Consider the following 57,671-nt stretch of genomic DNA (forward strand, 5'->3'; position numbering starts at 1 on the left):
ATCGCCGACACCAGCAACCACCGCGTGCGCAAGGTCACCGCGGACGGCAACATCGCCACGATCGCCGGCACCGGCGCGCAGGGCTATAGCGGCGACGGCGGCGCGGCGACGGATGCGCAACTGTTGCTGCCGAGTGGACTGGCATTCAATCCGCTTGGCGAACTGAACATCGCCGACTGGTACGCCAATTCGGTGCGCAAGATCGCCGCGAATGGCGTGATCGATCGCATCGCCGGCAGCGGCGGCGGCAACCGCGGCTTCGGCGGCGACAACGGCCCGGCCATCGACGCGCTGTTGAGCAGTCCTTACGACATCGCTTTTGATGCGGCAGGCAACCTGTACATCGCCGATGGCGCGAACCGCCGCATCCGCAAAGTCGCCTCGTCCTACGCACAGAGCGGCACAAGCTTGCGGATAGAAACCCTTGGGTCCCACATCTATGGCGAAAGCCTCACCATCACCGTCACGGTGGGCGCCGCCTACGTGCCAACGGGCAAGGTGGACGTTTGTCTGGACGGCGATCCCGACCCGGATACCTTCTGTTGGCCGAACTTCGTATTTCCATGCACTGACCTGCCGCTTTCACCAAGCGCGACCAGTGGCGAATACGTCGCCACCTGCACGACTTCAACCTTGCCCGCCGGCGACCACAGCATTGCTGCACTTTATTCGGGCGATACATTCAATTTGCGCAGCTTCAATCTGGTCTCCCCCGTAACCATCACCAAGGCCAGCCAGGTCATTGCCGGCTTCGCCTCGACGCCGGCCAGTCCGGCATACACGCCCAATGGCACGTTCAGCGTTTCGGCCAGCGGTGGTGCCTCCACGAACCCTGTCGTGTTCGCATCCGCCACGCCGGCCGTGTGCTCAGTCAGCGGCAGCCAAGTGACCATGCTTGCCGCTGGCACCTGTTCGCTTTCGGCCAACCAGGACGGCGATGCCAACTACCTCGCTGCAGCACAAGTCATGCTGGACGTGCCGCTGGGCTTAGTCGGCACAAGTACAACAATTTCCCCGACGAATCCCAGCGTCTATGGCCAAAGCGTGACGCTGACCGCTACGCTGGACGCTGCGGCCGCTACCGGCACCATTACCTTCAGCGAAGGTGCAACGGTTCTCTGCGCCGCAGTCGCCATGAGCAATCATTCGGCGACCTGCCCGCTGCCCGCTTCGGCCCTGACCGTGGGCGGTCACGATTTCATCGCCAAATACAGCGGCGATGCGACCTATGCCACAAGCACCAGTGCGCCGTTGCATCACACGATCAACAAAGCGGCGAGCACGCTCGCGGTGACCGCCATCGCGCCGGGCAGCATCACCCTCGGCCAGTCGGCCCTGGTAACGGTCGCGCTTTCGGCAACCGCGCCGGGCGCGGGTACGCCGACCGGAACGATCACGGTCAGCGACGGCACGGTCAGCTGCAGCTTCTCGACGCCGGCGAACAACAATTGCGCCATCACGCCGACCGCCACGGGTGCGCGGCCGATCAGCGCGACGTATTCCGGTGACGCCAACTTCTCCGCGAGCACGGCTGCCGGAGGATTCCTGCTCGTGAATGATCCACCGCCGACGCAGAACCCGACCCTGACCACGCTGAGCCTTGCGCCGAATCCGGTCACGACGAGCCAGGTCGTCACCGCGACGCTCGGCGTGTCCGGCGGATCCGCGCCGACCGGCACCAGCCTTCGCGCGAGCGCGAATGCCTCACCTGCGGCGTTGTCCGGCACGGTCGTCGTCAGCGGCGGCGGACAGCAATGCACGGCGACGCTGGACGGCACGGGCGCCGGCAGTTGCACGCTGAGCTACGCAACGCCGGGCAGCTACACGGTCACCGCGAGCTATTCGGGTGACACGCGGTACGCGCCGTCGAGTGCGAGCGCAAACCTTGTGGTCAACATGGCAGTGCCACCGGCTGCCACCGTGGCGGCGCCAGCGCTGTCGTGGTGGGCGTTGCTGGGGTTGATCGCCACGCTCGCCGTGCATGCGCGCAGGGCGATCGCAAGACGCTGACCGACACGCCGCCGCTGCGGCTGGATGTTGATGCCATCCGCAGCGCCCTCAGACGCAAACGCAAACACCGCGCCAACATGCGGCGCGGGAGACTTACACATGCCGCGATTTCCCTTCGCCCTAGCCAGCTTGCTGCAGTTGGGCTCGCTGTCCGCTGTGGCCGCGTCGCCTGTGCAGCCGGCAGCAGCCGACATCTTTGTCGAAACCGCCTTTCGCCTCGGCGTACCGCGCGACTACGCCAGCGCGAGCGGCTTGCATCACGTGCGCGAGCCGCAACAATTGGCCCTTATCGGCGGCCGCGACGCACTCGGCTACGCGCAGCGCCTGATTCCGCAGGCTGCACGCGCCTGGGCACGCATGCGCGAGGCGGCGGCGCGCGAGGGCGTCGAACTGCGTGCGGTGTCGACGTTCCGCAGCGTCGAAGCGCAGCTGGCGATCGTGCGCGCGAAGCTTGCGCGCGGGCAGACGATCGATGCGATCCTGCGTGTCAACGCTGCGCCAGGCTACAGCGAGCACCACAGCGGGCGCGCGATCGACATCGGCACATCGGGCTATGCTCCGACCGAAGAAGAATTCGAGCGTTCGCCTGCGTTCGCATGGTTGAAGCGGAATGCCGCAGCCTATGGTTTCGACCTGAGTTATCCGCGCGGCAACCCGCATGCGCTGGCCTATGAGCCCTGGCACTGGTACTGGCGCGGCGATGATGCGGAAAGCACGCTGCCGCTGACCGAACTGGCCGCAAGCAACGACTCACCGGCGCCAACGAACTTGTTCACGCGATCGCGCTAGCGCGGCGCTCGCGGTGGCATAATGCCGGCGACCTTCCCGGCCAAAGCAGCGCATGGCAACCGGCGATTCCCCTGCTTCCTCTGCGATCGACTTCGAGGCGTTGGCCACGCATCGCGCCTACCTGCTCAAGATCGCGCGGCTGGAATTGCGCGACGAGCATCTGGCCGAGGACGCGGTCTCCGACGTGTTGACCCAGGCCTATGAAAAGCGTGCGAGCTTCGCTGGCAGGAGTTCGTTGCGCACTTGGCTGACCTCGATCCTGAAGAACCACATTATCGACCTCGTGCGCCGGCAATGGCGCGAAGAGCCGCTGCCCGAAACCGGCGACAACGGCGAGCACGAATTCGACCGCCTGTTCGATGCCAGCGGCCACTACATGAATGCGCCGAGCAATGCCGGCAATCCGGCCGAACTAGCGCAGCAAGACGCCTTCCTCGTCGCCGTGCAGCGCTGCATCGAGCGTCTGCCCAAACGCATCGGTCAATTGTTCGTGCTGCGCGAAGTGTTCGGCAGCGACACCGACGAGTTGTGTAAGGATCTGCAGATCACCCCGTCCAACGTCTGGGTTCAACTCTACCGGGCACGCATGATGTTGCGCACTTGTCTCGAAGGCACCGGTTTCGGCCGTGCGTAGCCTGGCCAAACACTCGATGTTTCGAATCACCTGCCAGCATGCGTCGCGCCTTCTTTCGCAGCGCATGGAGCGCCCGCTGCCTTGGACTCAGCGTGTACGCCTGCGCCTGCATTTGCTTGCCTGCGATGCCTGCACGCGCGTGGCCGGCCAGTTCGCTGCGATGCGGCTTGCCATGCAGGCGTGGCGTAATCGAGACTAGATCCGGGGCAACCAGGAGAAACGCAATGCTGCAATTCAATCCGGGCCAACTGTATTTCCTCGGCCGCGAAGCCAGCGACCGGCTGCAACAGGCCGCAAAACTCGGCCTCGAAGGCAGTGACCAGGCCTTCGACCTGACGATCAGGACCGTGCAATTCCATGTCGACGCGATGACGCGGCTGATGACGCAAACCAGCCACGTCAAGGACGTCGCGAGCCTGCGCCAGCTCTGGTCGGAATTGTTCGACCTCATGCGCGAGTCCGTGGCCACCAGCAACGCCTCGCAGAAGCAGACCGTCGAGATGGCGCTCAAGGCGACCGAGTTGTTCTACTCGAATCTGTTCGATCAAGCCGCGGGGCAGACCAAGAAACCGGTTGTCGAACCGAAGCCGAAGACCGCAAAAAAACGCTGACACACCGACAAGATTCAAACGTCTACCGCACCAAGCCCTCCCTCCCGCCGCCACGCGCAGGAGGGAGGGAGACGTTTCTCAGTGCGGAAAATGGTTCGTCAGCCACTGCTTTGCATCGACTGCTTCGCCGTGCCTTGCATTCATCATGTCGAACAGCTTGTCGTGCGCGGCGAGAAACTCGGCTTTGCTCACCCTGCCGTCGCCCTTCGCATCGATCTTGTGCATCACGTCCATGCTGGCGAAAGCACGCGCATAGCCGCCCGTTGAAAGGCTGATCATTTCGGGCCGATTTGCCGCACCAACCCATTCGCCTGCGTCGAGCACACCGTCGTGGTTGCGATCGAGCACATCGAACATTCTGCTGTAGTAGTCGTCGAACTCCTGTTTGCTGACCTTATGATCGCCGTTCGCATCGATCTTGCCCATCATTTCGAGCGTGGCCATCTGCTTGTGATAATCGTCGGTCAGGAACGCGTCCTGCGCATTTTCGACGGCGAACAAGCGCACCGAACCGAAAAGACAGAAAGCGAACAGCCATGCATTTGCGCGCAGCGTGCGATACCGTCTCATATACCCTCCCTCATTTGGCTTTGGAATATCGGGCCGGCGCAGCGAGTGCGGCTGCCCGGTTACCCAGTAGACGGGCTCCGGGCGCAAACCTTACGTGAAATCAAGGCGACGCCCCCTAGATGGGGAGAAGCTCCCTCCTTCAACGCGCCGCGAGCCACTCGTGGATCGCCGCCGGCACCTCGCGCTGCGCGCGGCCGGAGACGTAGATGCCGATGTGGCCGCCCTTGAATGCAAGCTCGGTGTAGTCGTCCGAGCCGATGCGTCCGCGCAGCGCGCGCGAGGCGTCGGGCGGCACGAGGTGATCCTGCTCGGCGAAAATGTTGAGCACGGGCGCATCGAGCTGCGCAAGGTCGACCGATTTGTTGCCGATCTTCAGGCCGCCGTTGATCAGCTTGTTGCCCTGGTAGAAATCCTTGATGAACTGGCGGAACGCGGCGCCGGCCTGGTCGGGGCTGTCGAAGATCCACTTCTCCATGCGCAGGAAGTTCTCGAGCTCGGCCTTGTCGTCAAGGATGTCGACCAAGCCGATGTACTTCTGCTGGTTCAGGCGCACCGGCTTCAACATCAGGTAGCAGTAGTTCATCAGGTCGGCCGGCACGTTGCCGAGCGTGTCGATGAACAGGTCGACGTCGAGATGCTGCACCCAGTTCGAAAGCATGTTGTCGCGCGTCTGGAAATCGACCGGCGTCACCATCGTGATCAGGTTCCGGATCTTTTCCGGGTAAATCGAGGCGAAGCACAGGCTGAATGCGCCGCCCTGGCAAATGCCGAGCAGGTTGATCTTGTCGAGCTTGTGGCGCTTGGCGACGACATCGACACAGCGCTTGATGTAACCGTTGATGTAGTCGTCAAGCGAAAGATGCTTGTCTGACGCGTCGGGATAGCCCCAGTCGATCAAATACACGTCTTCGCCGAGCGCGAGCAGATTCTTGACCAGCGAGCGGTCATCCTGCAGGTCGACCATGTAGGGTCGATTGACCAGCGCGTAGCTGATCAGGATCGGCACCTTAGCCGTTGGCTTGTGCGGCCCTTTGAAACGATACAGGACGAGCTTGTCCTCGCGATAGACTTCTTCCTTGTCGGTGGCGCCGTAATGCACTTCGTCCAGCGTGCGCAGCACCTGCATTCCGGCGGCGATTTTCTGCTGGAACTTCTGCGCTTCCTCGTACGCCTTCTGCGGCGCGATGCGGATCGGGTTCATGTTCGACTTAACCTCTGAAAAATTTCGTCATTGCAGCGAACGCCGAAATGCCGAGTCGGAAATCATTTCTTCTTGCCGCCCTTCTTGTCACCCTTGCTCGGCTTCGCCATCTGCGCCGCAGCCGCACGCAGCTTCGGCTTGCTCTTGACGCGTCGTTGCATCGCCGCGACTGCATCGGCGAACGAGCTCGTCTTCGCCTTGGCCGCCGCTTCGTCCGCCGGGCGCGGACGCACCACAGCGGCAGGTGCACGCGACTTCGCTGCCGTGGCACGACGCCTAGCCGGCTTTGCCGCCGACCTCGATTTCGTCATGGGTGGTGCAGCTGGCTTCGCCGTCGCGACGGCAGGTTCGGTCGGTTTTGTGGCCGAAGCAGGGTTCTTCGCGCTCGCCTGCGCCAATGATTTTTTCAGCGCCGCGACTTCGCCGCGCAGAGTCGCGATTTCCGCCTCGACCGCGCTGCCGTCGTGTGCGTTGCCGCCATCGCGCAATTCGCGACGCAGGTCGTGCACGCGCTTGCTCAGGCTGTCGAGTTCGCTGCGCGTCGGCATGCCGAGTTCGCGGCTGATGCGCTCGACTTCGATTTGTATTTGCTTGCGCACGCGCATCTGCGCATTCGCCAGTGCGCCGTAGACTCGGCTGAACTCTTCCGACAACGCGATCTCGGCGTAAGCTTCCTCCATCGCATCGACCCAGAGATCGTACAACGCCTTGAGCGATTCGATCGTCCGTCCCGGTTCGCTGCGCTCGGCGAGCTTGCGCTCGAACAATTCGTTGCCGCGCCGGCTCGCCTCGAGCATGAGCCGGTTGTACGCACTCGACGCCTGCTGGTATTCGATCAAGGCAAGCGCGGTGCGCTGATAGTGTTCCTGATGTTCGCGCGCGAGGCCGAACGCCGGCATCTGCAGCCACGACAGGCCTTCCTTGCGCATCTGCTCGATGTAGGGCGCAAATGCGGCGGGCAGTTCGGCAAAACCCTGCGCGCCCTTGCCGGCCACTTCGCGCAGCGCCTTGGCAAACGGATTCGTCGTAGGATCGAAGCCGGGAACGCCCGAACCGACCGCGTTGCGTACCGCATCGAGCCAGGGCTGCGCCGGATTCGCCGCGCCTTCGCCGAGCGCCGATGCGCCGAACAGCGATTGCATCATCGCGACGTAGGCCTTCGCGCTGTCGGTCAGGCGCTCGGCCGTCTCGCTCTGCTTGCCGGCGTCGGCGAACAGGCGCGACCATTGCTCGAGGCCTTCGTGCCACGGCGTCTGAGCAGACGGGGCCGAAGCAGCGCCCGCGAACGGGTTGAACGGAGCGAAGCCCGCAAACCCGGCTGGCGTAGCGGCGAAAGGCATGGCAAACGGATTCGCACCGACCGCGGCGAACGGATTGCCTGCGGCAAACGAAGCTGCGCCCGGCGGCCCGACAGGCGCTTTCTGCGCGAGATCGGACCAGGCGTTGAAATACTGGCGCTGCAGCGCGTCCCAATCCTTCAACCAGTCGTTCATGCTCTTGTTTTCGCTCATGCGCGCATCTCCGGAGGGGTTTTGATGCTAGCACGCGTGTGCGCGCATCGCATTACGCCCGCCTGAGCGATGAGGCCGTCCTTTCGTCCAAATCGCCCAACAAAAAAACGCGCCGAAGCGCGTTTTTTTGTTGATTATCCGAAAAGCAGCAATCAAGCGGCTGGAGCTTCCTCGGTCACCGCCTTCATCGACAGGCGGATGCGGCCCTGCTTGTCGACTTCGAGCACCTTGACCTTGACCACGTCGCCTTCCTTGAGCTTGTCGGAGACCTTCTCCACGCGCTCGTTGGAGATCTGCGAAACGTGAACGAGACCGTCCTTGCCCGGCAGGATCGTGACGAACGCGCCGAAGTCCATGAGCTTGGCGACCTTGCCCTCGTAGATGCGGCCCGGCTCGACGTCGGAGACGATCTGTTCGATGCGTGCCTTGGCCGCATCAGCCGCTTCGCGATTGACCGAGGCGATGACGATCGTGCCGTCGTCGCTGATGTCGATCGTCGCACCGGTTTCTTCGGTGATGCCGCGGATCACGCTGCCGCCCTTGCCGATGACTTCGCGGATCTTGTCCGGGTGGATCTTCATCGTCATCAGGCGCGGGGCGAACTCGCTCATCTCGGTGCGCGAGGTCGTGATGACCTTGCCCATTTCGCCGAGGATGTGCAGGCGGCCCTGCTTGGCCTGCGCGAGTGCGACCTTCATGATCTCTTCGGTGATGCCGTCGATCTTGATGTCCATCTGCAGCGCGCTGATGCCGTCGGCGCTACCGGCCACCTTGAAATCCATGTCGCCGAGGTGATCCTCGTCGCCGAGGATGTCGGACAACACGACGAACTGGTCGCCTTCCTTGACCAGGCCCATCGCGATGCCCGCGACCGGCGCCTTGAGCGGCACGCCCGCATCCATCATCGCCAGCGACGAGCCGCAGACCGAGGCCATCGACGAGGAGCCGTTCGACTCGGTGATTTCCGAGACCACGCGCACCACGTACGGGAAGGCTTCCATCGTCGGCTTGACCGCCTGCACGCCGCGCTTGGCGAGGCGGCCGTGGCCGATTTCGCGGCGCTTCGGCGCGCCGAAGCGACCGGCTTCACCAACCGAGAACGGCGGGAAGTTGTAGTGGAAAAGGAACGGATCCTTCGACTCGCCTTCCGGCGCATCGATGATCTGCGCGTCGCGCGCGGTGCCGAGCGTGACGATGACCAGCGCCTGCGTCTCGCCGCGCGTGAACAGCGCCGAGCCGTGGGTACGCGGCAGCACGCCAACGCGCACCGTGATCGGACGGATGTCGTCGAGCTTGCGCCCGTCGATGCGCACCTTGCTCGCGAGCACGGAGTCGCGCAGCGTGCGGTATTCGAGTTCGCCGAACTCCTTGGCGAGTTCAGCCTTGTCCCACTTCTCCGCTTCGATGCGACCGGCGAGGCTTTGCAGCACGTCCGACTTGATCGCGGCGATCGCGTCGCGCCGCTGCAGCTTGTCGCGGATCTGGAACGCCTGCTCGAGCTGCGTGCCGACGGCTTCCTTGAGCGCGGCGATCGCGGTGTCGTTCTTCACCGGCGCAGTCCACGCGGACGGCCTGGTGTTGGCTTCGACGGTCAACTCGTTGATCGTGTTGATCACGACCTGCAGGGCCTTGTGGCCGAACACGACCGCGCCGAGCATGACGTCTTCGCTGAGCAGCTTGGCTTCGGATTCGACCATGAGCACGGCGTTCGAGGTGCCGGCGACGACGAGGTCGAGGTCGGAAGTCTTCAGCTCCGTCGCAGTCGGATTGAGCAGATACTGGCCGTTCGCGTAGCCGACGCGCGCGGCGCCGATCGGACCCTTGAACGGGATGCCGGCAAGGCTGAGCGCGGCGGAAGCGCCGATCATCGCCGGGATGTCACCGTCGATTTCCGGATTGAGCGACACGACCTGGGCGATGACCTGCACTTCGTTCTTGAACTCTTCCGGGAACAGCGGGCGCACCGGACGATCGATCAGGCGCGAGGTCAGCGTCTCCTTCTCGGTCGGACGGCCTTCGCGCTTGAAGAAGCCGCCCGGGATACGGCCGGCGGAGTAGAACTTCTCGACGTAGTCGACGGTGAGCGGGAAGAAGTCCTGTCCTTCCTTCGCTTTCGCCGCGGCGACCGCGGTGACCAGCACGACCGTGCCGCCCATCGACACCATGACCGCGCCGGACGCCTGGCGGGCGATTTCGCCCGTCTCGAGCGTGACCGTCTGATTCCCGTACTGGAAAGACTTGGTAATTTTTGCCACGTTGAATTCCTTGAATCGATCAGCGGGATCGGTTGGATCCCTCGGGCCCGCGGTTCCCGCGCAAGCGGGAGTCCGTTTTCAGGCCTTAAAAATGGATCATCCCGGCATGCGCCGGGATGACGAGTGGTGTTGCTTAGCGACGCAGGCCCAAACGCTCGATCAGCGTCTTGTAGCGCTCGGCGTCGGCTTTCTTGAGATAGGCCAGCAGGCTGCGGCGCTGGTTGACCATCTTGAGCAGACCGCGACGCGAGTGATGATCCTTGTCGTGATCGGCGAAATGCTTGGAGAGGTGCTCGATGCGCGCGGAAAGCAGCGCGACCTGTACTTCGGGAGAGCCGGTGTCGTTCGGCGCGCGGCGATAGTCGGCAATGACCTTGCTGGTCTGTTCGACGGAGAGAGACATGATGTTTACCTGTGTTATGTTGCGTACGGCGCGGTTCAGCCTTCGAAAGCTGCATGTTCGCAAGCGCGAACCGCGTTAATGGACGACATGGCCACATGCTCGAAACGAGGCGCAAGTGCCTAATCGGCTTTGAAAAAGCTCCCCATTATAACCGGTTTTTCGGCAAAGGTGCAGCCTGAGGGGTTTTGCGTCCAAAGAGACGGCGCGCCACTTGGGCGCGCCGTCGGGGGCGGTCAAGCCCGCCCGGGTCCAGCCGTACTACGGCGACGAACTCGAAGTCGAATCCTCGCTGCAATGCGTGGGACCGCCCGGGTAGTTGCCGTTGTTGTACATGTCGAGAATCGCCGCGTCGCTGATGAATTGCTGGCGCAATGCGTTGTTCGACTTGAGCGCACCGACGTACGCGGGTGTATTCGTCGGGTTGTTGAACAGGCCAAAGGCCTGGCTTATCGCGGATTGCACCTGAGGCGGCTGCGAAGCACCGTTGAGCTGGTTCAGGACCGCCGCCTCGTACTGATGCGCCAGTACCCAATACGCGTTGCCACCGGCCGGAGTGGTCCAGAACGCCTGGTACCAGGATTCCCCGCTGTAGAAGAACGTCGTATCGGGCCCGTTCGGCTGCAGGAGATTCCAGGTCGGGTCGGACTTCGCCGGGCCGTACTTGCTGTGTGTCTTCCAGTAGCCCTGAGTCAGGGTGCAGCCCTGCGCGCAATCGCGGTTGGTGATGTTGATCGTCGCCGTGCTGCTGCCGGTTGCGCCCGTCGTGTTGGTCAGGAAGCTCGCGGCGTTTGGCACTGCGATCGTCTTGCACGTGCCCAATGCCGGATCCCAGGTGAAGCTCGCCGTATAGGTGACGGTTTGCGACCAAGTGCCTCCACCCGCAGGCGCACAGATCAAACCGCCGAGAGGCGCAGGCGTGCCATTGTTGAACGCGTCGGAAAGAGTGATGCACTGGTCGACCAGATTGGCAGGCGTGCCGAACGTGACCGCCGCCATGCCCGAGTACTGCGTCGATCCGGCCGGTGTGCCGACGCCGCTCGCGTCGTAGTGATAGTTCTGCTGCGTCGCCGTGGCCACGTTGGTCCGCGCAGCCTTGTCAGGCAGGCTGCCCGAGTAGGTGCATTGCAGCCAACCGCCGGCTGGCACGGTCGAGGACGGACAGCTGACGCTCATGTTCAGCGCCGTGGAGACCACGTCGATCACGCCGAGCAGCGTCGCACTGCGGCCTGGATCGTTGTTGCCGATCGTGATGATGCCGCTGACCGCCGCGGTGTTGTCGCTCGACGTAGCGCTGACAGTGACGATATAGCCCAGGTTAACCGTCTGGTTCGCCGACAGCAGCAGCGCATCCGGAGTGCCGTCATTGTTGGTGTCGACCGTCAGCGGGGGCGAGACGTAGGATTTGGTTATGTTCCAGGCCCAGGCACGGTTGAAGCTCGTGTTGGCCGTCTTGCTGACCGCGAGGCTGTAGCAATTGACCACGACTTCGGCACTGGCCGGGTTCACGCCGTTCGCGGTCGTCGACACGGTATTGTCGAACACGTAGTTATAGGTCGGTTGGTTGCCCTGCCCCGTGCAGTCGAATGTCTTGCCGTAGGTCACGCTGCCGGTGCCGTTGAATGTCCACGGCGCACCGCTGGCCCCGGGATCGGAGTCGGTTACCGTGATCGAGTCGTTGACGACCGTGCCGGGCGTCGTGAACGTCGCGGTCGCCGATGCGGAGCCGCCACCGACATCGCCACTGGTCGTCACGCTGACCGTATTGACTTTCGAACCGCCGGCGCTGACCCCGCTGACCACGATGGGACCATAGCTGCAGGTCTCCGTCGCGTGCGCGGCTAGCGTTCCGGTCGCACAACTCAGGCTGATCGGCGTGCCGTCATTGAGTTGATCCGCGATCGCGGTGATCGTGGCCGCAAACGGCGCCGGATTGGTGATCGTTACCGTGCCGCTCATCGTGAAGTTCGAGTCGACCGGCGCGCCTTTGGTTGCAGTGACCGTGTAGAGCACATCGCCCGAATCGCCGTTGAACAGATTGAGCGGCGTCGGCGACACCGATTTGGTCAACGTCCACGGATAAGTGCGCGTGAAGGTCGGATCGGCGGTCTTGCTGACCTGCAAGTGATAGTCGTAGCAGAACACCATGTGACTGAAACCGCAGCGCACATCATTGTTGCTACCGCAGAGCAGCGGTGTGAATAGGCCACTGTCCGACGTTGCGTCCCTCGACTCGTCGTCCTGGCCATTGATGGTCGGATCGTAGACGTAGATGTTGGCACCGTTGCCGCCCTTGACCGCCACCGCATCCATGCCGGTGCTCGCCGACCAGCCGACCTGACCCGTCGACGGATCGAACGTGATGTGAAATGTCGTGCCGTCCGGCGCAGTGAAATCACCAGCGCTGGGCTCGTCAACCACGACGGTGGCATCGATGCTGATGCCGTACGGCGCAATGTCCGCGTTGATGTCCGAGCAACTCGTGACGTTGACGCCGTCGACGACGATCGGACTGACCCCGCCCGCGCTGGGTGGATCGGCGGCAAGTGCCGTTCCGCTGAACAACAATACCAGTGCCGCGCATAGGCGGCCGATTCTCGTGCGAAAAGTTCCCATGACTTGAGCTCCCGAAAGGTCCGCGGCCGTGGCTTCTTTGGTTGCACGTCGGCGGATCGATTGGTATCGCTCGGCAGTCCGGCCATCCAGGCTCACGTCTGGATCCGTGGCTTTGCGTCCCCGGCTTGCGCCGGGTTTGCTCTTTTCGAGACCGTGAACTTCCTGTTTCCCAACTCCCGTTTTCAACAGAGCGAGCACCGCCCGCCGCGTCTCGCTTGCGCGGACGCGTAGGCTTGAGTGCTCGTCTCAAAAGCTCGATGCAGAAAAAACAGGCGGCGATTACGGCGTGCGGAAAACGCGACGCGCAGCGCCGCCGTACCTCATGGAGGCACGCCCGTGCGATGGAAGAAGGCAGGCATGACCAGACCCCTGCTCAGGTCTGCGGCCGCAAGATCAGAATGCAAAAATGCCGTAGGCCAAGTGGCTGTTCTCGGCAACCCGGCTGTCCGAAGCTCCGCCTCGGACCCGTAGCTTTGCGACCCCGGCTCGCGTCGGGTGTGCTATTTGCGAGTCCCCGCAGGCTTCTCGAAGGAGGCGAAACGATTGCGGTGCGACTGACCAAGAAACGCCACGAACCTAGTCGGCGTAACCCCTTTCCAAGTCGTACCCGCAATTCCGCCTTATCCGTGAACTGCCGGCGTATTCGCTGCGCCCTGTTCCACAGCAGCAAGCCCCACTTTCAACCCATTCGTCAAGCCCTTGCAGCCCGACAACGAACAGATTACAGCGATTAGTGATCTATATCACAAAACACGCAAAACATCAATCCGACTGAGGTGCAAAACCGCGCAGGATACGCACTGCGCCGGCAGTGTCGATCGCAACGAGCGCGACCGGCCGGCCGCCGCGGCCGAACGCACATGCCTGATCGGCAGCAACCGCACCATCGATGTGCACAGTTTGCCCGTGGCGCAGGCGCGCCTCGTGGATTTCGTCCAATTCGATTCGGGGCATTGCTTGCAGTCCCGACTGCAGCGGCAACAGCAAGGAATCCAATTCTACGCCGTCGACAAGAGCCTGCTCGAGTTCGCCCAGCGTATGCATGGCCGGTTGCCTGAATGGCTCGACCCATTCGCGACGCAGCGCAGTCAGGTGCGCTCCGCAACCTAGCTTCTCGCCAAGATCACGCACGAGGCTGCGCACATAAGTGCCCGAGGCGCATTCGACGTGCAGCGTCAGCAGATCACCGCTGCGCTCTACCAAATCGAACGCGTGCACTTCGACCTCGCGCGACGGTGCTTCGACTTCCTCGCCACGTCGCGCGCGCTTGTACAGTGGCACGCCACCCTGCTTGATCGCCGAATAGGCCGGCGGGATCTGCACGATGTGACCGCGCAGCCCGGCAAGCGCCGACTCGATCCGTGCGTCATCCAGCTCGGGAACCGCGCGCGTGCGCACGACCTCGCCTTCCGCATCGTCGGTCGTCGTTGTCACCCCGAGCCGGCATTGCGCCGCATACGCCTTGCGCGCACCGAGTAGATAGCCCGCAATTTTGGTCGCTTCGCCGAAGCAGATCGGCAGCAGCCCGGTTGCGAGCGGATCGAGGCTGCCGGTATGGCCGGCCTTTTTCGCACCGAACAGATGCCGCGCCTTTTGCAGCGCCTGATTCGAACTCAAGCCCGGTGGCTTGTCGAGCAACAGGATGCCGCTGATGTCGCGAAACTTGCTTCTTGAACTCACGCGTAAGACCGCTCGGTCGCTTCTTCTCCGTCGCGCGGAAAGCAGACTATGGCTTTTCGCGCAACAGGGCTTCGATGCGCTCGCCGCGATCGAGCGAATCGTCGTAGCGGAAACGCAGCTCGGGCACGCGGCGAATTTTCATCGTGCGCGACAGTTCGCGACGGAACTCCTTGGCGAGCTCGTTGAGTGCCTTAACGCCATCCTTCGCCGTGTCGGGCAGCAACGCGGTGACGAAGATCGTCGCGACATCGAAATCCTTGGTGACCTCGACATCGGATACGCTCATCGACGGCAGCGCGTTGTCGCGCACGCTCTCATGCACCATCGTACCGACTAGGCGGCGCAGTTCGGCGGAGAGACGGTCAGCACGGTTGAACGAACGTGTAGCCATAATCAGTGCCTCTTGTTTGATGCGCCAGCGCGACCGAGTTCGCGGTCGAAGAAGCGCGCGACGACGGCGTACATCGCCTTCGACTCGGGCAACTCCGGGTCGGAGAAGAACGAATGCCACATGCCTTCCCAGACGTGCAGTTCGGTTTTTACGCCGGCCTCGGTCAGCAGTTCGTTGCTGCGCAAGGCCGCACTCATCGCGAAGTCGCGTGAACCGGAAACCAGCAACGTCGGCGGAAACTTCGTCAGCACCTCGCGCGAGACACCCGGAACGACAAGCGGGCTCGCGGGATCGGCGCCACTGAAGTACGGCAGCTCGGTCAGCGGAAACGCGTGCTCGGGCACTGATTCACCCATCAACAGATGACCGATGTAGGCGGAATCGCCGGCGAAATCGACGACACCGGCGCAGAAAATGCCGATCGCACCCGGAGCAGAAAGGTTTTTCGTCTGCAGCCACGTGATTGCTTCCGCAGTCAGCGCGCCGCCGGCCGAGCAGCCGTAAATGCCGATGTTCTGCGGTTTGTAGGTTTTAAGAAGCTCGCGGTATACCTTCTCCACATCCTCGCTCGCGGCAGGGAATGTGTGTTCGGGGCCTTGGCGATAGTCGACCGTGATCACCTTGATCTTGCCGACGCTCGCAACTGGAATCGCCTCAACCAAGCCGCCCGATCCCGCGCCCCAGAGGAACGCGCCGCCATGCAGGTTGATCAGCACGCGCTGCGTGTTGCGCGCGTCGACACCACCCTTCGGAGTCACCACATCGGCGGCGACGCCAGCGAACTTCTGCGCCGCAATCTCGACCGGATAAAGCTTCTTCATCCGTTCGGCGCGGTCGCTGTTGATCTTGTCGTAGAACGTGCGACTGGCCTGGATATCTTGGCCCAGCGGCGGTGCCGCCTTGCCTTCGTTGAATATCCCGCCGAAACGCGCAAGCGCTTCCTTTGAGGCGAAGACCGAGAATGGAAAACGCGCGGCGGGCGAGGAAACCGTGCCGGCTGCATCCGTCTTCGACGTATTGTCCTGGGCCTGCGCCGCCATGGCAAAGAACAGTATGAACAGCACGGACGATGTGAACCGGCGAGAATTCATGATCAGCGCGCGTACTCGCGTAGTGGGATGGAACAGGATGCAATCTTACGCCGTCACTCCGACGAAACTAGAAACGGCAAGAAAAAGAAAAAGGGACGATGCCGCCCCTTTTTCTCCTGTCGCGGGAATCGACCTTACAGAGTCCTCGCCACCTCGATGCGCTCGAAGCACTCGATCTGGTCGCCCGGCTTGACGTCGTTGTATTGCTTGACGCCAATGCCGCACTCCATGCCGTTGCGCACCTCTTCGACGTTTTCCTTGAAACGCCGCAGCGATTCGAGTTCGCCCTGGAAGATGACGGTGTTGTCACGCAACACGCGGATCGGCTTGTTGCGCTTGACCGTGCCCTCGATGATCATGCAACCCGCGATCGCGCCGAACTTGGATGAGCGGAACACGTCGCGCACCTGGGCCACACCGATGATTTCTTCGCGGATCTCGTTGCCGAGCAGACCCGAAGCGACCTGCTTCACCTGGTCGATCACATCGTAGATAATCGAGAAATAGCGCAGGTCGAGGCCGTTGGTCTCGATGATCTTGCGCGCGGACGCATCGGCGCGCACGTTGAAGCCGATGATCACGGCCTTCGACGCCGCGGCGAGCGTCGCGTCGGACTCGGTGATGCCGCCGACGCCGGACCCGATCACGTTGACCTTGATCTTGTCGTTGCCGATCTTGGTCAGGGCATCGCGCAGCGCTTCAGCCGAACCTTGCACGTCGGCCTTGACCACGAGATTGAGCGTTTGCGCGCCCTCGCCCTGGCCCATCTGCGCCATGATGTCTTCCATGCGGTTGCCAGCCTGTTTGAGCAGGCGCGCGTCGCGGCGCTTGTGCTGGCGCTCGAGGGCGACGTCCTTGGCCAGGCGTTCGTCCTGCACGACGATGAAGTCGTCGCCGGCTTCAGGCACGCCTGAGAGACCGAGCAACTGCACCGGAATCGACGGGCCGGCCGCATCAACCTGCTGGCCGCTCTCGTTGAACAGCGCACGCACGCGGCCGTACTCGACGCCGCAGACGATGAAGTCGCCCTTCTTCAGTGTGCCTTGCTGGACGAGCACGGTCGCGACCGGACCGCGGCCCTTGTCGAGACTCGACTCGACGACGACGCCGGCGGCGCGACCGTCCTTGACCGCGGTCAGTTCCATGACTTCGGCCTGCAGCAGGATCGATTCGAGCAGGTTGTCGACGCCATCGCCGGTCTTCGCCGACACCGGCACGATCTGCACGTCGCCGCCCCACTCTTCCGGCACCACTTCGTGCTGGACGAGACCCTGCTTGACCTGGTCGGGGTTCGCTTCGGGCTTGTCCATCTTGTTCATCGCCACGATCAGCGGCACCTTCGCGGCGCGCGCGTGGTTGATCGCTTCGATCGTCTGCGGCATCACACCGTCGTCTGCGGCGACGACGAGTACGACGATGTCGGTCAGCTTCGCACCGCGCGCGCGCATCGCGCTGAACGCGGCGTGGCCAGGCGTGTCGAGGAACGAGATCACGCCGCGATCGGTCTTCACGTGATACGCGCCGATGTGCTGGGTGATGCCGCCGGCTTCGCCCGAGGCAACCTTGGTGCGACGGATGTAGTCGAGCAGCGACGTCTTGCCGTGATCGACGTGGCCCATGATCGTGACCACGGGCGGGCGCGACTCTCTATTGCCGACGATCTCGACCTTGGCCAGCGTGGTCTCCGCATTGTCCTCTTCGAGACGCGTCGCGTTGTGGCCAAGTTCTTCGACCACCAGCACGGCCGTGTCGTGGTCGATCGGCTGATTGATCGTCGCCATCACACCCATCTTGAACAGCGCTTTGACCACATCCGCGCCCTTGACCGCCATCTTCTGGGCCAGGTCGGAAACGAGGATCGATTCGCCGATCGCAATGTCGCGCGTGACCGGCGCAGTCGGACGCGAGAAGCCGTGCGGACCACCCGACGGCGAACGCACCTGCTCGACCTGACGGCGCGGCTTGCGCTTGATCGCGCCACGACGCGCGTGGCCTTCGTCGGAGAGGTGCAGCTCGGCGCCGAAATATCGTGGCGTGCCATCGCTTTCCGCGGGCATGCGATGCGAGCCATGCTTTTTATGCCGAGCGGCGGCGGCATGCGCACTTTCGGCTTCGCCGTTGCCATTGACACGAGCAGGCCGCGGCCGCGGCGCTTCGGCCGGCTTCCGCGCCGGTGTCGCGGCGTCGGTTTTGGCCACGCGTTCGGCCGGTTTTTCCGCATCGGCAGCCGGCTGCTTCGCCGCCTGCTCGGCGGCGGCCTTGGCCGCGACCTCGCGAGCTTCGGTTTCGGCGCGCACACGCGCTTCCTCAGCCGCGCGCAGCTTCGCCTCTTCTTCAAGGCGGCGACGTTCGCGGTCTTGGCGCGTGATTTCTTCGGTCTCGCGCTTGAGTTGCGACTCGGCAAGCTTCTTCAGCGCATCCTCGCGCTCGGCATCCGGTTGCTGCTCCGGCGAAATTTCGCTGCGTTTGACGTAGGTGCGCTTTTGGCGCACTTCGACGTTGACCGTCTTGCCGCGCGTCGCGCCCTGATTGACCGTCAGTTCGCTGACCGTGCGGCGCTTGAGCGTCACCTGGCGCGGTGCGTTGTCTTCGCCGCCGCTAGAACCCTCGCCCTTGCCGTGGGTGCGGCGCAGGAAGCCGTGCAGCTTGACCTTATCCGTGCTTGAGACGACCTGGTCAGGGCTGGAGAATTTCATGCCGGCGCTGTTCAGCTGCGAAATCAGCTTGTCCGCGCTCATGCCGAGTACACCGGCTAGTTGTTTGATCGTTACGTCCGACATGATTCTTGCTTCTCCTCGCGGCGCCGTGCGAATTTCGCCCGCACATTGCCTCAGTTACTTTTTGCCGTCATCAAAGCAAAGCCGGGATGACGGGATTGTCAGTTCAAGCGTTCATACACACACCTGATTCGCCCTGAAAAATTTGCCGGCTACGCGGCCTCGGCCTGTCTCGCCGCCATGATCAGCGCCGACGCATGCTTTTCGTCGATACCGTCGATCGCCAGCTCGACCAGTTCGTCGGTGGCGAGGTCGGCCAGATCCTGACGCGTGACGATCTTGTGCTGCGCGAGCGTGAATGCGGTCGCCTCGTCCATGCCCGGCACGGCAAGCAGATCGTCTGCCGGCTTGTGCTCATCGATGTCTTCTTCGACCGCGAGCGCGTCGGTGAGCAACGCGTCGCGTGCACGCGCGCGCAGTTCCTCGACGATGTCCTCGTCGAAGCCTTCGATGCCGAGCAATTCCGCGGTCGGCACGTAGGCGATTTCCTCGACCGTCGAAAAACCTTCCTGCACGAGGATCGCGGCGATTTCCGCATCGACCTCGAGCTTGGCCTGGAACAATTCACGCGCCGCGACCTGCTCGGCCTCGGACTTCGCCGCGACCTGATCCTGGGTCATCACGTTGAGCTGCCAGCCGGACAGCTTGGACGCTAGGCGTACGTTCTGGCCGCCGCGGCCGATCGCCTGCGAGAGCTTGTCCTCGGCGACGGCGATGTCCATCGAATGCTTGTCCTCGTCGACGATGATCGACTGCACTTCGGCCGGCGCCATCGCGTTGATCACGAACTGCGCAGCATTCTCGTTCCACAACACGATGTCGATGCGCTCGCCGTTGAGTTCGTTCGACACCGCCTGCACGCGCGAGCCGCGCATGCCGATGCAGGCGCCGATCGGATCGGTGCGATGGTCGTGCGCGATCACGGCGATCTTGGCGCGGTCGCCCGCGTCGCGTGCGGCCGCCCTGATCTCGACCAGACCCTGGCCGACTTCCGGCACTTCGAGCTTGAACAGTTCGATCATGAATTCCGGCGCGGTGCGCGAGACGAACAACTGCGGGCCGCGCTGTTCGGCACGCACTTCGTACAGATAGCCGCGCACGCGGTCGCCTGCGCGCACCGCTTCGCGCGGGATCGCCTTGTCGCGCGCGATGTAGGCCTCGGCATTGCCGCCGAGGTCAAGATAGATCGAACCGCGCTCGACACGCTTGACCACGCCCGTAACGAGTTCGCCAACGCGATCCTTGAACGCGGAAACGACGAGTGCACGCTCGGCCTCGCGCACGTGCTGCACGATGACCTGCTTGGCAGCCTGCGCCGAGATGCGGCCGAAATCGGGGTTCTCGATCTTCTCCTCGATGAAGTCGCCGATCTGCGCGTCAGGCTTGACGTCGACCGCGTCCATGAGGCGCAACTGGCGGTCCGGCGATTCCATGACCACGTCGTCGGCGACCACTTCCCAGCGGCGGAACGTTTCATACTCGCCGCTGTGGCGATCGATGGATACGCGCGCGGCGACATCCTCGTTCGGATAGCGCTTCTTCGCCGCCGAGGCGAGCGCGGCCTCAAGTGCGTGAAAAATCACGTCGCGATCGACGCCTTTCTCGTTGGCCACTGCGTCGGCTACCAACAGCATTTCTTTGCTCATCTTCTTGTCTCTTAAGCTTCCCTTCTCCACTCGGGAGAGGTGGCCCGAAGGGCCGGATGAGGGAAAGACATCGCGGAGCGACATCTCCCGTATAAAAACGTTTATCCCTTTTTACCTTTTTCCGTTTTGCGACCTTTTCCCGGCTTCTTCGGCTCGTCGAACCGCGGCACGAGCTTGGCTCTGTGCACGTTGCCGTGCGGGATATCAACTGCGGCACCGTCTTGTTCGACCGTGATCGTCTCGCCTTCCACCGCGAGAATCGGCCCCTGAAAACGGCGCCGCCCGTTGAGCGGCAAACTCAACTCGATCTTTGCGTCCTCGCCGACGAAACGCGCGAACTGCCCCGGCGTGTACAGCGGCCGGTCGAGTCCCGGCGAGGACACTTCGAGCGTGTAGCGTCCAACGATCGGATCGTTCACGTCGAACAGCGCCGACACCTGGCGACTGACCGCCTCGCAATCATCCACGGTCACCGGTGCATCCATGCGATCGATGTACACGCGCACCAGCGAATTGCCGTGCGACGGGCTGTACTCGACGCCGAGGCATTCCAGCCCCATGTCGGCGATCGCGGGCGCTACCAGATTGGTCAATTCCTCATTTCTCATGGGTTTACCTGTGCGTTCGTCCTTGAACGCGACGATCACGAAGCGGGCTTCCTGCCCGCACTATTCAATTAAAAGCCGAGGTCTTTGCGGCGTCTTTTTGCGAATCCGCAGAAACAAAAAATGGGCCAGAGGCCCATTCCTTAGTCCGCCGTTTTGATCCAGAAACCGGCGAGTCGCATCCTGCGAGAAAATTGGTAGCGGGGGCAGGATTTGAACCTACGACCTTCGGGTTATGAGCCCGACGAGCTGCCAGACTGCTCCACCCCGCACCAGAGCCGCTATTCTAGTCGCAGATGGCGGTATTTTGCAAGAACGCCGAGCCTTGTCGGCTTGAATCGACTTCAACCCGCACCCATCGCCCGATAGCACCAGCTCAGCAGCGGACCAAAGAACAGGCCGAGAAACAGCAGCGCGGCGCCGTTGATCGACAGCACCCAGCGCAGCGGAATGTCTTGCGGCAGGGCGAGCGTGTCTTTCGTCTCCGGCGGATCGAAGTACATGACCTTGATCACGCGCAGATAATAGAACGCACCGACGATGGCGAAGACGATCGCGACGATCGCGAGCCAGAGCATGCCCGCATCGAGCGCCGCCTTGAGCACGAGCAGCTTGGCGAAAAAGCCAAACAGTGGCGGGATGCCGGCGAGCGAGGCCATCACGAGCAGGACGACGAACGCGTACCACGGGTTGCGCTGGTTGAGACCCTTGAAGTCGTCGATCTCCTCGGCTTCGAAACCGGCGCGCGCGAGCAACTGGATCGAGCCGAAAGCCGCAGCCGACATGATCGCGTAGGCGATCGCGTAGAACATCGCCGCGGCATAGCCCGACGGCGTGCCGTTGGCGAGGCCGAGCAGGAGGAAGCCGACGTGCGAGATCGTCGAGTACGCGAGCATGCGCTTGAGGTTGGTCTGCGCAATGGCGACGACATTGCCGATCGCGAGCGACAGCACGGCGAGCACGGCGAGCATTTCGCCCCAGTGCGGATGCAGCCCGCCGAGCGCGCCATCGAGCAGGCGCCAGGCCATACCGAACGCGGCGATCTTCGGCGCCGAGCCGATGAACGTGGTGACCGCAGTCGGCGAACCCTGGTAGACGTCGGGCAACCACATATGGAACGGCGCCGCGCCGAACTTGAAACCAATGCCGGCGACGAGGAAAACCAGGCCGAAGGCGAGCAGCGTCTGGTGCGAGCTGCCCGCGGCAAGCGATGCGACGGCGTGGATCTTCTGCAGATCGAGCGTGCCGGTCGCGCCGTAGATCATCGACATGCCATAGAGCAGGATGCCCGAGGCGAGCGCGCCGAGCACGAAGTACTTCATCGCCGCTTCGGACGACAGCGGCGAATCGCGGTTCAGCGCGACCAGGGCATACGAGGACAGCGTCAGCAGTTCGAGGCCGACGTAGATCATCACCAGACTGCCGGCAGAAACGAGCAGCATCATGCCGAGCACCGCGAACAACACCAGCATGTGGAATTCGCCGACGAACAGCTTGCGATCCTTCAGGTAGGTACGCGCATAGACGAACACGGCGATGGTGACGAGAAGGATGAACACCTTGAGCAGGCGCGCTACCGCATCGTGCACGAACATGCCGGAAAAGCCGCGCGCATCCGCGCTGCGATCGATGATGACCAGCAGCAACGTCGCAACGACGACCCCGATCGACAACCAATGCGTCGCATCACGCTGCGCAGGCTTGATGACGAGATCCACCGCGATCACCGCACAGATGGCGAACAGCAGGAATGCTTCAGGCAGGATCAGCTGGAGGTCTTGGATACTGAAAGACATGGTTCATCTCATTTATGCGCGCTTCCCTGCGCGCGACAGCAAAAAACGGTCGTCTAGCCGGCCTTGACCACGAGCAACTGATCAACGATGTGCTTGACCGAAGCGTCCATCAAATGCGTCAGCGGCTCCGGCCAGATGCCGAACAGCAGCGTCATCGCGGCGAATGCGCCGAGTACGAGCGCCTCGCGTGCATCGATGTCCTTGAGCTTGGCAACGTGATCGTTGGTCACCTCGCCCCAGATCACGCGCTTGACCAGCCACAGCGTGTATGCCGCACCGATAATCAGGGTGAACGCAGCGAGCGCGGCGATCCAGAAATTCGATTGGAAGCTGGCAAGGATGACCATGAACTCGCCGACGAAACCGCTGGTGCCAGGCAGGCCGCAATTGGCCATGGCGAAGAACACGACGAAAGCGGCGTACCACGGCATCGTGTTCACGACTCCGCCGTAATCCTTGATCATGCGCGTGTGCATGCGGTCGTAGATCACGCCGATGCACGAGAACATCGCGCCGGAGACGAAGCCGTGCGAGATCATCTGCACCATCGCACCGGACACGCCGAGGTAGGCTGCGTCCTTATTGCCGCTGACGCGCACGAGGGCGAGCGCGATGAAGATGCCGAGCGTGACGAAGCCCATGTGCGACACGGACGAGTACGCGATCAGTTTCTTCATGTCCTCCTGCACGAGAGCGACGAAACCGATGTAGATGACCGCGATCAGCGACAGCGCGATCAGCAGCCAGGCGAAATGCTGGCTCGCATCCGGCGTGATCGGCAGCGAGAAGCGCAGAAAACCGTAGCCGCCGATCTTCAGCATGATTGCGGCCAGAATGACCGAACCGCCGGTCGGCGCTTCGACGTGCGCGTCGGGCAGCCAGGTATGCACCGGCCACATCGGCACCTTGACCGCGAACGCGACCAGGAAGGCGAAGAACAGCCACGATTGCTGGGTCAGGGTGAGCTTGAGCGCGGCGAGCTGCGACAACTCCCAGCTGTTCGACTGCATGTACAGCCAGATCAAGCCGACCAGCATGAAGATCGAGCCGAAGAATGTGTAGAGGAAGAACTTCAAGGTCGCGTAGACACGGCGCGGACCGCCCCAGATGCCGATGATGATGAACATCGGAATCAGCATGCCTTCGAAGAACACGTAGAACAGCAACGCGTCGAGCGCGCAGAACACGCCGACCATGAGACCTTCGAGCACGAGGAACGCGGCCAGGTACTGGTTGACCTTGTCGTGCACCGAGTCCCAGGCGCCGAGAACGACGAGCACGGTGACGAAGGTCGTCAGCACGATCAATGCGACCGAGATGCCGTCGACGCCGAGGTGGTAGTTGGCGTTGATCGCGGCGATCCAGCGATGCTGTTCGATGAACTGCATCGTGCCTGCGGCCGCATCGTAGCCGGTCAGCAGCGGAATGCTGACGATGAACGTCGCCACGGCCACGGCCAGCGCGAGCCAGCGCGCCTCTTTCGCGCGATGCGTGCCGAGCGCGAGCACGGCGAAGCCGCCGGCGATCGGCAACCAGATCAGGATGCTCAACAGCGATTGCATCATTCCATCATTTCCCATTTGTTCTTTTCGTTCGTCATTGATTGGTCGCGTCCTGCGGCCCCCGCTTTGCGTCACTCGCTAAGCGAATGTTCGCTTCGGCATCCTGCCTATGCAGTCCGCAAAGGCGAAATGACGAGCAAAAATTATTTCCCGACCACCCACCACAACCCGCCGAGCAGGAACACCAGCCCGAGGATCATCGCGAACGCATAGGTATACAGGTAACCTGTCTGCAGCCAGCGCACCACGCCCGCCGTGCGCGCAACCGCGGCGGCCGAGCCGTCGATCAGCACGTTATCGATCACGCCGACATCACCGCCCTTCCACAAGCCGCGGCCGAGCACGACGCTGCCGCGCGCGAACACGGCCTGATAGATCGGGTCGAACCAGTATTTCTTGTCGAGCATGTTCCACAGCGGATAGAGCGCATTCTTCGTCTTATCGGCGATAGCCGGGTTGAACAGATAGATGTAGGTAGCCAACGCGAAGCCGAGAAAGGCAAGAATGAACGGCGCGCCGACGAAGCCTTCCAGCATCGTCTGGAACCAGCCCACGAATTCACCATGCGCGCCCTCGCCTGCCTCGTGCGCAACACGGACCGCGCTGCCGAAGTAGTCGCCATGCAGCATCGAACCGACCGTCAGCGCGCCGATGACGATCGACGGCACGGCGAGCGCCATCAGCGGCCAGGTCACGACGGCCGGTGATTCGTGCGGATCGTGGGCGAGATGCCCCGGCTCATGGTGGCCGTGGTCGTCATGACCGTGACCATGGCCATGATCGACAACGAAACGTTCCTTGCCGTGAAACGTCAGATACAACAGGCGGAAGCTGTAGAACGCAGTGACGAAGACGCCGAGCAGAACGCACAGATAGGCGTAACCGGCGCCCCAGCGATGCGACTCGCCCACCGCCTCGATGATCGCGTCCTTCGAATAGAACCCGGCAAAACCCGGCATGCCGGTCAGCGCCAGCGTGCCGATCCACGCAGTGACGAAGGTGATCGGCATGTACTTGCGCAGGCCGCCCATGTAGCGCATGTCCTGTTCGTGATGCATCGCGATAATGACCGAGCCCGCGCCGAGGAACAGCAACGCTTTGAAGAACGCGTGCGTCATCAGGTGGAACACCGCGGCCGAGTACGCCGACACGCCGAGCGCCGCGGTCATGTAGCCGAGCTGCGACAAGGTCGAATAGGCGACGACGCGCTTGATGTCGTTCTGCACGATGCCGATCAGGCCGGTGAAGAACGCCGTGGTCGCGCCGATCACGAGCACGAAGGACAGCGCCGTTTCCGAAAGTTCGAACAGCGGCGACATGCGCGCAACCATAAAGATGCCCGCAGTCACCATGGTGGCGGCATGGATCAAGGCGGAGATCGGTGTCGGGCCTTCCATCGAGTCCGGCAGCCACACGTGCAGCGGTACCTGCGCGGACTTGCCCATCGCGCCGATGAACAGGCAGATGCAGATCACCGTCGCCGCCGACCACGGGTTGCCGCTGAAAATCTCGAGCGTCTTGCCGCTCAGCGCTTCGCTGTGCGCAAACACGGTCGCATAGTCGAGCGTGTGGAAGAAATACAGCACGCCGGCGATGCCGAGCAGAAAGCCGAAGTCGCCGACGCGGTTGACGATGAACGCCTTCATGTTCGCGAACACCGCGGTCGGGCGCTTGAACCAGAAACCGATCAGCAGGTACGAAACGAGGCCGACCGCTTCCCAGCCGAAGAACAGCTGCAGGAAGTTGTTGCTCATGACGAGCATCAGCATCGAGAAGGTGAACAGCGCGATGTAGCTGAAGAAGCGTTGGTAGCCGTCGTCCTCGGCCATGTAGCCGATCGTGTAGACGTGCACCATCAACGAGACGAAGGTGACGACAACCATCATCATCGCGGTGAGCCGGTCGACAAGAAAACCGACATGCGCATCGATGCCACCGACCTGAAACCAGGTGTAGAGATTCGCGTTGTACGACTCCGCTCCGCCCCAAACGAGTTGGTAGAGCACGTAGAACGACAGTACGCAGGACAACGCGACGCCGGCAATCGTCACCGTGTGTGCACCGATGCGGCCGACCTGGCTGCGGAAAATGCCGGCGACGACCGCGCCGACGAGCGGTGCGAGGGCAATGATCAGCAGAATGGTGGGATTCAGTTGCATGCCGATCAGCCTTTCATCGAATCGAGTTCGCCGACGTTGATCGTCGCGCGGTTGCGGAACAGGGTGACAAGGATCGCCAGGCCGATCGCCGACTCCGCCGCCGCCACGGTCAAGATGAAGAACACGAACACCTGTCCGTCGACGTTACCGAGGAAGCGCGAGAAGGCGACGAAGTTCGTGTTGACCGCGAGCAGCATCAGCTCGATCGACATCAACAGCACAATGACGTTCTTGCGGTTGATGAAGATGCCTGCCACGGAAATGCAGAACAGGATTGTGCCGAGCACGATGTAGTGCGATAGGGTGATCATGGCGTGCCTCCCTTGCTCGCGCTTTCCATCTTGACGATGCGCACGCGCTCGCTCGCCTTGACCGCGACCTGCTTCGCCGGATCTTGCGACTTGACGCCGACGCGGCGACGCAGGGTCAGCATGACCGCTGCAATGAGGGCCACGGTCAGGATCACGGCGGCGACTTCGAACGGCAGCAGGAACTGGGTGAACAATGCCTTGCCGAGCCACGCGGTGTTCGACGCACCCGCGGGATCGGCCGGCAGCGCCTGCGCCGACATCGTCTTGAGGCCGATCAGGCCGAGCATCTCGACCAGCATCACGACCGCGACGATCGCGCCGATCGGCAGATAACGCACGAAACCTTCGCGCAGCGGCTCGACCTTGATATCGAGCATCATGACGACGAACAGGAACAGCACCATGACCGCGCCGACGTAGACGAGCACGAGCGCGATCGCGAGGAACTCGGCCTGCAGCAGCAGCCACAGCGCGGCGGCGGTGAAGAACGTCAGCACGAGCAGCAGCGCCGCGTGCACGGAATTCTTCACCGTGATGACGCCGAGCGCGGCGACGGTCAGCACCGTGGCGAACAGGTAGAACAGGATCAGTTCAAAACTCATGTATGCCTCACCGATACGCGGCGTCTTGCGCGCGCGCCGCTGCGATTTCCTTCTCGAAACGATCGCCGATCGCAAGCAGTTGGGGCTTGGTCACGATGTTCTCGCCGCGCTTCTCGAAGTGGTACTCGTGGATGTTGGTCTCGACGATCGAGTCGACCGGGCAGCTTTCCTCGCAGAAGCCGCAGTAGATGCACTTGAACAAGTCGATGTCGTAGCGCGTCGTGCGGCGCGTACCGTCAGCGCGCTGCTCGGAGTCGATCGTGATCGCCAGGGCCGGGCACACCGCCTCGCACAACTTGCAGGCGATGCAGCGCTCCTCGCCGTTCGGATAGCGGCGCAACGCATGCAGTCCGCGGAAACGATTCGACTGCGGAATCTTTTCCATCGGATAGCGCATCGTGTACTTCGGCTTGAACATGTACTTGCCGGTCAGCGCGAGGCCCTTGAGCAACTCGAGCAGGAACAGGCTTTTGAAATAGCGAACGACAGCGGTCATTTCATTACACCTTGCCTGGGCCGACGATATCGAAGTACACCAGGCAGCCCGCAACGAGCACCCAGACGATCGTGATCGGCACGAAGACTTTCCAACCCAGACGCATGATCTGGTCGTAGCGGTAGCGCGGGAACGCGGCGCGGAACCAGAGATAGAAGAACGCGAAGAAGAACGCCTTGACGAACAGCCACCACCAGCCCGGCGCGCCGAGGAATCCCCACGACACCGGAAAGATCGAATTCCAGCCGCCCAGGAACAGCACCGAGGCGAGGAACGAAATCAGGATCATGTTCGCGTATTCGGTGAGGAAGAACACCGCGAACGGCGCGCCCGAATACTCGACGTGGAAGCCGGCGACGATTTCAGATTCGCCCTCGGCCACGTCGAACGGCGCGCGGTTGGTTTCGGCGACGCCGGAAATGAAGTAAACGAGGAACAGCGGAAACAGCGGCAACCAGAATCCGTTGAAGATTCCCCAGTTGCCGCCTTGCGCACGCACGATGTCGGACAGATTCAAGCTGCCCGCGCAGATCAGAACGCCGACGAGCGCCATGCCCATCGCGATTTCGTAAGAAACCACCTGCGCGGCCGAGCGCATCGCACCGAGCATCGCGTATTTCGAGTTCGACGACCAGCCGGCGAGGATGATGCCGTAGACGCCGAGCGAGGTCATCGCGAGCAGATAGAGCAGGCCCGCATTGACGTCGGCGAGCACGACCTTGTCATCGAACGGCACGACCGCCCAAGCGGCGAACGCCGGCACGAGCGCGATCAGCGGCGCGACCACGAACAGGAATTTGCTCGCCGCCTGCGGCATGAAGTATTCCTTCAGCAGCAGCTTGAACACGTCGGCAAAGGTCTGCGCGAGACCCGCGGGACCGACGCTGTTCGGCCCCATGCGCACGTGCATCCAGCCGAGCACCTTGCGCTCCCACCAGACGTAAAGCGCGACCGTGAGGATCACCGGCACCGCGATCGCGAGGATGCAGAGCACGAGCCAGACGACAAGGCCGAACGTGCCAGCGTGAGCGATCAGCGGATCGTGAATCCAGGAATGGAAGAAATTGGAAAGCACGCCGTCAGGCCCTCGTTATCGTCAGTGCGCCGCCATTGCCCGGCAGCGCGCGCGTCTGCTTCCAGGTCTTTTCGATCCACGCCCCGCCGCGCGGCACCGCGCGTGTCACCACGACCGGCAGCTCCACCGTCGCGGCGCCGGCGCTGACCTTCGCTCTGCCGCCATTGCCCAGGCCGAGCGCCAACGCGTCTTCCGGGTGCAGACCGAGCGAGCATTCGCCGGTAAGCGGATGCGCCTGCAGCGCCGGCGAACGACGCACGATCGCATCGCTGCGATAGATCGGCACGGTCGAGATGCGTTCGAACACACCTACTCCGACCGAGGCCGTCGTCGAAGCAGCCAGGGCGCCCGTCGGCGCCGCTGAAGATTTCGTCGCAACCGCATCGGCGATCGACGCACAGACTTCGCTGAACTCGGTGAAGCCGAATCCGGGTAAGCCCAGCGCGGCACCGAGCGCACGCAGTACCTTCCAGCCAGGCCGCGCTTCGCCCGGTAGCTTTGCGCCGGCAGTGACGGTCTGTACGACACCGTCGACGTTCACGTAGCTGCCGTCGATTTCCGGCGGCAGGCCGACCGGTAGCACGACTTGCGCCGTACGTTTCACGCCGTTGCAGGCAAACGCGCCGATATAGACGGCAAACGGCGCGTTGTCGCGCGCGACATCGTAGGCCGCCGGTGAGCTCGTGTCTTCGGCACCGAGGTGATAGCTGATCAGCGCCTTGGTCGGCTGTGCGAGCAGCGCCGCGGCATTGCGGCCGTTCGTGCGCGGCTGCACGCCGACGCGAGCGAGGCCGAGCGCATTCGCGCCGTCGGCAAGTTCGTTGAACGCGCTGTCCGTCGCCTGGGCGAGACACTTCGCGAGCGCGCGCAGCAGCGAAGCCTGGGCATGATGCACGGCGTCGTTGCCGAACATCAGCACCGAACCGCTCGCCTCGTGCAGCGCCTTGACCGTGGCGCGATGCGCATCGGCTGGCTTCGCCGCATCGACTGCGGACGCAAGATTTGCCGGCACATTCGCGCCGTTTTCACGTGCCGCCGCGACCAGCGCCGCGAGCTCACCCACCAACTGCGACGGCAGCACGATGGCTTTGCCGCCGAGGTGGAAATCGAAATTGAAATCGTAGTCGAGCACGTTGACCGCGAACACTTTCGCGCCATGCTTCCACGCCTTGCGAATGCGATGGCCGAGCAGCGGCGCATCGTGGCGCGGGTTGCTGCCGACCAGCAGCACGGCGCCGGCTTTTTCGATCTGCGCGAGCGGCGTTTCGAACGTCGCGCCCGTGGGGCCGCCGTCGGCGAAGTCGGCGACGCGCAGGCGATGGTCGATATTGTCGCTGCCGAGGCCGCGCACGATCTGCGCGAGCAGATGGCCTTCTTCACTCGACACGTATGGAGCGACGAGCGCACCGACATCGGCGCCGTGCTTCTTCAAACCATCGGCGGCGAAGGCAATTGCCTCCTGCCACGACGTTTCGACGAGCTCTCCGTTCTTGCGCACCATCGGCTTGGTCGCCCGGTCTTGCGCGTACAGGCCCTGATGCGAGTAGCGGTCGCGATCCGACAGCCAGCATTCGTTGATCGCTTCGTTGTCGCGCGGCACCGTGCGCAGCACTTCGCCGCGGCGCGTGTGCAGCCAGAGGTTCGAGGCCAGCGCGTCGTGGTAGCCGATCGATTCGCGCGCGATCAGTTCCCACGCGCGCGCCTTGAAGCGGAATACCTTGTTCGTAAGCGCGCCGACCGGACAGACGTCGATGATGTTGCCGCCGAGCTCGCTGTCGATCGTCTTGCCGATGTAGGTGCCGATCTCCAGATTTTCGCCGCGACCCATGCCGCCGAGTTCCGGCGAGCCGGCCACTTCGGTCATGAAGCGCACGCAGCGCGTGCACTGGATGCAGCGCGTCATCTCTGTTTCGATCAGCGGGCCGAGATCTTCGTCAGGCACGACGCGCTTGCGTTCGACGAAGCGCGAGACCGAGCGGCCGTAGCCCATCGACAGGTCTTGCAGCTCGCATTCGCCGCCCTGGTCGCAGATCGGGCAGTCGAGCGGATGGTTGATCAGCAGGAATTCCATGACGTTGCGCTGCGCCGACAACGCCTTCTGCGAAGCGGTCTTGATCTTCATGCCCTCGGCGACCGGAGTCGCGCACGCGGGCTGCGGCTTCGGCATCGGCTTGCCGCCCATCTCGACCTCGACCATGCACATGCGGCAGTTCGCGGCGATCGGCAGCTTCTCGTGATAGCAGAAACGCGGGATCGGAATGCCGGCCTTGTCGGCACCGGCGATGATCATCGAATTCTTCGGCACCTGCAGTGCCTTGCCGTCGATCTCGATATTGACGAAATCGGGCGGCGCGGCGGGGGAAGTGGGTTGAGCGCTCATGCCGCCACTCCCATCGGCGCATCGACAATGCTGCGGCCGTTCTTGATGTAGTACTCGAATTCGCTCCAGAACTGGCGAAGGAAGCCTTGCACCGGCCACGCGGCGGCTTCGCCGAACGCGCAAATCGTATGGCCTTCGATCTGGCCGGCGGCCTGCTTGAGCATGTCGAGGTCGCCAAGCTCCGCCTTGCCATCGACGATGCGCGTGAGCATGCGGTACATCCAGCCCGTGCCTTCGCGACACGGCGTGCACTGACCGCAGGACTCGGCATAGTAGAAACGACTGATGCGATGGCAGGCGCGCACCATGCACGTCGTTTCGTCCATCACGATGACCGCGCCGGAACCGAGGCCCGATCCGGCCTTCTGGATCGCGTCGTAGTCCATCGTCAAGCCCATCATCGTCTCGGCTTTGAGCACGGGCATCGACGAGCCGCCCGGAATCACGGCCTTGAGCTTGTTGCCGTTGCGCACGCCGCCGGCCATTTCGAGCAGTTCGGAGAACGGCGTGCCGAGCTTGATCTCGTAGTTGCCCGGCTTGTTGACATGACCCGATACGGAAAAGATCTTCGGGCCGCCGTTGTTCGGCTTGCCTTGCGCAAGAAACCACTCGGCGCCCTTGTTGAGGATCGTCGGCACCGACGCGTAAGTCTCGGTATTGTTGATCGTGGTCGGCTTGCCGTAGAGGCCGAAGCCGGCCGGGAACGGCGGCTTGAACCGCGGCTGGCCCTTCTTGCCTTCCAGCGATTCCATCAGCGCGGTCTCTTCGCCGCAGATGTAGGCGCCGGCACCGAGTGCGGTGTAGATGTCGCAGTCGATGCCGCTACCGCCGATGTTCTTGCCGAGCAGGCCCGCCGCGTATGCCTCTTTCAGCGCCGCCTCGAAGTGCTCGAACGGTTCATGGTGGAACTCGCCGCGCAGGTAGTTGTAGGCGACGGTCGAACCGGTTGCGTAACAAGCGATCGCCAAGCCTTCGACAACCGAGTGCGGATTGAAGCGCAGAATGTCTCGGTCCTTGCAAGTACCCGGCTCGGACTCGTCCGAATTGCACAGGATGTACTTCTGCATCGTGCCCTTCGGCATGAAGGACCACTTCAAGCCGGTCGGGAAGCCCGCGCCGCCGCGGCCGCGCAGCGAACTCTTCTTCAGCTCGTCGACGATCGAGGCCGGATCGGGCTTGTCGGCGAGAATCTTCTTCCACGCCTTGTAGCCGTCGACTTTCAGATAGCTGTCCATCGACCAGGGCTGATCGAAATGCAGCGTCGTGTAGACGACTTGGTGTTCCTGCGGTGCGGGGCCAACAGACATGCTTTTTACCTTTTAGCTCTTGCTCCTCATTCCAACGCAAATCTGGAATGACGGAATTGTTCTTGCTTGCTCGTGCGGTTACTTCAGACCGTCCAAAATCTTGTCCACCGACTCCGGCGTCAGCTTCTCGTGATAATGGCCGTTGACCACCATCATCGGCGCGCCGCAACAGGCCGCGAGGCATTCCTCTTCCTGCTTCAGGTAGACGCGACCGTCGGGGGTCGACTCGCCGACCTTGATGCCGAGCTTCTTCTCGCAGTGCTTGAGGACATCCTCGCCGCCATTGAGCCAGCACGAGATGTTCGTGCACACGGCAACGTTGTTGCGCCCGACCGGCGTGGTCTCGAACATCGAATAGAAGCTCGCCACCTCGTAACCCCATACCGCGGGCAGGCCGAGATACTTGGTCACCGCCGTGATCAACTCGTCGGTCAGAAAGCCGCCGTTTTGTTCCTGGGCCGCGAACAATGCCTGGATCAGCGCCGAGCGTTTGCGGTCGGGCGGAAACTTGGTCAGCCAGTGGTCGATGTGCTCGCGCGTGTGCGCGTTGAGCGCGACGAGCGGATCGACGTCCTTGACTTCGGCGTAGTGATTGGTTGCTTTCATCGATCGACTTCTCCGAAGACGAGGTCGTAGGTGCCGATCATCGCGACGACGTCGGGCAGCATGTGGCCGCGCACGATCGCGTCCATCGACGACAGATGGGCGAAGCCCGGTGCGCGCAGCTTGACGCGGAACGGCTTGTTCGCGCCGTCGGAAATCAGATAGCAGCCGAATTCTCCTTTCGGTGCCTCGACCGCGGCGTAGGTCTCCCCCGCCGGTACGCTGTAGCCTTCGCTGAACAGCTTGAAGTGGTGGATCAAGGCTTCCATGTCATCCTTCATTTCCTCGCGGCTCGGCGGCGCAACCTTGAAGTTGCGCACGATCACCTCGCCCGGATTCTTCTTCAGCCAGTCCACGCACTGCGCGATGATGCGGTTGGACTGGCGCATCTCCTCGACGCGCACGAGGTAACGGTCGTAGCAGTCGCCTTGCACACCGACCGGGATGTCGAAATCCATCTTGTCGTACATCGCGTAAGGCTGCTTCTTGCGCAGGTCCCACTCGATGCCGGAGCCGCGCAGCATCGCGCCGGTCATGCCCCAGGCCAGCGCCTGTTCGGGCGGCACCACGCCGATGCCGACCGTACGCTGCTTCCAGATGCGGTTGTCGGTCAGCAGCGTTTCGTACTCGTCAACCTTGCTCGGGAAATCCTTGGTGAAGGCGTCAAGGAAATCGAGCATCGAACCTTCGCGCCATTCGTTGCGGCGCTTGAGGTCGCTGCCCTTGTGCCAACGCGATTCCTTGTACTGCGGCATGCGATCGGGCAGATCGCGATAGACACCGCCGGGACGATAGTAGGTCGCGTGCATGCGCGCGCCCGACACCGCCTCGTAGCAGTCCATCAGCTCCTCGCGCTCGCGGAACGCATACAGGAACACCGCCATTGCGCCGAGGTCGAGCGCGTTCGAGCCGATCCACATCAAGTGATTGAGGATGCGCGTGATCTCGTCGAACATCGTGCGAATGTATTGCGCGCGCACCGGCGCTTCGATGTCGAGCAGTTTTTCGATCGCACGCACGTAGGCGTGCTCGTTGCACATCATCGACACGTAGTCGAGGCGGTCCATGTAGCCGATCGACTGGTTGAACGGCTTCGACTCGGCCAGCTTCTCGGTGCCGCGATGGAGCAAGCCGACATGCGGATCGGCACGCTGGATCACCTCGCCGTCGAGCTCGAGCACGAGGCGCAGCACACCGTGCGCCGCGGGATGCTGCGGGCCGAAGTTGATCGTGTAGTTCTTGATTTCTTGCATGGTGGAGGTACGCCTGTCTACTTCGCCGCGGCGTTCGCCGCACCTTCCGCCTGGGCCTGGTCGTAACGCGAATCGTCGCGCACGACGCGTGGCACGCCGACGCGCGGCTCGACGCTGGTCACCGGCTCGTAGATCACGCGGCCGAGCGCCTCGTCGTAGCGCACCTCGACATTGCCGATCAGCGGGAAATCTTTGCGGAACGGATGGCCGACGAAGCCGTAATCGGTGAGGATGCGACGCAGGTCCGGATGGCCGTCGAAGATAATGCCGAACAGATCGAACGCCTCGCGCTCGAACCAGTTCACGCCGGGCCAGATTCCAGTCAACGACGGCACCACCGGCAGCGCATCGTCCTGCGCATGGCAGCGAATGCGTACACGCTGGTTGTTCTTGATCGAGAGCAGATGCGCGACGGCGGCGAAACGTCGCGATGGAATCGCTGCGACCTTGATGCCCGCGGCACTGCCATGTTCCGAAGTCAGCGTCTCGCCCCACTTGAAGCGCCCGGCCCCGCGGCCTTCGACGCCACGGCTGAACCCGGTCGAGGTGACGTCGCGGGTGTCCCACTCGTCGTCGCCGTAGCTAAGATAATCGACACCGCAGACGTCGATGCACTGCTCGAAATGGAAATCGGCCTCGTCACGCAGTGCCTGCGCGACCGCGAGCCAGTTTTCCGGCAACACCTCGACGCTGGTTTCGCCGAATGATTCGCTGGCCGAAATGATCTTGTCGCCGAGTCGCGCGGCGATGCGTTGCGCAAGCGTGCTCGGCGCCGCGGGCGCCTCGGCAGAGGTGGCGGGCGTATCGGTCATGTGCGCGCGATGATGTTGCTGTTGATGACCTGCTTCTGCGGTGACTCGCTCGTCATGATCTGTCTCTCGCCGATCGGACTCGAACGGCGGATTTTCTTCTGCAATTGCAGGATGCCGTAGATCAGCGCCTCTGCGGTCGGCGGACAGCCCGGCACGTAGACGTCAACCGGCACGATGCGGTCGCAGCCACGCACGACGGCGTAGGAATAATGGTAGTAGCCGCCGCCGTTCGCGCACGAACCCATCGAGATGACCCACTTCGGATCGGGCATCTGGTCGTAGACGCGACGCAGCGCCGGCGCCATCTTGTTGACCAGCGTGCCGGCAACGATCATCACGTCGGACTGGCGCGGACTCGGGCGGAACACGACGCCGTAGCGGTCCAGGTCGAGACGCGCAGCGCCGGCGTGCATCATCTCGACTGCACAACAGGCCAAGCCAAACGTCATCGGCCACATCGAACCGGTGCGCGCCCAGTTGATGAGCGTGTCCGCTGATGTCGTCAAAAATCCGCGCTGCAGGAGCGGATTTTCTCCGTCCGGACGCAAAATATCTTCCACCGGCCCGGTCGCGACCGGATTGGTGAACAGGTGTTTCTCGATTGTGGTTTCGGTATTACTCATTCCCACTCCAACGCGCCCTTCTTCCAGCAATAGACGAAACCGAGCAGCAGCAGCGCCAGAAACATCGCCATCTCGACCAGCGCGACGAGACCGATCTGCTTGAATACGACCGCCCACGGGAACAGGAACGCGATTTCCAGATCGAACAGGATGAACAGGATCGCGATCAGGTAGTAGCGCACGTCGAACTGCATGCGCGCGTCTTCGAAGGCTTCGAAACCGCATTCGTACGCTTCAGACTTTTCCTTGTTCTTGCTGCGCGGACCGAGCACGGCGCCGACCAGCAACAAAGCGATACCGATACCGCCGGCAACGATAAGGAACAGTAGAATCGGAAAATATTCAGCCAGCACGCAAAGCCTCCGCCCATCCTTCAATTGTCCGAAAAAATCCATCCCGGATTTTTTCGGACGCGCCGAATCCGGTACACGCCCGGACTCAGCTGCGCGAGCGCGTTGCACCCGCATCAGACCATCCCTGGTCAGGAAATTCCACAAGCTTGCGGAGTTTCCCGACACATCAGCGACCGCACAGCGCGGTCAATCCAGAAAAACGGTCGAACCCGACTACACGGCGCAAGCCGCATCGCGAGGGAAAGACGACGAATCTGCACCGGGAGCCGCGCAAACGGCAGCGGCTCAACTTGAATATGATAGTCCGCGCGTTCAGTCTTGCCAACGCTTGCGCGACGCAACAACTTGTGATGATCGCGGCGCGCGACAAGGCGCCGCGGGGCCGCCAGCCGTGGCTTGCATGTATTCTTTTGTCATTACCCATCCGAGATCAGCCTATGTCACGTCGCAAGCTCGTCGCCGGAAACTGGAAGATGCACGGCTCGCGCGCCTCCGCGCACGAGCTGGTCGATGCGATCGCCCGGGCAGGCGCGTCGAATGCGCTCGACGCCGTCGACATCGCCATCCTGCCGCCGCACGTCTATTTGGCCGAACTGGTCGCACGCCACGCCGACACGCGCCTGATCTTCGGCGCCCAGGACGTGAGCGAGCATCAGCAAGGCGCGTACACAGGCGAAACCGCCGCGATCATGGTCAAGGACGTTGGCGCCACGCATACGCTCGTCGGCCATTCCGAACGCCGCACGCTGCACCACGAGAACGCGTTCTGCGTCGCCGAAAAGTTCGCGCGCGCGCAAGCGGCCGGGCTGGTCCCTATCCTGTGCATCGGTGAAACGCTGGAACAGCGCGATCGCGGCCAAGCCTTCGTGGTGGTCGCCGAGCAGCTCGGCGCGACTATGGCCGCATCCGGCGTCGGCGCGCTCGAAAACGCCGTCGTCGCCTACGAGCCGGTCTGGGCGATCGGCACGGGCCGCACCGCCACGCCCGCGCAGGCGCAGGAAATGCACGCGTTCATCCGTAGCAAAGTCGCAGAACTGGATGCTAGAATAGCCGGCTCGCTCCGCATACTTTATGGCGGTAGTGTCAAGCCGGGCAATGCGGCCGAGCTGTTCGCGCAGGCGGACATCGACGGCGGACTGATCGGCGGCGCTTCGCTCGTTGCTGCGGATTTCCTCGCGATCTGCGCCGCGGCGCAATCCTGATTCACTGGATCCAAAAATGGTTCTCACTCTGTTCAACATTGTCTACGTGCTCATCGCGATCGCGATGGCCATCCTGATCCTGCTCCAGCGCGGAGCCGGTGCACAGGCCGGTTCGGGCTTCGGGGGCGGCGCCTCGGGCACCGTGTTCGGCTCGCGCGGCGCGAGCAATTTCCTCTCGCGCAGCACGGCGATCCTCGCCACGATCTTCTTCCTGCTCAGCCTCACGATGGCCTGGTACCTGAAGAACGCCGGCACGCTGACGCCCGCCGCCAGCGACCTCGGCGTCATGGGCGCGCTCGAAACCCCGAAGGCTCCTGCGCAGCCGGCGGCCCCCGCCGCCAGTGGCGACGTGCCTGCCGCGCCCGTGGCCGGCTCCGCCGCCCCGGCAGCCCAATCCGACGTGCCCGCCGCGCCCGCACCCGCGGCGACCACGCCGCCGGCCAAGCAAGGCGACGCCCCGGCGAAGTCCGCGGAAGCCAAGACCGAAGCTAAGAAAGAAGCGCCGAAAAAGCATTGATGCCTTTACCGGCGCGAGCCGGGACGGGTATCATATGCGGCTCGCAATGCGCCGGTTCGGCCGGCGCATCCAGTCGAAACAAATTGCCCAGGTGGCGGAATTGGTAGACGCACTACCTTGAGGTGGTAGCGCCGTAAGGTGTGGGGGTTCGAGTCCCCCCTTGGGCACCAATACATAGTCCGGATCGGCACGCGCCAGCCGGAAATTCAAAAACCCGTCGATTGGCGGGTTTTTTTGCGCCCGCATATCTTCGTGTTCGGCCACCCGTCGCTGCATCGGCGAAAGGGTTTGCAATCTCGTCGCAATGCCGACGCGGAATTTTGGCCGCTCCGTTCAGTCGAGCTGCAGTTCGCCATGCATCAATTCGACCACGCGACCACCAACATGGATGCGCTTGTGTTCATCCACGCTCAAACGCAGCAGACACGGCCGCCCGGTTGCCGCCCCCTGATGTACGTCGAAGGCCAACGGCACCGCTGCGCCGTCGGCAAGCAGGTAACCGCCTAGGTTCGCGCAGGCCGAGCCGGTACCGGGATCTTCGAAGATCGCGCTGGCGTGGCCCCAGAAGTAGCGGCTAACCATACGCGTCGCGTCATCCAGCGCGTAGACATAGGCCTGCGCCTCGCGCGCGTTGCTGCAATATTCTGCAAAGGCATCGAGCCGCGGCTGCGCACGCGCCACCGCATCGACGCTCGCCAATGGCACGATCAATTGCTCGACACCTGCATTCATCCACAACGGCGCGCCGGCGATGTCATCCTCGTTCAACCTGAGCGCCCGCGCGAGCTGCCCGCGCGAATATTCGTAGGCGCGGTGGGTCGGAATATTTGCGGTCAGCGTCCACGCGTCGCCCTGCGCGACGACCGGGATGACACCGGCATTGAGGTGAAGGCGCAGCGCATCACCTGCCCGTCCCAGCGCACGCAGCACATGCGCCGTGCCGAGTGTCGGATGGCCGGCGAACGGCATCTCGAAGGTCGTGGTGAAGATGCGCACGCGCGCGTCGGCGTCGGTCGACGGCAACACAAACGTCGTTTCCGAGAGATTGAACTGCAGTGCGATCTGCTGCATCTCCATCTCGCTCAAACCCTGCGCATTTTCGATCACTGCCAGCGGATTGCCGCTGAGCCGCGACGCCGAAGTCGCCGCGGCAGCGGCGAAGACATTGACGACGCGAAAGCGATAGTTGCGGCTCATGGGTGAAAACCGATCGATGGGGGAAGAATACCCTCATCATGTCGGCCGTATCCGCTCGCAGCTATGTCGCCCAGCGCTTGCCGTTGCCGGCCTGGTTCACCGGCAGGCAGCCGTGGTAAGCGCCGGGTATCGCCACGTATTGCAACACCTGCGTCGCACCGGGCTGCGAGGTGAAGAATCCGAGCAAGGCCAATTCCTTGATCGTCAAAATGAAGGAACGCTGATGCGTCGCGGCTGGAGATTCCGTGCGTTGCGGCAGCATCGAGGCGGTACGCACTTCCTGCACGAGCGCTTTCTGCCTTCGCTCCGCTTCGGCGCGCTCGTCGGCAATCGCGGCATCCTGGGATTTCTGCACGAGTGCCTTCTGCTGCCGTGGCTCGAGTTTCACGAACGGCTTGTGATGCGCCGCGCGCGCGGCCGCGTCGAAGTCGTGTGCGCCCTGCACGAAGCGCTCGCGGGCAGTTTGCGAATAGACGTCCTTCAACATGCCGTCGATGAAAGCGGGAATGCCGACGTCGAGCGCACCCGGCGTATCGGTACGCGGAATCATGATGTCGACGATCCGCGAAACGATGGCCAATTCGTTTTCGCCGAGCACCGCGGGCTTCCAGTCCGCCGCGGGTGGTTTGGCGTATCCGTTGAGCACGCCGAAAACCGCCGGCGCGGATACTGCTCCGCCCATCAACAGGGCGACTCGCTGCAACACTTCGCGACGATTCATGCTCTGTTCCTCAGATGTTGCCGCGCTTGAGTTCTTCCACGGCGTGACCGGCTGCGCGCGCGGTCAGTGCCATGTAGGTAAGCGACGGGTTCTGACAGGCCGACGAGGTCATGCAGGAACCATCGGTGACATACACGTTCTTGCACGCGTGCACCTGGTTCCAGCCGTTGAGTACCGAGGTCTTCGGATCGCGCCCCATGCGCGCGGTGCCCATTTCGTGGATGCCAAGGCCGATGCCGTACTCCTCATCGACGATGCGTACGTCGCGGTATCCCGCCGCTTCGAGCATCTCAGCCGCGTCGTTGATCATGTCCTTGCGCATGCGCAGTTCGTTGTCGCGCAGGCGCGCATCGAACGTGAGGATCGGCAGGCCGAATTTGTCCTTCTTGCCGCGGTCGAGGCTCACGCGGTTGTCATGATGCGGCAGGATTTCGCCGAAGCCGCCCATGCCAATGCTCCACGGCCCCGGCGCTTGTGCCTTCTTCTTCAGATCCTCGCCGAGTTCGGTCGCCATTTGCAGGCTGCCCCAGCCCGCGCGCCCCGCTCCTCCCTGGTAGCCGAAGCCGCGCAGGTACTCGCGCTTCTCTTTGCCGAGGTTGCGGTAGCGCGGAATATAGAAACCGTTCGGGCGGCGTCCGGAATAGTAACGATCGTCGAAACCTTCGACCGTGGCACTCGCGCCGGCACCGAGGTGATGGTCCATGATGTTGCAGCCGAGCTCGCCGCTGTCGTTACCGAAGCCGTTCGGGAAACGATCGGAGGTCGAGTTGAGCATGATGTGGCTCGAGCCGAACGTAGACGCACACAGGAAAATCACTTTCGCGAAGTAATCGGTCTGCGCGCCGGTTTCCGCGTCGAGTACGCGCACACCGGTAGCCCTGCCCTTTTTCGCATCGTAGATCAGTTCGTAAACGATCGCATTCGGCACGAGGGTCATGTTGCCGGTCTTCTGCGCCGATGGCAGCGTGCTTGCGTTGCTGCTGAAATAACCACCGAACGGGCAACCGCGGATGCACATGTTGCGATTGCGGCAACTGCTGCGCTGCGGGCTTTCGTTGTGCGTGAGCGGGCCGGTCAGATGTGCAGCGCGGCCGATCGTCATCGCGCGACCGAACTTGTCCTTGAGCTTGCCTTGGAACTCACGCTCGACACAGTTGAGCTCCATCGGCGGCAGAAACTTGCCATCGGGCAATTGCGCCAGTCCCTCGTTTTGGCCGCTGACGCCGATGAAGGTCTCGACATAGTCGTACCACGGCGCGATGTCGGCGTAGCGGATCGGCCAGTCCACGGCGACGCCGTCCTTCGCGTTGCCCTCGAAATCCATCTCACTCCAGCGATAGCTCTGCCGGCCCCACATGATCGAACGGCCGCCGACGTGGTAGCCGCGGATCCAGTCGAAGCGATACTTTTCTTCGTAAGGATTGTCGATGTCGTCGACGAACCAGTGCTTGGAAGCCGGCGTGACCACGTAACCCGTGCGCGCCTGTTTGGCCTGGCGCTCTAAATCGTGCGTCGTGGGCTTGTTGCCATGCTCGAGCTGCCAGGGGTCCTCGGTCGTGGTCGGGTACTCACCATGACGCACCATGCGCCCGCGGTCGAGCACGAGAGTCTTCAGGCCTTTCTCGGTCAATTCCTTGGCGGCCCAGCCGCCGCTGATACCGGTACCAACCACGATCGCATCGTAGGTGTTCTTTTCCATCTCGGGTCTCTGTGCGTCGAATCAGGTGATCGAATGCAGGTAGTCGTAGGCGACCTGTGCCGCCTCGAGCTGGCTCATCCGGGAAAACGGGCCTTCCTGTTCGGCGAAATAATGCTTGAGCCCGGCCGCTTTCGCCGCAGCAAAAATCGGTTTGTAGTCGACCGTGCCGCGGCCGAGTTCCGAGCCCAGCATCTCTTCGCTCATCGGCGCGCCGTTCTTGTTTTTCTTCGGCTGGAAATCCTTGACGTGGATCAGGGGGATGCGGCCCGGGTATTTCTTGAAGTAGTCGACCGGATTGCGTCCGGCGAACACCATCCAGCCGCAGTCGATCTCGAACTGCACCAGCTTGGGATCGGTGTCGTGCCAGACGATGTCGTAACCAACCTCGCCGTTGCCGAGGTCGACGAACTCGCGATCGTGGTTGTGCAGGACGAACTGCAACCCGGCGCGCTTGGCCGCTTCGCCGATTCGATTGGCAACGTCGACCGTGCGTTTGGCTTCCTCGCGGCTCATCGCGGATTTCCATTCAAGCTTGGTCGACATCGCCTTGCCGACCGGCTCGATCAGCGACGAAGCCGCCGCGTAGGTCGCGCCAAGCGCATGCGCCTCGTCGAACGCCTTGCCGAGATTGTCCATGTCGAACTGCAAGTGCGCGCTTGGGCAACGCAAGCCGGCGTCGTCGAGCAGGCGGCGGAACTGCTTCGGCTCGAGGCCGACGAGACCTGCGGCCTCGACTTCCTTGAAGCCGATCTTGCCGAGTTTGTTCAAGGTGCCCGCAGGATCGTGCTTGAGCGTGTCGTTGACCGTCCACAGCTGGATGCCGATCGGCTTGCTCATCGGATTGGCCCAAACGTGGCGCGACAGCCCGGCAGTGGCGAGAGCCGCGCCGGCACCCGCAGCATGGATGAGGAATTGCCTACGCGATTGCTTATTCATCGAACTGAGTTGTGTAAGTCAATTGTCTGACAAATGTACCACGAAGCCGGCGAAACGTTTACCGGCGCACGGCGATCGGTGGGATCAATGGTTTTCCACGCGACGATTCCTCAGATACGCCGCGAGCAGGCCGAACGCGACGATCAGGATCAGCGGCAGCACGACCATGAAGCGCAGCGTCTGCTGCGGCCCTGCGGTATCGATCGATCGACCCATGACCGGCAGCACGCACGACGTCGCCACCATGCCGGCACCACCCAGGATGGACAGCCCGAGCGCTCCGGTCTGCGGTGCGTATTCGGAGACGAAGCCGAGCATGGTCGGCCAGAAGTAGCAGATGCCGACGGCGAAAACGATCGCCGCGAACAGCGTGCTGCCCGGGCCGGACACGGTGCTGTACAGATAGAGCCCGATCGCCGACACGACGGCGGAAGCGAACAGCACACCGATCGGGCTGAGCCGGTGCACCAATGGACCGGCGAAGTAACGTCCGAGCGCCATGATGCCGGTGACCGCGACCAGGATGATGATCGGATCGATTCCGGTCTTGTCGAGCAGCGCGCCGGTGAACTGGTTCGTGCCGAGCTCGGTCGACGCGGTCAGGAACATGCAGAACATCGTGAACGGGAACAGCAGGCTGGTTTTGTTGATGACCAGCGACTCGACCACGATCGCGGCGAGCACGAGGGCGACGACGATCCAGGTCGACGCAGCATTGAAGTCGATCGCGATCGACAGCGATGTGGCGAGGATCATGAAGCCGACCAGCGCAATGATGGTCACCGGCGCACCGACGTGGCGGAACATGTCGCGATACGAAACGCCGCTGGTGACGCGCTCGGTTTCCGGAATCGTTTCGCCGAAGAACAGCCAGCCGTACAGCGCGAGCGGAACGAACAGCACCGCGGCCAGAGCCTGCCAGGGCAAGTTGAGCTGCGACATGAGCAGCCACGACAGCACGCCACCGATCACGATGCCGCCCGGAAACCAGACATGGAAGCGGTTGAGCATCTTGGTCTTGTCGTTCGGAAACAGCGTGGTCACGAGCGGATTGCACGCCGCCTCGACACTGCCGTTGGCGAAACCGATGAATACGTTGGCCGCGAACAGCAGCGTCTTGTCCTTGGCGAACAACAGCACGACGAGGCCGACCAGATGGCAGACAAAGGCGATGCGCAGGACGTTGCGCGTCTTCACCTGGTCAAGAATCGCACCGCCGACGAAGGTGGCGACGGCGAAGCCCCAGAATGCCGGGCCGAACGCCCATCCGATTTCCTCGCGGCTCAATCCGTAGCCGTCGTGGAACACGCCTTCGATCTTCGCGCGCAACGCGAACGTCAGCGAGGTGACGAGCAGCGCGAGGCAGGAAGCGACGAACAGGCGCGAAGCGTTGACGGGCTTCGCCGCCATATACGTTCCCGCTATGGAATTTTCGACCGGTATCGACATCGATGCAGTCCCCCAGGTTAGTCCAGCTTGCGTATCCAGATGTTGCGGAAACTGATCGGTGGCGACGGATCGCCGTGCGCCTGCAGCTTCACCGCGGCGTCGGTGTAGGGCTTGTATTTCGGCTTGCCGATGTAGGTCGTCTCACCGGCCAGTTCGCGATGGTTCTGCACGAGCACGCCGTTGTGAAACACGGTCACATAGGCCGGGGTTTTCAACGCGCCGTCAGCGGCGAACACGGGCGCCGTCCAGACGATGTCGTAGACCTGCCACTGACCCTGCGGACGCATCGCGTTGACCAGCGGCGGCGCCTGCTTGTACACGCTCGCGGCCTGACCGTTGACGTAAGTCTTGTTGTTGTACGAATCGAGGATCTGGACTTCGTAGCCTTCGTCACCCTTCCCGGTCGAAGCCAGGAATACGCCGCTGTTGCCGCGCAGTTGACCTTCACCGGTAAGCCCTTCGGGTTCAAGCCATTCCAGATGCAATTGATAATTCTTGAAATGCTGCTTCGTTTGGATGTTGCCGCTGGGCTTGTCGACGGTGACCACGCCGTCGTGCACCTTCCAGCGCGCGGGCGAGCCGTCCTTGACCGTTTCCCACTGATCGAGATTGCGCCCGTCGAACAGCACGATCGCATCCGACGGCGCCGCGCCGGCCGCGTTGCCGGGCGTGATCACCGGCGGCACCGGCTCCCACTGCTCGGTAGCTTTCGGGTCGGTCGGTTCCGGCGCATTCTCGGCGACGCGGACCTGCGCGCGCGCTGACGATTCGCATGCAAGCAGGAGAACGAACGTTGCCGCGACCGCAGAAGCAAGGATTTTCATGTCTTGAACTCTCATTTCCATCGATCCAATGGGAACCTGTTGAAACCGTAGCGAGCGAAGAGCCGATCTTATCTAGGATCGGGCGTGTCGCCGGAGCGCAGGAACCGGAATGTACGTAGAAGTACATGAGGATTCCGAGCACCGCCGGAACGCAACATCGAGCGCAGTAGGTTTCAAGAGGTCCCCCAATGATTACACCGAACAAATCGCGAACGCTTCGGCCTGCGACACGGACACATCGGGGCGCGTCGGCGAGAATTCGTGTGCGACATAGCCGGTATAGTTCAAATCGGCGATCGCGGTCGCGATGGCGCGATAGTTGAGCTCCTGCGTGTCGTTGATCTCGTGCCGTCCGGGAACGCCGCCCGTGTGGAAATGGCCGATCCACGCGATGTTCTCGCGAATCGTGCGGATCACGTCACCTTCCATGATCTGCATGTGGTAGATGTCGTAGAGCAGCTTCACGTTCGGCGAGCCGATGCCTTTCATCACCGCCGCGCCGAACGCGGTGCGATCGCCCTGGTAGCCGTGATGGTCGACCTTGCTGTTGAGCAGCTCGACGCAGATGGTGATGCCGTTCTCCGCCGCCAGCGGCGCAATCTTCGACAAGCCCGTGACGCAATTTTCCGCCGCCTTGCCCTCGTCGATCGACGGATTGCGGTTGCCGAACATCGCGATGAGGTTCTTCACTCCGGCCTTTTTCGCCAGCGGAATCGCCGTCTCGAGTTCCTTGAGCAGCATCGCGTGGTTGGCCGGATCGTTGAATCCGGTCTGGATGAATTTCTCGCGCTTGCTCGCATAACCCATCGACACGGCCAGGCCGCTGTCGTTCACGATCGACCATTCGTCCGGATAGATCAGGTCGATGCCGGCAAACCCCATGCCTCTTAGACTACGGCACAGCTCGGGCAGCGATTCCTTCGACGTCCAGCGACACAGGGACTGCTTGAGTCGGCCCGGCGCCTTCGCCGGCATCGTCTTCGCGGGCTCGCTCGCGGCCAGCGTCGACGCGATTCCCGCGCCCGCAAGCGCAACCATACTGCTCAGCGCGGTGCGCCGATTGCTGCCTTTCGTATCCAACGGCATGCCTGCCTCCGTTATCGAACGATTCAAGCCTACCCGCAGGCTTCTCTGATGGTGATCGGGTTGGCCTGCTTCGACAACGTGGTACCGATGACATGCCAAGACGAGAACTTGCACAATCGCGAAAATTCTTTCACGCCGCGCTGCAGCAAGAAAAGAACGAACCTCCGTTTCCACAGGTCCGCGAGCTGTGGCTTGGTAGCCGGGGAATCCTTATGCAGACTGCAATCGCAGACGCGGCGACGCATGCGACAACACCGACAAGCCACGTTCGACCGCCGCCGTTCCGCTGCGCGCGAGTTCGACGATTTCGCCGATTTTTGCGAACGCGGCGAGAAATTCGCCGACCTCGGCGCCGCTGCCGGTGAACTCGATCGTGCGCACGCTGCCGGTGATGTCGATCACCTGCGCGCGCGGATACTTGCGCAACGCGCCGACGAAGGCGCCGAGCGCTTCGGCGCGCACTTCGAGTTTGAGGATCAGCAGTTCGGTTTCGATATGGTCGAGGCTGGTCAGGTCGGCGATTTCGAGCACCTCGATGAGCTTGCGCGATTGCTTGATGATCTGGTCGATCACCGCGTCGCTGCCCGCAGTGACGAGGGTCAGCCGGGAGATGGCTTCGTCGTGCGTCGGCGCGACGGTGAGCGACTCGATGTTGTAGCCGCGCGCGGAAAACATGCCGGCGACGCGGGCGAGCGCGCCGGCTTCGTTTTGCAGGAGGATAGAGATAATGCGACGCATCAGAACATCTCCGCCGGACCGACTTCCTGCCCGGTCGGCTTCTGCCGCGACGGGATGAAATCGCCGGTGATCATTTCGGCATAGGCCATGCCGGGGCCGACCATCGGGTAGACGCCGGCATCGGGATCGATGATGACCTCGAGGAACGCCGGTCCGTCGAACGCGACGAACTCGGCGATGACGCGCGGCAGATCTTCCGGTTTCTCCAGACGCTGCGCCCACGGAAAACCATCGGCCTGCGCGGCCTTGACGAAGTCCTTCTTGTGCAGGCTCTTGTCGCTCGCCGAGAAGCGTCCCTTGAAGAACAGCTTCTGCCACTGCCGCACCATGCCGTCGCCGAAGTTGTTGAGCACGACGACCTTGATCGGCAGATTGTACGTCGTCACCGTTTCCAGCTCGCCAAGGTTCATGCGGATCGAAGCGTCGCCATCGATGTCGATCACGATCGCATCGCGCCGCGCGAACGCCGCGCCGATCGCCGCCGGCAGGCCGAAGCCCATCGTGCCCATGGAGCCGGACGTGAGCCACAGGCGCGGCTCGCAAAAATCGAAGTACTGCGCGGCCCACATCTGGTGCTGACCGACGCCGGTGGCGATGACCGCGTTGCCTTTCGTGTGCCTGTTGATTTCCTCGATCACTGCGTACGGCTGGATGACGGCCGCGTTGCGGTCAAAATTCATTGCATAGGTTTTCTTCAACTCGGCGATGTGCGCGTGCCAGTCGGCGTAAGCACCCTTCCCTTTCGGATCGAAACCGGCCTTCTCGCCGAAAGCGCGCAGGGCCGCGAGGGCGCTAACCAGATCGCCCAGGTGATGCCAGTCGACGCGCTTGACCTTGTCGATCTCGGCCGGGTCGATGTCGAGATGGGCGATGAACTTCGCACCCGCGGCAAACTTGTGCGGGACGCCGGCGACACGATCGTCGAAGCGGCTGCCGACCGCGATCAGGAAATCGCAGTCCTCGGTCGCATAGTTCGCGAACGCGGTGCCGTGCATGCCGAGCATGTGCAGCGACAGCGGCTGGGTCGTGTCGGTCGCGCCAATGCCCATCAGCGTCGTCACGGACGGAATACCGAACGCAGCGGCGAACTCGCGCAGTGCGCTCGCCGCTTCGGCTGCGATCACGCCGCCGCCCGCGTAGATCAGCGGCCGCTTCGCCTTGGCCAGTGCATCGAAGAACGTCTTGCTCGCCGCGTCATCGAGCACCGACTTGGCAATGTCGTCGAGACGTGCGCGATATCCCGGCAGCGGTAGTCGGCTCGCACCGTCGAAGACGAGGTTCGTGTTCTGCACGTCCTTCGGAATATCGACGACGACCGGTCCCGGCCGCCCCGTGCGCGCGATCTCGAATGCCGAGCGCAGCGTCGCTTCGAGCTTCGAGGCATCGGTGACGAGGAACACGTGCTTCGCGCAGGCTGCCATGATGTTGCTGATCGGCGCTTCCTGGAAGCCGTCGCTGCCGATTGCCGCGGTCGGCACCTGGCCGCAGATCACAACGATCGGAATCGAATCGGCCATCGCATCGCGCACCGGCGTAACCGTGTTCGTCGCACCGGGACCCGATGTCACGATCGCGACGCCGACTTTGCCCGACGCGCGCGCGTAACCTTGGGCCATGAAGCCGGCGCCCTGTTCGTTCGCCGGCACGATCAACGGCAGCGGCTCGCTTCCGTCGGCGCGTTTGTGCTCGTGGTTGTAGCGGAACACCGCATCGTAGACCGGCAGGATCGCACCGCCGGAATAGCCGAATACGACATCGACGCCCTCGTCGGCGAGCACCTGTACGACGATGTCCGCGCCGGATAGGTTCTTGCCGGCAAGCGGATGCTTGCCGGATGTTGGCGTATTCGATATCTGTGACGGTTTCAGTTGTGCGTTCATAGCCAATCCCGGATGCGTTAACACCGGCGTTCAGCGGCAGCGCAAGCTGCCGACTGCAACGGCGGTAGTTATTGCTGCAGCGAAGCTGTCGGCAATAACCTTATTTTTGCTGGTTCAACCACACCATCTTCTCGCGCAACTGCGCGCCGATCTTCTCGATCGGATGGTCGAGATCGGCCTGCTTGAACTTCTTGTAATTCGGCAGGCCGGCCTTGTATTCCGCGGTCCAGTTCTTGGCGAAGGTGCCGTCCTGGATGTCCTTCAATACCGCTTTCATGCGTTCCTTCGTCGCCGCATCGACGATGCGCGGGCCGCTGACGTAATCGCCGTACTGCGCCGTCTCGGAAATGAAGGTCAGCATCTTGGTGATGCCGCCCTGGTAAAGCAGATCGACGATCAGCTTCAGCTCGTGCAGTACCTCGTAGTACGCGATCTCCGGACGGTAGCCGGCTTCGACCAGCGTCTCGAAACCCTTTTGCACGAGCTCGCTCGCGCCGCCACAAAGCACGGCCTGTTCGCCGAACAGGTCGGTTTCGGTCTCTTCCTTGAAGTCGGTTTCGATCAGCAGCGCACGCGCGCCGCCGAGGCCGGCCGCGTAGGCCATCGCCTTTTCCTTGGCCTTTCCGGTGACGTCCTGGTAGACGGCGTAGAGGCACGGTACGCCGCGGCCGATTTCGTATTCGGTGCGCACGAGATGGCCCGGGCCCTTCGGCGCGACGAGGATCACGTCGATGTCCTTGCGCGGCGTGATCGTCTTGAAGTGGACGTTGAAGCCGTGTGCGAACAGCAGCGCCGCGTTCGGCTTGAGGTTCTTCTCGATCGCGTTGACGTAGAGGTCGGGCTGGACCATGTCCGGCGTCAGCACGGCGACGAGATCGGCCTGCTTGACGGCCTCGGCGGGCTCGACCACGGTGAAGCCGTCGGCCTTGGCCGTCGCGGCGGTGGCGCCGCCGGCGCGCAGGCCGACGATCACGTCGAGGCCGGAATCACGCAGGTTCAGCGCATGCGAGCGGCCCTGGCTGCCGTAGCCGAGAATGGCGATCTTCGACTTCTCGAGCGCCGCGGTGGTGACGGTGGGGGATGCAGTAGACATTTTCTATTTCTCCACAAAGTTAAAAGTACAAATCGATAAAAAGCTGCAAGCTTGTCGTCATTACGGCAGCGTCTGCCGCGACGACGAGCTAAATCTCCATCACGGCACCGCGCGATGCCGAGCCGACGCTCTTGGCATATTTCGCGAGGATGCCGCGCTTGACCTTCGGTTCCGGCGCGACCCAGGCCTTGCGCCGCGTCTCGAGATCGGCGTCGGTCTCGATCACGCGGCGTTCGCCATCGATCACGATCGTGTCGCCCTCGCGCAGCAAGCCGATGCCGCCGCCCTTCACCGCTTCCGGAGCGATATGGCCGACCATGAAGCCGTGCGTCGCGCCGCTGAAGCGGCCGTCGGTGATCAGCGCGACGTCATCGCCGAGCCCGCGCCCGACCAGCGCCGCGGTGACCGCGAGCATCTCGCGCATGCCCGGCCCGCCGGCTGGGCCCTCGTTGCGGATCACGATCACGTCGCCGGCCTTGATCGCGCCGGCCTGCACGGCCTTGAACGTCTCCTCTTCGCTTTCGAACACGCGCGCAGGGCCAGTGAATTTGAGCCTGCCCTTGCCGGCGAGTTTGAGCACGCAGCCTTCGGATGCGAGATTGCCGTAGAGGATCGAGTAGCCACCGCGCGGCTTGAACGCCTTCGACACCGGCACAACGACCTGCTGATCGGCCGGCGCCGCCGGCGCTGCGTCGACTTCCTCGAAGAGAGTCTTGCCGGTCATCGTCGGCGCGTCTTCGATCAGCTTGGCTGCGCGCAATTCGCGCAGCACCTGGGTCAAACCGCCCGCCGCGGTCATCTCGATCGCCGTGTATTTGCCGCCGGGCATCAGGTCGGCGATCACCGGCGTCGTCTTCGACGCGACTTCGAAATCTTCCAGGCTCAGCGGCACATCGGCTTCGCCCGCAATCGCGAGCAGATGCAGCACGGCGTTGGTCGAACCCGCCGTCGCGTTAGCGACGCGCGCGGCATTGCGGAACGCCGTCGTGCTGAGCACGTCGCGCGGACGTAGGTTGCGTTTCAGATTCTCAACCGCGATCTCGCCACAGCGTTTGGCGACATCACGCTTGTGCGGATCGGTCGCGGCGACGTCGTTGAAACCGAGCGGCGACAAACCCAGCGTCATCAACATCATCGACATCGTGTTCGCGGTGAATTGGCCGCCGCAAGCACCCGCGCCCGGGCACGCCTTGCTTTCGACGTCGTGCAGGCGTGCGTCGTCGATCTTGCCCGCACCATGCGCGCCGACCGCTTCGAACACCTGTTGGATCGTGATCGATTTGCCGTCGAGCGTGCCGTGGTCGATGCTGCCGCCGTACAGCGCGACGCCCGGGATGTTGAGGCGCGCTAGCGCCATCGCTGCAGCCGGAATCGTCTTGTCGCAACCGCAGAGCACGACCATCGCGTCGAGCGAATGACCGTCCACCGCGAGTTCGATCGAGTCGGTGATCACCTCACGGCTGATCAGCGAAGCGCGCATGCCGGGCGTGCCCATCGCGATGCCGTCGGTGACCGCGATCGTGTTGAATTCGATCGGCGTGCCGCCGGCTGCGCGCACGCCTTCGGCGACGTGTTCGGCGAGCTCGCGCAGGTTGAGATTGCACGGCGAGACGTTCGACCACGTATGCACGACGGCGACGAGCGGCTTCTTGATCGCGGCTTCGTCGAGACCGGTCGCATAAAGCATCGCGCGTGCCGGCGCGCGATCCGGGCCGGACTTCATGACGTCGCTGCGCAGCTTAGTTCCATTGTTCGACATCAGGCGGCTTCCTTCTGCGCCGTGCCGAGACGCGCGAGCACCGCCGCGCCGACTTCACTCGTATTCGCGCTACCGCCGAGATCACGCGTCAGCGTGCCCTGTTCGATCACGGCATCGACCGCCGCTTCGACTTCCTTCGCTTCGGCTTCGAGACCGAGCGAATAGCGCAGCAACAGCGCGACGGACAAAATTGTGCCGAGCGGATTGGCGAGCCCCTTGCCGGCGATATCGGGCGCGGAGCCGTGGATCGGCTCGTACAAACCCACCTTGCCGTCGCCGAGCGACGCGGAAGGCAGCAGGCCGAGCGAACCGGCGAGCGCCGCGGCTTCGTCGGTAAGGATGTCGCCGAACAGATTCTCGGTAACGATCACGTCGTACGCCGACGGACGCGTCAGCAACAGCATCGCCATCGAATCGACGAGCTGATGTTCGAGCTTCACGTCGTGATAGTCTTTCGCCACGCGCTCGACCGTCGAACGCCACAGGCGCGAGGTTTCTAGCACGTTGGCCTTGTCGACGTGGGTGACGTGCTTCTTGCGTCCGCGCGCGAACTCGAAGGCGCGACGCGTTGCACGCTCGATCTCGGCAACGGTGTATTTGCACTCGTCGGTCGCCGTGTCGGCCGTGCGTGTCTTCGCACCGAAGTACGCACCGCCGGTCAGTTCGCGCACGAACAGCATATCGACGTTCTGCAGCTTCTCGTTCTTCAACGGTGAGAGATTCGCCAGCTTCGGATGCACGCGCACCGGACGCAGGTTGGCATAGACGCCGAGCGTCGCGCGCAGCGCGAGCAGGCCTTGCTCCGGGCGCACCTTCGCATTCGGATCCGACCATTTCGGGCCGCCGACCGCACCGAGCAGCACCGCATCCGCGGACTTGCACGACGCCACCGTCGCCGGCGGCAGCGGATCGCCGTGAGCGTCGATCGCCGCGCCGCCGATCAACTGCTCGTCGAACGTAAATTCGTGGCCGTGTTTCGCGGCGACGGCACGCAACACTTCGACCGCGGAGGCGACGACTTCAGGACCGATGCCATCGCCTGGCAACAGGGTGATTTTTGCTTTCATTCTTTGCCTTTCTCTTCTGAAAATTACGCCGCTCTCGCCTGCTCGAACGCGGCGATCTGCGCTTCATGCTGCAGCAGGAAACCAAGCTGATCGACGCCCATCAGCAGGCAATGCTTGGCGAACGGCTCGAGCGGAAACTCGATCTTCCTGCCGTCAGGCAACTCGATCGTCTGCGCGGCGATATCGATCTTGAGCTCAATACCCGGATGATCGAGCAGATACCTGTGATCGGCCTCGTCGAGCACGACGGCGAGCAAGCCGTTCTTCAGCGCGTTGCCGCGAAAGATGTCGGCGATCTCGCTCGAAAAAACGGCATGGATGCCGTAGTCGGTCAGCGCCCACGGCGCGTGCTCGCGCGAGGAACCGCAGCCGAAGTTGCGGCCGGCGACAAGAATCTCGCAGCCGCGCGCTTCGGGTTTGTTCAACGCAAACTCGGGGTCTTCGCTGCCGTCGGCGCGATAGCGCCAGTCGTTGAACAATGATTTGCCGAGGCCGGTGCGTTCGGTCGTCGTGAGAAAGCGCGCCGGGATGATGCGGTCGGTGTCGATATTCTCGAACGGCAAAACAGCCGTGCGTGATTGGATATGAGTCAACGGATTCATGCGGCTTCCGAAATGTATTGGGAAGGATCGGCCACGACGCCAGCGAGCGCGGATGCGGCCGCGACGAGCGGGCTCGCGAGCACGGTGCGCACGCCCGGTCCCTGGCGACCTTCGAAATTGCGGTTACTGGTCGAGACGACGAGCTGGCCCGGCTTGCCGATGTCGCCGTTCATACCCAGGCACATTGAGCAGCCCGGCTCGCGCCATTCGGCGCCGGCGGCACGAAAAATCTCGTGCAGGCCTTCTTTCTCGGCTTCGCGCTTGACCTGCTCCGAGCCCGGCACAACGAGCATGCGCACGCCGTCAGCGACCTTGCGTCCGCGCAGCACGCTCGCCGTCGCACGCAGGTCGGACAGGCGTCCGTTCGTGCAACTGCCGACGAAGACGATATCGACCTTGGTGCCGGCAAGTTGATGGCCCGCCTCGAGCTGCATGTAATCGAGCGCGCGTTGTTCGAGCGCGTCTTTCGCCGCCGGCACTGCCGCGTCGAGCGCGATTACCATGCCCGGGTTGGTACCGTAGGTGACGCTGGGTTTGATCGTAGCCGCGTCGATCACGACTTCGCGGTCGAACACCGCGCCGGGATCCGATTTGAAACCGCTCCAAAGCTTGACCGCGTTATCCCAGTCCAAGCCCTTCGGCACACGCTCGCGTCCGCGCAAGAATTCGAACGTGGTCGCGTCGGCCGCGATCAGACCGGCCTTGGCGCCAGCCTCGATCGACATGTTGCACACGGTCATGCGCTCTTCCATCGTCAGCGCCTCTATCGCGCTGCCGCGATATTCGATGACGTGGCCGGTGCCGCCGTTCATGCCGATCCTGCCGATGATATGCAGGATCAGATCCTTCGCGGTGACGCTTTTCGTGAGCTTGCCGTTGACCGTGATCGAGAGCGACTTCGGCTTGCGCTGCAGCAGGCACTGCGTCGCGAGCACATGACCGACTTCGGTCGTGCCGATGCCGAACGCAAGCGCGCCGAATGCGCCATGCGTGGAAGTGTGGCTGTCGCCGCAAACGATCGTCATGCCGGGCTGGGTCGCGCCGAGCTCCGGCCCCATCACGTGCACGATGCCGCGGTTGGAACTGTTCCAGCCGTACAGTTCGACCCCGAATTCCTTCGTATTCGCTTCAAGCTTGGCGACCTGGGCTTCGGTCGCCTTATCCAGATACGGCCGCTTGCCGTTCGCGTCGGGCGGCAGGGTCGGCGTCGAATGGTCCATCGTCGCGACGATGCGATCGGGGCGGCGCACCTTGAGCCCGCGGATGCGCAGCTCCGCAAACGCCTGTGGCGAAGTGACTTCGTGCACCAAGTGCAGGTCGATGTAGAGGATCGCCGGCGTCGCCGCGGTTTCCGCGGCAACCTGATGCGCATTCCAAATCTTGTCGAGCAGGGTTTGCGGAGCCGTGGACATGTTAAGCAGCCGCCTTCTTCTGATCCGCGGACACCGGCGTCAGCCAGCCCCATTCGTCGCGGGTCTCACCGTTGAACAAGCCGAAGAACGCCTTCTGCAGCGACTTCGTGATCGGACCCGGCTTGCCTTCGCCGACCGGCTTGCGGTCGACCGAGCGTACCGGCGTGATCTCGGCTGCAGTACCGACCATGAAGACTTCGTCGGCCGTGTACAGCGCCTCGCGCGGCAGATCGCGCTCGACCACCTCGTAGCCGAGCTTGCCGGCGAGCGTGATCACCGTATCGCGCGTGATCCCGGCGAGGATGCTCGCGCTCGTCGTCGGCGTAGTGATCTTGCCGTTGCGGATGATGAACAGGTTCTCGCCCGCGCCTTCGCTGAGCAGGCCGTTGTAGCCGAGCGCGATGCCTTCGTGATAGCCGTGGCGCTTCGCTTCGAAGCCGATCAGCTGGCTCGACAGATAATTGCCGCCGGCCTTGGCCCACGACGGGAACGTGTTCGGCGCCGCGCGGTGCCACGACGACACGCAGACGTCGGCGCCCTTCTCGATCGCGTCGCCGAGGTAGGCGCCCCACTCCATCGCGATAATGCAGACGTCGACGCTCGAGCCTTCCTTCGGCATTACGCCGAGCGGCCCGGCGCCGCGGAACACGAGCGGACGCAGATAGGCCGACTTCATCTTGTTCGCGGCGACAACTTCACTGTTTGCAGCAACGATCTGTTCGAACGTGTAGGGAACGTCGATCTCGTAGATCTTGGCCGACTCGAATAGACGGCGCGTGTGGTCGGCAAGGCGGAAATGCTGCGGGCCTTGCGGCGTCGAATACACGCGCTGCCCCTCGAACACGGACGAACCGTAGTGCAGCGCGTGCGCGGTGACGTGCACGGTCGCCTCGTTCCAGGGCTTGAGCTTGCCGTTATGCCAGATGAATTCGGTGTTTGCCATATTGGTTCCTTTGCAATTCCTGAAGCGGTTTAGACACGGTTTGATTGGGGTCGAGCGAAACGCCTCGCCGTAGGCGAATTCTACGTCCTATCCCCGCCGCGTCGCGCCGATAACTTGTCTTTCATGCCGATTTTGCCACCAGCGGCAATGCCTGGCCGAGCTTGATGCGTTCGATGCGATTGACCACCTCGAGCGCTGCGAACGCGGTGGCCTCGACGATATCGGTCGACACACCGCGGCCGATCAGCTCGCGCCCGCCATGGTTGATCGTCAGCGTCGCACGGCCCTGCGCGTCGGCGCCGTAGGAAAGCGAACGTATCTGGAAGTCGGCGATGTCCAGCGGCGTGCCGGTCGCGCGCTCAATCGCGCGCAGCATTGCATGCACCGGGCCGTCGCCGAGCGAGCCTTCGGTCTCGCCGACGCTGCGTCCGTCTTCATGGCGCAAGCGCACCGAAGCCGAGGCACCGCCACCGAGATGCGAAGTCGCGTGCATCTGTTCCAGCGTCCAAGGACCGAGTGCGGCCGGATCCTGGCCGAGCACGAGCGCATCGAGATCGCTGTCGAACACTTCCTTCTTCTTGTCGGCCAGCGCCTTGAAACGCGGGAAGATTTCCTCGACCTGCGCGTCGTCGACCTCGTAGCCGAGCGATTTCAACCGATCGCGCAACGCGTGCTTGCCCGAGTGCTTGCCGAGCACGAGTTGGGTCTTCTCGACGCCCACGTCCTCCGGCCGCATGATCTCGTAGGTCTCGCGATTCTTCAGCATGCCGTGCTGGTGGATCCCCGATTCGTGCGCGAACGCGTTCTCGCCGACGATCGCCTTGTTGCGCGGAATCGTCGAGCCGGTGACGTTGGCGAGCAGGCGCGCGGTCGGGTACAAGAGCTGCGTGCGGATACCGGTCTCGACATTGAACCGGTCCGCGCGCGTGCGCAGCGCCATGACGATTTCTTCGAGCGCAGCATTGCCCGCGCGCTCGCCGATGCCGTTGATCGTGCACTCGACCTGGCGCGCGCCGGCAGCCACTGCGGCGATGCTGTTGGCCACGCCGAGGCCGAGATCGTTGTGGCAGTGCGAGGACAGGATCACCTTGTCGATGCCGCGCACTTCGCGTTTCAGGCGCGAGAACAGCGCGTAGATTTCCTCGGGCGTCGTGTAGCCGACCGTGTCGGGCACATTCACCGTTGTCGCGCCTGCTTCGATCATGGCGGATAGCACTTCGATCAGGAACTCCGGCTCGGTGCGGATCGCGTCCTCGGCCGAGAACTCGATGTCGTCACTGTGCTGGCGCGCGTGATGGATCGCCTTGATGCCGGTCTCGATCACCTGCTCGCGGCTCATGTTGAGCTTGTGCCGGCGATGCAGCGGACTGGTCGCCAGGAAGATGTGGACGCGTTTCTTCTTGGCGGGTTCCAGCGCACGCACGCAGGCATCGATGTCGCCGAGCTGCGCGCGGGCAAGGCCGGCGATGATGGGCCCACGGACTTCTTTCGCGATCGCATGCACGGCTTCGAAGTCGCCCACGGATGCCTGGGGGAATCCCGCCTCGAGCACGTCGACGCCGAGTTCGGCCAGCGCGTGCGCCATGTGCAGCTTCTGCGGCCGGCTCATGGAAAAGCCCGGTGACTGCTCGCCGTCGCGCAGCGTCGTGTCAAAGATGCGCACGCGTTCGCGCGCGGGTACTACGGCTGGATCGCTGGTCTTGTTCATTGCTGCACCTCAAAGCTATTCGTCGGAGACGGCCGCGCTGCGCGCGGTTTGTTGCAATCGAAACTTTTTACCGCCAGAAACGACAAACCCCGCACTCGTCGCCGGGTGCGGGGTTCTGGATTCTTCGCCTGGTTGTGTTGCTCAGACGCGCCCTAACCCGCACCTCCGGTGCTAATAAGTACGAGGGCAAGAAGAAGCAGCGCGCCGCGCACGCGAACAGCCCGAGCGAAGAGGCTGGAAGCGAAGTTGCGCTGGCTGCTGCGTTGCGTCATGGGCCAAACGTAAACGATGCCCGCATGCCTGTCAACACCTGTAGGCAAAGAATTTTCACCACGCACGGGAATACGCCGGCGAATGGACGAATTCCGTGCGGATTTCTTTACGTCTAGACGGATGGATGTCCAAATGAGACCAGGTCACCGCAGCCGCAGCCACGTGGCTCCGCCCCAACGAAAAAGCCCGCCATATGGCGGGCTTGATCGCAACGTCTCCAGAATGCTCACTTGACCGGCTGTACTGCCGCCGCCTGCGAGCCCTTCGGACCCTCTATGACTTCGAAACTGACCTTCTGACCCTGCTGCAGACTACGAAAACCTTGGGTATTGATCGCCGAATAGTGCACAAACACGTCTTCGCCACCATCTTCGGGTGCAATGAACCCAAACCCCTTGGCATCGTTGAACCATTTCACAGTACCAGTACGCATACGACCTCGATAC

The 57,671-nt window shown here is 62.9% G+C and carries 50 protein-coding genes, 2 tRNA genes and 2 riboswitches (1 of these 54 only partly in view); of the genes, 8 read left to right on the forward strand and 44 right to left on the reverse strand.

From position 1 onward, the window contains the following. The 5 genes from F455_RS22055 to F455_RS0111565 all read left to right on the forward strand — a co-directional run. Positions 1-2,010, forward strand: partial view of an NHL domain-containing protein gene (locus tag F455_RS22055; RefSeq protein WP_018973449.1) — the 3' portion only. Its footprint begins 1,731 nt before the window's first position; the window shows 2,010 of its 3,741 coding nt (coding positions 1,732-3,741); the start codon falls outside the window, past its left edge; its stop codon occupies positions 2,008-2,010. Positions 2,011-2,109: 99 nt separating this feature from the next. Then, positions 2,110-2,799: a M15 family metallopeptidase gene (locus F455_RS20660; RefSeq protein WP_245539983.1), complete on the forward strand. Its 690-nt coding sequence runs from the start codon at positions 2,110-2,112 to the stop codon at positions 2,797-2,799. 52 nt (positions 2,800-2,851) lie between these two features. After that, positions 2,852-3,433, forward strand: a complete 582-nt coding sequence (locus F455_RS0111555) for a sigma-70 family RNA polymerase sigma factor (protein WP_018973451.1) — start codon at positions 2,852-2,854, stop codon at positions 3,431-3,433. Between the two features lie 16 nt (positions 3,434-3,449). Then, complete coding sequence (locus F455_RS23645; protein ID WP_018973452.1) at positions 3,450-3,632, forward strand: zf-HC2 domain-containing protein; 183 nt, start codon at positions 3,450-3,452, stop codon at positions 3,630-3,632. Between the two features lie 25 nt (positions 3,633-3,657). Further along, positions 3,658-4,044: a hypothetical protein gene (locus F455_RS0111565; protein WP_018973453.1), complete on the forward strand. Its 387-nt coding sequence runs from the start codon at positions 3,658-3,660 to the stop codon at positions 4,042-4,044. A 78-nt stretch (positions 4,045-4,122) separates the two neighbouring features. Here the strand turns inward: F455_RS0111565 and F455_RS20670 are convergent, their stop codons facing one another. From F455_RS20670 to F455_RS0111700, 27 genes are all read right to left on the reverse strand, one after another. Further along, positions 4,123-4,614 (reverse strand): EF-hand domain-containing protein, encoded by a 492-nt coding sequence (locus F455_RS20670; RefSeq protein WP_018973454.1) that lies wholly within the window; start codon positions 4,612-4,614, stop codon positions 4,123-4,125. 139 nt (positions 4,615-4,753) lie between these two features. Next, positions 4,754-5,815 carry a class III poly(R)-hydroxyalkanoic acid synthase subunit PhaC gene (locus F455_RS0111575; protein WP_018973455.1) on the reverse strand — a complete coding sequence of 354 codons (1,062 nt, stop codon included), beginning with the start codon at positions 5,813-5,815 and terminating at the stop codon, positions 4,754-4,756. A 62-nt stretch (positions 5,816-5,877) separates the two neighbouring features. Then, entirely contained in the window at positions 5,878-7,326 is a 1,449-nt protein-coding gene (gene phaE / locus F455_RS22060) for a class III poly(R)-hydroxyalkanoic acid synthase subunit PhaE (protein ID WP_018973456.1), read from the reverse strand. Between the two features lie 152 nt (positions 7,327-7,478). Further along, complete coding sequence (gene pnp, locus F455_RS0111585) at positions 7,479-9,581, reverse strand: polyribonucleotide nucleotidyltransferase (protein ID WP_018973457.1); 2,103 nt, start codon at positions 9,579-9,581, stop codon at positions 7,479-7,481. A 133-nt stretch (positions 9,582-9,714) separates the two neighbouring features. After that, positions 9,715-9,984 carry a 30S ribosomal protein S15 gene (gene rpsO / locus F455_RS0111590; protein ID WP_018973458.1) on the reverse strand — a complete coding sequence of 90 codons (270 nt, stop codon included), beginning with the start codon at positions 9,982-9,984 and terminating at the stop codon, positions 9,715-9,717. 258 nt (positions 9,985-10,242) lie between these two features. After that, positions 10,243-12,597, reverse strand: a complete 2,355-nt coding sequence (locus tag F455_RS0111595) for a hypothetical protein (protein ID WP_157578741.1) — start codon at positions 12,595-12,597, stop codon at positions 10,243-10,245. Between the two features lie 69 nt (positions 12,598-12,666). Further along, positions 12,667-12,748: riboswitch (cyclic di-GMP riboswitch) on the reverse strand. A 278-nt stretch (positions 12,749-13,026) separates the two neighbouring features. Beyond that, a riboswitch (cyclic di-GMP riboswitch) is annotated at positions 13,027-13,109 on the reverse strand. A gap of 250 nt (positions 13,110-13,359) precedes the next feature. Next, positions 13,360-14,277: a tRNA pseudouridine(55) synthase TruB gene (gene truB / locus F455_RS0111600; RefSeq protein ID WP_026293312.1), complete on the reverse strand. Its 918-nt coding sequence runs from the start codon at positions 14,275-14,277 to the stop codon at positions 13,360-13,362. A 46-nt stretch (positions 14,278-14,323) separates the two neighbouring features. Next, positions 14,324-14,668 (reverse strand): 30S ribosome-binding factor RbfA, encoded by a 345-nt coding sequence (gene rbfA / locus F455_RS0111605; protein WP_018973461.1) that lies wholly within the window; start codon positions 14,666-14,668, stop codon positions 14,324-14,326. Positions 14,669-14,670: 2 nt separating this feature from the next. Beyond that, positions 14,671-15,759 (reverse strand): alpha/beta hydrolase, encoded by a 1,089-nt coding sequence (locus F455_RS0111610; RefSeq protein WP_033409796.1) that lies wholly within the window; start codon positions 15,757-15,759, stop codon positions 14,671-14,673. 134 nt (positions 15,760-15,893) lie between these two features. Further along, positions 15,894-18,542: a translation initiation factor IF-2 gene (gene infB, locus F455_RS0111615; protein ID WP_425413745.1), complete on the reverse strand. Its 2,649-nt coding sequence runs from the start codon at positions 18,540-18,542 to the stop codon at positions 15,894-15,896. A 146-nt stretch (positions 18,543-18,688) separates the two neighbouring features. Next, positions 18,689-20,182, reverse strand: a complete 1,494-nt coding sequence (nusA, locus tag F455_RS0111620; RefSeq protein ID WP_020684079.1) for a transcription termination factor NusA — start codon at positions 20,180-20,182, stop codon at positions 18,689-18,691. A 101-nt stretch (positions 20,183-20,283) separates the two neighbouring features. Next, a complete protein-coding gene (gene rimP, locus F455_RS20680) occupies positions 20,284-20,790 on the reverse strand; it encodes a ribosome maturation factor RimP (protein WP_033409961.1) in 507 nt (168 codons plus the stop codon). A 192-nt stretch (positions 20,791-20,982) separates the two neighbouring features. Beyond that, positions 20,983-21,059 (reverse strand) — tRNA-Met (locus F455_RS0111630). 72 nt (positions 21,060-21,131) lie between these two features. Then, positions 21,132-22,583, reverse strand: coding sequence for an NADH-quinone oxidoreductase subunit NuoN (gene nuoN / locus F455_RS0111635; protein ID WP_018973466.1), 1,452 nt, complete (start codon positions 22,581-22,583; stop codon positions 21,132-21,134). Positions 22,584-22,636: 53 nt separating this feature from the next. After that, complete coding sequence (locus F455_RS0111640) at positions 22,637-24,148, reverse strand: NADH-quinone oxidoreductase subunit M (protein WP_018973467.1); 1,512 nt, start codon at positions 24,146-24,148, stop codon at positions 22,637-22,639. A 140-nt stretch (positions 24,149-24,288) separates the two neighbouring features. Next, complete coding sequence (nuoL, locus tag F455_RS0111645) at positions 24,289-26,304, reverse strand: NADH-quinone oxidoreductase subunit L (RefSeq protein ID WP_018973468.1); 2,016 nt, start codon at positions 26,302-26,304, stop codon at positions 24,289-24,291. Between the two features lie 5 nt (positions 26,305-26,309). Beyond that, the gene (gene nuoK / locus F455_RS0111650; protein ID WP_018973469.1) at positions 26,310-26,615 is read right to left on the reverse strand and encodes an NADH-quinone oxidoreductase subunit NuoK; all 306 of its coding nucleotides are present in this window, start codon (positions 26,613-26,615) and stop codon (positions 26,310-26,312) included. Beyond that, complete coding sequence (locus F455_RS0111655) at positions 26,612-27,217, reverse strand: NADH-quinone oxidoreductase subunit J (RefSeq protein ID WP_018973470.1); 606 nt, start codon at positions 27,215-27,217, stop codon at positions 26,612-26,614. The genes nuoK and F455_RS0111655 overlap by 4 nt, the downstream gene beginning before the upstream one ends. A gap of 7 nt (positions 27,218-27,224) precedes the next feature. Next, positions 27,225-27,713, reverse strand: coding sequence for an NADH-quinone oxidoreductase subunit NuoI (gene nuoI / locus F455_RS0111660; RefSeq protein WP_018973471.1), 489 nt, complete (start codon positions 27,711-27,713; stop codon positions 27,225-27,227). Between the two features lie 4 nt (positions 27,714-27,717). After that, the gene (gene nuoH, locus F455_RS0111665) at positions 27,718-28,746 is read right to left on the reverse strand and encodes an NADH-quinone oxidoreductase subunit NuoH (protein ID WP_026293315.1); all 1,029 of its coding nucleotides are present in this window, start codon (positions 28,744-28,746) and stop codon (positions 27,718-27,720) included. Between the two features lie 46 nt (positions 28,747-28,792). Then, on the reverse strand, positions 28,793-31,168 hold the full coding sequence (gene nuoG / locus F455_RS0111670; protein WP_018973473.1) for an NADH-quinone oxidoreductase subunit NuoG: 2,376 nt from the start codon (positions 31,166-31,168) through the stop codon (positions 28,793-28,795). Then, entirely contained in the window at positions 31,165-32,475 is a 1,311-nt protein-coding gene (gene nuoF / locus F455_RS0111675) for an NADH-quinone oxidoreductase subunit NuoF (protein WP_018973474.1), read from the reverse strand. The genes nuoG and nuoF overlap by 4 nt, the downstream gene beginning before the upstream one ends. A gap of 78 nt (positions 32,476-32,553) precedes the next feature. After that, positions 32,554-33,081: an NADH-quinone oxidoreductase subunit NuoE gene (gene nuoE / locus F455_RS0111680; RefSeq protein WP_018973475.1), complete on the reverse strand. Its 528-nt coding sequence runs from the start codon at positions 33,079-33,081 to the stop codon at positions 32,554-32,556. Then, complete coding sequence (locus F455_RS0111685) at positions 33,078-34,331, reverse strand: NADH-quinone oxidoreductase subunit D (RefSeq protein WP_018973476.1); 1,254 nt, start codon at positions 34,329-34,331, stop codon at positions 33,078-33,080. The genes nuoE and F455_RS0111685 overlap by 4 nt, the downstream gene beginning before the upstream one ends. Before the next feature lie 17 nt (positions 34,332-34,348). Then, a complete protein-coding gene (locus tag F455_RS0111690) occupies positions 34,349-35,143 on the reverse strand; it encodes an NADH-quinone oxidoreductase subunit C (RefSeq protein WP_018973477.1) in 795 nt (264 codons plus the stop codon). Then, entirely contained in the window at positions 35,140-35,766 is a 627-nt protein-coding gene (locus F455_RS20685; RefSeq protein WP_018973478.1) for a NuoB/complex I 20 kDa subunit family protein, read from the reverse strand. Before F455_RS20685 ends, F455_RS0111690 begins: the two co-directional genes overlap by 4 nt. Then, entirely contained in the window at positions 35,763-36,119 is a 357-nt protein-coding gene (locus F455_RS0111700) for an NADH-quinone oxidoreductase subunit A (protein WP_018973479.1), read from the reverse strand. The genes F455_RS20685 and F455_RS0111700 overlap by 4 nt, the downstream gene beginning before the upstream one ends. Before the next feature lie 437 nt (positions 36,120-36,556). On the opposite strand from F455_RS0111700, the gene tpiA reads away from it, so the two are divergent. From tpiA to F455_RS0111715, 3 genes are all read left to right on the forward strand, one after another. Beyond that, complete coding sequence (gene tpiA, locus F455_RS0111705; protein ID WP_018973480.1) at positions 36,557-37,321, forward strand: triose-phosphate isomerase; 765 nt, start codon at positions 36,557-36,559, stop codon at positions 37,319-37,321. 16 nt (positions 37,322-37,337) lie between these two features. Further along, a complete protein-coding gene (secG, locus tag F455_RS0111710; protein ID WP_018973481.1) occupies positions 37,338-37,838 on the forward strand; it encodes a preprotein translocase subunit SecG in 501 nt (166 codons plus the stop codon). 85 nt (positions 37,839-37,923) lie between these two features. Further along, positions 37,924-38,008: transfer RNA gene (locus F455_RS0111715), tRNA-Leu, on the forward strand. A 163-nt stretch (positions 38,009-38,171) separates the two neighbouring features. On the opposite strand, the gene F455_RS0111720 is transcribed toward F455_RS0111715, so the two are convergent. The 17 genes from F455_RS0111720 to F455_RS0111800 form a co-directional block, all read right to left on the reverse strand. Beyond that, the gene (locus F455_RS0111720; RefSeq protein ID WP_018973482.1) at positions 38,172-39,035 is read right to left on the reverse strand and encodes a PhzF family phenazine biosynthesis protein; all 864 of its coding nucleotides are present in this window, start codon (positions 39,033-39,035) and stop codon (positions 38,172-38,174) included. A gap of 61 nt (positions 39,036-39,096) precedes the next feature. Beyond that, positions 39,097-39,756 carry a gluconate 2-dehydrogenase subunit 3 family protein gene (locus F455_RS0111725; protein ID WP_018973483.1) on the reverse strand — a complete coding sequence of 220 codons (660 nt, stop codon included), beginning with the start codon at positions 39,754-39,756 and terminating at the stop codon, positions 39,097-39,099. Between the two features lie 10 nt (positions 39,757-39,766). After that, positions 39,767-41,455, reverse strand: coding sequence for a GMC oxidoreductase (locus F455_RS0111730; protein ID WP_018973484.1), 1,689 nt, complete (start codon positions 41,453-41,455; stop codon positions 39,767-39,769). 21 nt (positions 41,456-41,476) lie between these two features. After that, entirely contained in the window at positions 41,477-42,391 is a 915-nt protein-coding gene (locus tag F455_RS0111735) for a sugar phosphate isomerase/epimerase family protein (RefSeq protein ID WP_018973485.1), read from the reverse strand. Positions 42,392-42,475: 84 nt separating this feature from the next. Then, positions 42,476-43,801, reverse strand: a complete 1,326-nt coding sequence (locus F455_RS0111740; RefSeq protein ID WP_018973486.1) for an MFS transporter — start codon at positions 43,799-43,801, stop codon at positions 42,476-42,478. A gap of 56 nt (positions 43,802-43,857) precedes the next feature. Further along, a complete protein-coding gene (locus F455_RS0111745) occupies positions 43,858-44,664 on the reverse strand; it encodes a 3-keto-disaccharide hydrolase (protein WP_018973487.1) in 807 nt (268 codons plus the stop codon). A gap of 192 nt (positions 44,665-44,856) precedes the next feature. Next, entirely contained in the window at positions 44,857-45,750 is an 894-nt protein-coding gene (locus F455_RS0111750) for a hydroxypyruvate isomerase family protein (protein WP_018973488.1), read from the reverse strand. 210 nt (positions 45,751-45,960) lie between these two features. Further along, complete coding sequence (ilvN, locus tag F455_RS0111755) at positions 45,961-46,488, reverse strand: acetolactate synthase small subunit (protein WP_018973489.1); 528 nt, start codon at positions 46,486-46,488, stop codon at positions 45,961-45,963. Beyond that, positions 46,488-48,368, reverse strand: a complete 1,881-nt coding sequence (gene ilvB / locus F455_RS0111760; protein WP_018973490.1) for a biosynthetic-type acetolactate synthase large subunit — start codon at positions 48,366-48,368, stop codon at positions 46,488-46,490. Before ilvB ends, ilvN begins: the two co-directional genes overlap by 1 nt. A 100-nt stretch (positions 48,369-48,468) precedes the next feature. After that, a complete protein-coding gene (gene ilvC, locus F455_RS0111765) occupies positions 48,469-49,461 on the reverse strand; it encodes a ketol-acid reductoisomerase (RefSeq protein ID WP_018973491.1) in 993 nt (330 codons plus the stop codon). Between the two features lie 88 nt (positions 49,462-49,549). Beyond that, on the reverse strand, positions 49,550-51,220 hold the full coding sequence (ilvD, locus tag F455_RS0111770; RefSeq protein ID WP_018973492.1) for a dihydroxy-acid dehydratase: 1,671 nt from the start codon (positions 51,218-51,220) through the stop codon (positions 49,550-49,552). Next, a complete protein-coding gene (gene leuB / locus F455_RS0111775; protein ID WP_018973493.1) occupies positions 51,220-52,287 on the reverse strand; it encodes a 3-isopropylmalate dehydrogenase in 1,068 nt (355 codons plus the stop codon). Before leuB ends, ilvD begins: the two co-directional genes overlap by 1 nt. 23 nt (positions 52,288-52,310) lie before the next feature. Beyond that, positions 52,311-52,889, reverse strand: a complete 579-nt coding sequence (leuD, locus tag F455_RS0111780; protein WP_018973494.1) for a 3-isopropylmalate dehydratase small subunit — start codon at positions 52,887-52,889, stop codon at positions 52,311-52,313. After that, positions 52,886-54,301 (reverse strand): 3-isopropylmalate dehydratase large subunit, encoded by a 1,416-nt coding sequence (gene leuC, locus F455_RS0111785; protein ID WP_018973495.1) that lies wholly within the window; start codon positions 54,299-54,301, stop codon positions 52,886-52,888. The genes leuD and leuC overlap by 4 nt, the downstream gene beginning before the upstream one ends. 1 nt (position 54,302) lies before the next feature. Next, complete coding sequence (locus F455_RS0111790; RefSeq protein WP_018973496.1) at positions 54,303-55,244, reverse strand: branched-chain amino acid transaminase; 942 nt, start codon at positions 55,242-55,244, stop codon at positions 54,303-54,305. 121 nt (positions 55,245-55,365) lie between these two features. Next, positions 55,366-56,952, reverse strand: coding sequence for a 2-isopropylmalate synthase (locus tag F455_RS0111795; protein WP_018973497.1), 1,587 nt, complete (start codon positions 56,950-56,952; stop codon positions 55,366-55,368). 499 nt (positions 56,953-57,451) lie between these two features. Then, positions 57,452-57,658: a cold-shock protein gene (locus F455_RS0111800; RefSeq protein WP_018973498.1), complete on the reverse strand. Its 207-nt coding sequence runs from the start codon at positions 57,656-57,658 to the stop codon at positions 57,452-57,454. Positions 57,659-57,671: the final 13 nt, after the last annotated feature.

Origin of the sequence: Rudaea cellulosilytica DSM 22992, assembly GCF_000378125.1 — a bacterium.
Taxonomy (GTDB): Bacteria; Pseudomonadota; Gammaproteobacteria; order Xanthomonadales; family Rhodanobacteraceae; genus Rudaea; species Rudaea cellulosilytica.

Bases quoted from the DNA above. Each gene is read 5' to 3' on its own strand.
- leuC (WP_018973495.1), bottom strand. From the start codon at position 54,301: ATGTCCACGGCTCCGCAAACCCTGCTCGACAAGATTTGGAATGCGCAT.
- nuoG (WP_018973473.1), bottom strand. From the start codon at position 31,168: ATGAGCGCTCAACCCACTTCCCCCGCCGCGCCGCCCGATTTCGTCAAT.
- nuoE (WP_018973475.1), bottom strand. From the start codon at position 33,081: ATGAAAGCAACCAATCACTACGCCGAAGTCAAGGACGTCGATCCGCTC.
- F455_RS0111610 (WP_033409796.1), bottom strand. From the start codon at position 15,759: ATGAATTCTCGCCGGTTCACATCGTCCGTGCTGTTCATACTGTTCTTT.
- F455_RS0111735 (WP_018973485.1), bottom strand. From the start codon at position 42,391: ATGAATAAGCAATCGCGTAGGCAATTCCTCATCCATGCTGCGGGTGCC.
- rbfA (WP_018973461.1), bottom strand. From the start codon at position 14,668: ATGGCTACACGTTCGTTCAACCGTGCTGACCGTCTCTCCGCCGAACTG.
- F455_RS0111795 (WP_018973497.1), bottom strand. From the start codon at position 56,952: ATGAACAAGACCAGCGATCCAGCCGTAGTACCCGCGCGCGAACGCGTG.
- nusA (WP_020684079.1), bottom strand. From the start codon at position 20,182: ATGAGCAAAGAAATGCTGTTGGTAGCCGACGCAGTGGCCAACGAGAAA.
- ilvB (WP_018973490.1), bottom strand. From the start codon at position 48,368: ATGAACGCACAACTGAAACCGTCACAGATATCGAATACGCCAACATCC.
- F455_RS0111745 (WP_018973487.1), bottom strand. From the start codon at position 44,664: ATGAAAATCCTTGCTTCTGCGGTCGCGGCAACGTTCGTTCTCCTGCTT.
- F455_RS0111655 (WP_018973470.1), bottom strand. From the start codon at position 27,217: ATGAGTTTTGAACTGATCCTGTTCTACCTGTTCGCCACGGTGCTGACC.
- ilvN (WP_018973489.1), bottom strand. From the start codon at position 46,488: ATGCGTCGCATTATCTCTATCCTCCTGCAAAACGAAGCCGGCGCGCTC.
- rimP (WP_033409961.1), bottom strand. From the start codon at position 20,790: ATGAGAAATGAGGAATTGACCAATCTGGTAGCGCCCGCGATCGCCGAC.
- nuoI (WP_018973471.1), bottom strand. From the start codon at position 27,713: ATGACCGCTGTCGTTCGCTATTTCAAAAGCCTGTTCCTGCTCGAGTTG.
- secG (WP_018973481.1), top strand. From the start codon at position 37,338: ATGGTTCTCACTCTGTTCAACATTGTCTACGTGCTCATCGCGATCGCG.
- F455_RS0111750 (WP_018973488.1), bottom strand. From the start codon at position 45,750: ATGCCGTTGGATACGAAAGGCAGCAATCGGCGCACCGCGCTGAGCAGT.
- F455_RS0111575 (WP_018973455.1), bottom strand. From the start codon at position 5,815: ATGAACCCGATCCGCATCGCGCCGCAGAAGGCGTACGAGGAAGCGCAG.
- F455_RS0111725 (WP_018973483.1), bottom strand. From the start codon at position 39,756: ATGAATCGTCGCGAAGTGTTGCAGCGAGTCGCCCTGTTGATGGGCGGA.
- F455_RS0111690 (WP_018973477.1), bottom strand. From the start codon at position 35,143: ATGACCGATACGCCCGCCACCTCTGCCGAGGCGCCCGCGGCGCCGAGC.
- F455_RS0111565 (WP_018973453.1), top strand. From the start codon at position 3,658: ATGCTGCAATTCAATCCGGGCCAACTGTATTTCCTCGGCCGCGAAGCC.
- leuD (WP_018973494.1), bottom strand. From the start codon at position 52,889: ATGAATCCGTTGACTCATATCCAATCACGCACGGCTGTTTTGCCGTTC.
- F455_RS20670 (WP_018973454.1), bottom strand. From the start codon at position 4,614: ATGAGACGGTATCGCACGCTGCGCGCAAATGCATGGCTGTTCGCTTTC.
- nuoK (WP_018973469.1), bottom strand. From the start codon at position 26,615: ATGATCACCCTATCGCACTACATCGTGCTCGGCACAATCCTGTTCTGC.
- F455_RS23645 (WP_018973452.1), top strand. From the start codon at position 3,450: ATGTTTCGAATCACCTGCCAGCATGCGTCGCGCCTTCTTTCGCAGCGC.
- F455_RS0111555 (WP_018973451.1), top strand. From the start codon at position 2,852: ATGGCAACCGGCGATTCCCCTGCTTCCTCTGCGATCGACTTCGAGGCG.
- nuoN (WP_018973466.1), bottom strand. From the start codon at position 22,583: ATGTCTTTCAGTATCCAAGACCTCCAGCTGATCCTGCCTGAAGCATTC.
- F455_RS0111685 (WP_018973476.1), bottom strand. From the start codon at position 34,331: ATGCAAGAAATCAAGAACTACACGATCAACTTCGGCCCGCAGCATCCC.
- ilvC (WP_018973491.1), bottom strand. From the start codon at position 49,461: ATGTCTACTGCATCCCCCACCGTCACCACCGCGGCGCTCGAGAAGTCG.
- F455_RS0111595 (WP_157578741.1), bottom strand. From the start codon at position 12,597: ATGGGAACTTTTCGCACGAGAATCGGCCGCCTATGCGCGGCACTGGTA.
- ilvD (WP_018973492.1), bottom strand. From the start codon at position 51,220: ATGTCGAACAATGGAACTAAGCTGCGCAGCGACGTCATGAAGTCCGGC.
- F455_RS0111720 (WP_018973482.1), bottom strand. From the start codon at position 39,035: ATGAGCCGCAACTATCGCTTTCGCGTCGTCAATGTCTTCGCCGCTGCC.
- F455_RS0111740 (WP_018973486.1), bottom strand. From the start codon at position 43,801: ATGGCGGCGAAGCCCGTCAACGCTTCGCGCCTGTTCGTCGCTTCCTGC.
- rpsO (WP_018973458.1), bottom strand. From the start codon at position 9,984: ATGTCTCTCTCCGTCGAACAGACCAGCAAGGTCATTGCCGACTATCGC.
- F455_RS0111730 (WP_018973484.1), bottom strand. From the start codon at position 41,455: ATGGAAAAGAACACCTACGATGCGATCGTGGTTGGTACCGGTATCAGC.
- F455_RS20660 (WP_245539983.1), top strand. From the start codon at position 2,110: ATGCCGCGATTTCCCTTCGCCCTAGCCAGCTTGCTGCAGTTGGGCTCG.
- F455_RS0111800 (WP_018973498.1), bottom strand. From the start codon at position 57,658: ATGCGTACTGGTACTGTGAAATGGTTCAACGATGCCAAGGGGTTTGGG.
- F455_RS0111640 (WP_018973467.1), bottom strand. From the start codon at position 24,148: ATGATGCAATCGCTGTTGAGCATCCTGATCTGGTTGCCGATCGCCGGC.
- phaE (WP_018973456.1), bottom strand. From the start codon at position 7,326: ATGAGCGAAAACAAGAGCATGAACGACTGGTTGAAGGATTGGGACGCG.
- F455_RS0111790 (WP_018973496.1), bottom strand. From the start codon at position 55,244: ATGGCAAACACCGAATTCATCTGGCATAACGGCAAGCTCAAGCCCTGG.
- nuoF (WP_018973474.1), bottom strand. From the start codon at position 32,475: ATGTCTGTTGGCCCCGCACCGCAGGAACACCAAGTCGTCTACACGACG.
- F455_RS20685 (WP_018973478.1), bottom strand. From the start codon at position 35,766: ATGAGTAATACCGAAACCACAATCGAGAAACACCTGTTCACCAATCCG.
- nuoL (WP_018973468.1), bottom strand. From the start codon at position 26,304: ATGCAACTGAATCCCACCATTCTGCTGATCATTGCCCTCGCACCGCTC.
- leuB (WP_018973493.1), bottom strand. From the start codon at position 52,287: ATGAAAGCAAAAATCACCCTGTTGCCAGGCGATGGCATCGGTCCTGAA.
- tpiA (WP_018973480.1), top strand. From the start codon at position 36,557: ATGTCACGTCGCAAGCTCGTCGCCGGAAACTGGAAGATGCACGGCTCG.